This window comes from Pseudomonas sp. NCCP-436, assembly GCF_019656335.1.
Lineage (GTDB): Bacteria > Pseudomonadota > Gammaproteobacteria > Pseudomonadales > Pseudomonadaceae > Aquipseudomonas.
The window spans coordinates 56,459-114,129 of the sequence record NZ_BPLZ01000010.1; the positions used below are offsets into that span (position 1 = coordinate 56,459).

Annotated in this window: 49 protein-coding genes and 2 pseudogenes (2 of these 51 running past the window's edge); 30 read left to right on the forward strand and 21 right to left on the reverse strand. The window is 62.4% G+C overall.

Annotated elements, in window-relative coordinates:
- Positions 1 to 803, reverse strand: partial view of a TerC family protein gene (locus tag NCCP436_RS11950; protein WP_220804227.1) — the 5' portion only. Its footprint begins 748 nt before the window's first position; 803 of the gene's 1,551 nt are visible here — the first part of the coding sequence; the start codon lies at positions 801 to 803; the stop codon falls past the left edge of the window.
- Between the two features lie 282 nt (positions 804 to 1,085).
- The gene (locus NCCP436_RS11955) at positions 1,086 to 1,862 is read right to left on the reverse strand and encodes a ferredoxin--NADP reductase (protein WP_220804228.1); all 777 of its coding nucleotides are present in this window, start codon (positions 1,860 to 1,862) and stop codon (positions 1,086 to 1,088) included.
- A 68-nt stretch (positions 1,863 to 1,930) separates the two neighbouring features.
- Between NCCP436_RS11955 and NCCP436_RS11960 the strand changes: the two genes are divergently transcribed.
- Positions 1,931 to 3,055 (forward strand): class I SAM-dependent methyltransferase, encoded by a 1,125-nt coding sequence (locus tag NCCP436_RS11960; RefSeq protein ID WP_220804229.1) that lies wholly within the window; start codon positions 1,931 to 1,933, stop codon positions 3,053 to 3,055.
- Positions 3,056 to 3,067: 12 nt separating this feature from the next.
- Here NCCP436_RS11960 and NCCP436_RS11965 read toward each other — a convergent pair whose 3' ends face one another.
- From NCCP436_RS11965 to NCCP436_RS11980, 4 genes are all read right to left on the reverse strand, one after another.
- Positions 3,068 to 3,214 carry a DUF2474 domain-containing protein gene (locus NCCP436_RS11965; protein WP_220804278.1) on the reverse strand — a complete coding sequence of 49 codons (147 nt, stop codon included), beginning with the start codon at positions 3,212 to 3,214 and terminating at the stop codon, positions 3,068 to 3,070.
- 10 nt (positions 3,215 to 3,224) lie between these two features.
- Complete coding sequence (gene cydB, locus NCCP436_RS11970) at positions 3,225 to 4,232, reverse strand: cytochrome d ubiquinol oxidase subunit II (protein WP_220804230.1); 1,008 nt, start codon at positions 4,230 to 4,232, stop codon at positions 3,225 to 3,227.
- Between the two features lie 2 nt (positions 4,233 to 4,234).
- Positions 4,235 to 5,674: a cytochrome ubiquinol oxidase subunit I gene (locus NCCP436_RS11975; RefSeq protein ID WP_220804231.1), complete on the reverse strand. Its 1,440-nt coding sequence runs from the start codon at positions 5,672 to 5,674 to the stop codon at positions 4,235 to 4,237.
- Positions 5,675 to 5,944: 270 nt separating this feature from the next.
- Positions 5,945 to 6,949, reverse strand: a complete 1,005-nt coding sequence (locus tag NCCP436_RS11980; protein ID WP_220804232.1) for an AraC family transcriptional regulator — start codon at positions 6,947 to 6,949, stop codon at positions 5,945 to 5,947.
- Positions 6,950 to 7,097: 148 nt separating this feature from the next.
- Between NCCP436_RS11980 and NCCP436_RS11985 the strand changes: the two genes are divergently transcribed.
- The 5 genes and pseudogenes from NCCP436_RS11985 (at position 7,098) to NCCP436_RS12005 (ending at position 9,990) form a co-directional block, all read left to right on the forward strand.
- Positions 7,098 to 7,403, forward strand: coding sequence for a MazG-like family protein (locus NCCP436_RS11985; protein WP_220804233.1), 306 nt, complete (start codon positions 7,098 to 7,100; stop codon positions 7,401 to 7,403).
- Positions 7,400 to 8,149 (forward strand): methyltransferase domain-containing protein, encoded by a 750-nt coding sequence (locus tag NCCP436_RS11990; RefSeq protein WP_220804234.1) that lies wholly within the window; start codon positions 7,400 to 7,402, stop codon positions 8,147 to 8,149. The genes NCCP436_RS11985 and NCCP436_RS11990 overlap by 4 nt, the downstream gene beginning before the upstream one ends.
- 76 nt (positions 8,150 to 8,225) lie before the next feature.
- Positions 8,226 to 8,822: a DUF4136 domain-containing protein gene (locus tag NCCP436_RS11995; protein ID WP_220804235.1), complete on the forward strand. Its 597-nt coding sequence runs from the start codon at positions 8,226 to 8,228 to the stop codon at positions 8,820 to 8,822.
- A gap of 44 nt (positions 8,823 to 8,866) precedes the next feature.
- Positions 8,867 to 9,420, forward strand: a pseudogene (locus NCCP436_RS12000) (DUF4136 domain-containing protein).
- Positions 9,421 to 9,540: 120 nt separating this feature from the next.
- Positions 9,541 to 9,990, forward strand: coding sequence for a DMT family transporter (locus tag NCCP436_RS12005; protein WP_220804236.1), 450 nt, complete (start codon positions 9,541 to 9,543; stop codon positions 9,988 to 9,990).
- Here the strand turns inward: NCCP436_RS12005 and NCCP436_RS12010 are convergent.
- The 5 genes and pseudogenes from NCCP436_RS12010 to NCCP436_RS12025 all read right to left on the reverse strand — a co-directional run bounded on the left by NCCP436_RS12010 (position 9,916) and on the right by NCCP436_RS12025 (position 20,495).
- On the reverse strand, positions 9,916 to 10,926 hold the full coding sequence (locus NCCP436_RS12010) for an SdiA-regulated domain-containing protein (RefSeq protein WP_220804279.1): 1,011 nt from the start codon (positions 10,924 to 10,926) through the stop codon (positions 9,916 to 9,918). The two genes, NCCP436_RS12005 and NCCP436_RS12010, sit on opposite strands and share 75 nt — an antisense overlap.
- Positions 10,927 to 11,087: 161 nt before the next feature.
- Entirely contained in the window at positions 11,088 to 11,825 is a 738-nt protein-coding gene (locus tag NCCP436_RS17860; protein ID WP_375709492.1) for a methyl-accepting chemotaxis protein, read from the reverse strand.
- Between the two features lie 126 nt (positions 11,826 to 11,951).
- Positions 11,952 to 13,019, reverse strand: a pseudogene (locus NCCP436_RS17865) (cache domain-containing protein); the annotation flags it as partial.
- 190 nt (positions 13,020 to 13,209) lie between these two features.
- Entirely contained in the window at positions 13,210 to 15,531 is a 2,322-nt protein-coding gene (gene pbpC / locus NCCP436_RS12020) for a peptidoglycan glycosyltransferase PbpC (protein ID WP_220804238.1), read from the reverse strand.
- A gap of 68 nt (positions 15,532 to 15,599) precedes the next feature.
- Positions 15,600 to 20,495, reverse strand: coding sequence for an alpha-2-macroglobulin (locus NCCP436_RS12025; protein WP_220804239.1), 4,896 nt, complete (start codon positions 20,493 to 20,495; stop codon positions 15,600 to 15,602).
- Between the two features lie 156 nt (positions 20,496 to 20,651).
- On the opposite strand from NCCP436_RS12025, the gene NCCP436_RS12030 reads away from it, so the two are divergent.
- Both NCCP436_RS12030 and NCCP436_RS12035 read left to right on the forward strand, forming a co-directional pair.
- The gene (locus tag NCCP436_RS12030) at positions 20,652 to 22,040 is read left to right on the forward strand and encodes an MATE family efflux transporter (RefSeq protein WP_220804240.1); all 1,389 of its coding nucleotides are present in this window, start codon (positions 20,652 to 20,654) and stop codon (positions 22,038 to 22,040) included.
- Positions 22,012 to 23,040 carry a sensor domain-containing diguanylate cyclase gene (locus NCCP436_RS12035; RefSeq protein WP_220804280.1) on the forward strand — a complete coding sequence of 343 codons (1,029 nt, stop codon included), beginning with the start codon at positions 22,012 to 22,014 and terminating at the stop codon, positions 23,038 to 23,040. The genes NCCP436_RS12030 and NCCP436_RS12035 overlap by 29 nt, the downstream gene beginning before the upstream one ends.
- A gap of 27 nt (positions 23,041 to 23,067) precedes the next feature.
- Here NCCP436_RS12035 and speA read toward each other — a convergent pair whose 3' ends face one another.
- The 5 genes from speA to NCCP436_RS12060 all read right to left on the reverse strand — a co-directional run bounded on the left by speA (position 23,068) and on the right by NCCP436_RS12060 (position 27,707).
- On the reverse strand, positions 23,068 to 24,981 hold the full coding sequence (gene speA, locus NCCP436_RS12040) for an arginine decarboxylase (RefSeq protein WP_220804241.1): 1,914 nt from the start codon (positions 24,979 to 24,981) through the stop codon (positions 23,068 to 23,070).
- Positions 24,982 to 25,100: 119 nt separating this feature from the next.
- Positions 25,101 to 25,472 (reverse strand): translation initiation factor Sui1, encoded by a 372-nt coding sequence (locus NCCP436_RS12045; RefSeq protein WP_220804281.1) that lies wholly within the window; start codon positions 25,470 to 25,472, stop codon positions 25,101 to 25,103.
- Positions 25,473 to 25,625: 153 nt separating this feature from the next.
- Positions 25,626 to 26,225 (reverse strand): NUDIX hydrolase, encoded by a 600-nt coding sequence (locus NCCP436_RS12050; protein ID WP_220804242.1) that lies wholly within the window; start codon positions 26,223 to 26,225, stop codon positions 25,626 to 25,628.
- The gene (locus NCCP436_RS12055; protein ID WP_220804243.1) at positions 26,225 to 27,283 is read right to left on the reverse strand and encodes a DUF2333 family protein; all 1,059 of its coding nucleotides are present in this window, start codon (positions 27,281 to 27,283) and stop codon (positions 26,225 to 26,227) included. The genes NCCP436_RS12050 and NCCP436_RS12055 overlap by 1 nt, the downstream gene beginning before the upstream one ends.
- Positions 27,213 to 27,707, reverse strand: coding sequence for a hypothetical protein (locus NCCP436_RS12060; RefSeq protein ID WP_220804244.1), 495 nt, complete (start codon positions 27,705 to 27,707; stop codon positions 27,213 to 27,215). The genes NCCP436_RS12055 and NCCP436_RS12060 overlap by 71 nt, the downstream gene beginning before the upstream one ends.
- Between NCCP436_RS12060 and NCCP436_RS12065 the strand changes: the two genes are divergently transcribed.
- From NCCP436_RS12065 to NCCP436_RS12130, 14 genes are all read left to right on the forward strand, one after another.
- A complete protein-coding gene (locus tag NCCP436_RS12065) occupies positions 27,686 to 29,299 on the forward strand; it encodes a PleD family two-component system response regulator (protein ID WP_220804245.1) in 1,614 nt (537 codons plus the stop codon). The genes NCCP436_RS12060 and NCCP436_RS12065 overlap by 22 nt on opposite strands.
- Positions 29,300 to 30,249: 950 nt before the next feature.
- Entirely contained in the window at positions 30,250 to 31,359 is a 1,110-nt protein-coding gene (locus tag NCCP436_RS17870; protein WP_375709493.1) for a methyl-accepting chemotaxis protein, read from the forward strand.
- Positions 31,360 to 31,511: 152 nt separating this feature from the next.
- A complete protein-coding gene (gene dsbD, locus NCCP436_RS12075; RefSeq protein WP_220804247.1) occupies positions 31,512 to 33,293 on the forward strand; it encodes a protein-disulfide reductase DsbD in 1,782 nt (593 codons plus the stop codon).
- 120 nt (positions 33,294 to 33,413) lie between these two features.
- On the forward strand, positions 33,414 to 33,863 hold the full coding sequence (gene aroQ, locus NCCP436_RS12080) for a type II 3-dehydroquinate dehydratase (RefSeq protein ID WP_220804248.1): 450 nt from the start codon (positions 33,414 to 33,416) through the stop codon (positions 33,861 to 33,863).
- A gap of 21 nt (positions 33,864 to 33,884) precedes the next feature.
- Positions 33,885 to 34,346, forward strand: a complete 462-nt coding sequence (gene accB / locus NCCP436_RS12085; protein ID WP_220804249.1) for an acetyl-CoA carboxylase biotin carboxyl carrier protein — start codon at positions 33,885 to 33,887, stop codon at positions 34,344 to 34,346.
- A 17-nt stretch (positions 34,347 to 34,363) separates the two neighbouring features.
- On the forward strand, positions 34,364 to 35,719 hold the full coding sequence (gene accC / locus NCCP436_RS12090) for an acetyl-CoA carboxylase biotin carboxylase subunit (protein ID WP_220804250.1): 1,356 nt from the start codon (positions 34,364 to 34,366) through the stop codon (positions 35,717 to 35,719).
- A gap of 133 nt (positions 35,720 to 35,852) precedes the next feature.
- On the forward strand, positions 35,853 to 36,731 hold the full coding sequence (prmA, locus tag NCCP436_RS12095) for a 50S ribosomal protein L11 methyltransferase (protein WP_220804251.1): 879 nt from the start codon (positions 35,853 to 35,855) through the stop codon (positions 36,729 to 36,731).
- 54 nt (positions 36,732 to 36,785) lie between these two features.
- Positions 36,786 to 37,958: a DUF3426 domain-containing protein gene (locus tag NCCP436_RS12100; protein ID WP_220804252.1), complete on the forward strand. Its 1,173-nt coding sequence runs from the start codon at positions 36,786 to 36,788 to the stop codon at positions 37,956 to 37,958.
- A 259-nt stretch (positions 37,959 to 38,217) separates the two neighbouring features.
- The gene (gene dusB / locus NCCP436_RS12105) at positions 38,218 to 39,216 is read left to right on the forward strand and encodes a tRNA dihydrouridine synthase DusB (RefSeq protein ID WP_220804253.1); all 999 of its coding nucleotides are present in this window, start codon (positions 38,218 to 38,220) and stop codon (positions 39,214 to 39,216) included.
- A complete protein-coding gene (gene fis, locus NCCP436_RS12110) occupies positions 39,213 to 39,533 on the forward strand; it encodes a DNA-binding transcriptional regulator Fis (protein WP_220804254.1) in 321 nt (106 codons plus the stop codon). Before dusB ends, fis begins: the two co-directional genes overlap by 4 nt.
- A gap of 73 nt (positions 39,534 to 39,606) precedes the next feature.
- On the forward strand, positions 39,607 to 41,211 hold the full coding sequence (purH, locus tag NCCP436_RS12115) for a bifunctional phosphoribosylaminoimidazolecarboxamide formyltransferase/IMP cyclohydrolase (protein ID WP_220804255.1): 1,605 nt from the start codon (positions 39,607 to 39,609) through the stop codon (positions 41,209 to 41,211).
- A 115-nt stretch (positions 41,212 to 41,326) separates the two neighbouring features.
- Positions 41,327 to 42,616 carry a phosphoribosylamine--glycine ligase gene (gene purD, locus NCCP436_RS12120; protein WP_220804256.1) on the forward strand — a complete coding sequence of 430 codons (1,290 nt, stop codon included), beginning with the start codon at positions 41,327 to 41,329 and terminating at the stop codon, positions 42,614 to 42,616.
- 129 nt (positions 42,617 to 42,745) lie between these two features.
- A complete protein-coding gene (locus tag NCCP436_RS12125) occupies positions 42,746 to 45,529 on the forward strand; it encodes a hybrid sensor histidine kinase/response regulator (protein WP_220804257.1) in 2,784 nt (927 codons plus the stop codon).
- 44 nt (positions 45,530 to 45,573) lie between these two features.
- Entirely contained in the window at positions 45,574 to 46,170 is a 597-nt protein-coding gene (locus tag NCCP436_RS12130; protein ID WP_220804258.1) for a MarC family protein, read from the forward strand.
- A gap of 72 nt (positions 46,171 to 46,242) precedes the next feature.
- On the opposite strand, the gene NCCP436_RS12135 is transcribed toward NCCP436_RS12130, so the two are convergent.
- The 3 genes from NCCP436_RS12135 to NCCP436_RS12145 all read right to left on the reverse strand — a co-directional run bounded on the left by NCCP436_RS12135 (position 46,243) and on the right by NCCP436_RS12145 (position 48,053).
- The gene (locus NCCP436_RS12135) at positions 46,243 to 46,686 is read right to left on the reverse strand and encodes a hemerythrin domain-containing protein (protein WP_220804259.1); all 444 of its coding nucleotides are present in this window, start codon (positions 46,684 to 46,686) and stop codon (positions 46,243 to 46,245) included.
- A 163-nt stretch (positions 46,687 to 46,849) separates the two neighbouring features.
- Complete coding sequence (locus tag NCCP436_RS12140) at positions 46,850 to 47,116, reverse strand: DksA/TraR family C4-type zinc finger protein (protein WP_220804260.1); 267 nt, start codon at positions 47,114 to 47,116, stop codon at positions 46,850 to 46,852.
- Between the two features lie 73 nt (positions 47,117 to 47,189).
- Positions 47,190 to 48,053, reverse strand: a complete 864-nt coding sequence (locus NCCP436_RS12145; RefSeq protein WP_220804282.1) for an oxaloacetate decarboxylase — start codon at positions 48,051 to 48,053, stop codon at positions 47,190 to 47,192.
- Between the two features lie 293 nt (positions 48,054 to 48,346).
- Between NCCP436_RS12145 and NCCP436_RS12150 the strand changes: the two genes are divergently transcribed.
- The 6 genes from NCCP436_RS12150 (at position 48,347) to NCCP436_RS12175 (ending at position 53,578) form a co-directional block, all read left to right on the forward strand.
- Positions 48,347 to 49,075 carry a VC0807 family protein gene (locus NCCP436_RS12150; protein ID WP_220804261.1) on the forward strand — a complete coding sequence of 243 codons (729 nt, stop codon included), beginning with the start codon at positions 48,347 to 48,349 and terminating at the stop codon, positions 49,073 to 49,075.
- A gap of 49 nt (positions 49,076 to 49,124) precedes the next feature.
- Entirely contained in the window at positions 49,125 to 49,547 is a 423-nt protein-coding gene (locus NCCP436_RS12155; RefSeq protein ID WP_259651488.1) for a YqaA family protein, read from the forward strand.
- Between the two features lie 237 nt (positions 49,548 to 49,784).
- Positions 49,785 to 50,762 (forward strand): YbhN family protein, encoded by a 978-nt coding sequence (locus tag NCCP436_RS12160; RefSeq protein ID WP_220804262.1) that lies wholly within the window; start codon positions 49,785 to 49,787, stop codon positions 50,760 to 50,762.
- A gap of 115 nt (positions 50,763 to 50,877) precedes the next feature.
- Entirely contained in the window at positions 50,878 to 52,143 is a 1,266-nt protein-coding gene (locus NCCP436_RS12165) for an Hsp70 family protein (RefSeq protein ID WP_220804263.1), read from the forward strand.
- A 127-nt stretch (positions 52,144 to 52,270) separates the two neighbouring features.
- Positions 52,271 to 52,804, forward strand: a complete 534-nt coding sequence (locus NCCP436_RS12170) for a hypothetical protein (protein WP_220804264.1) — start codon at positions 52,271 to 52,273, stop codon at positions 52,802 to 52,804.
- 249 nt (positions 52,805 to 53,053) lie between these two features.
- Positions 53,054 to 53,578 carry a hypothetical protein gene (locus NCCP436_RS12175; protein ID WP_220804265.1) on the forward strand — a complete coding sequence of 175 codons (525 nt, stop codon included), beginning with the start codon at positions 53,054 to 53,056 and terminating at the stop codon, positions 53,576 to 53,578.
- A gap of 29 nt (positions 53,579 to 53,607) precedes the next feature.
- Here the strand turns inward: NCCP436_RS12175 and NCCP436_RS12180 are convergent, their stop codons facing one another.
- The gene (locus tag NCCP436_RS12180; protein ID WP_375709490.1) at positions 53,608 to 54,690 is read right to left on the reverse strand and encodes a fatty acid desaturase; all 1,083 of its coding nucleotides are present in this window, start codon (positions 54,688 to 54,690) and stop codon (positions 53,608 to 53,610) included.
- Positions 54,687 to 55,793 (reverse strand): ferredoxin reductase, encoded by a 1,107-nt coding sequence (locus tag NCCP436_RS12185; RefSeq protein WP_220804267.1) that lies wholly within the window; start codon positions 55,791 to 55,793, stop codon positions 54,687 to 54,689. Before NCCP436_RS12185 ends, NCCP436_RS12180 begins: the two co-directional genes overlap by 4 nt.
- Positions 55,794 to 55,937: 144 nt before the next feature.
- Here NCCP436_RS12185 and fabR point away from each other — a divergent pair, with 144 nt between their 5' ends.
- Both fabR and NCCP436_RS12195 read left to right on the forward strand, forming a co-directional pair.
- Entirely contained in the window at positions 55,938 to 56,579 is a 642-nt protein-coding gene (fabR, locus tag NCCP436_RS12190; RefSeq protein ID WP_220804268.1) for an HTH-type transcriptional repressor FabR, read from the forward strand.
- A gap of 667 nt (positions 56,580 to 57,246) precedes the next feature.
- Positions 57,247 to 57,671, forward strand: partial view of a TIGR00730 family Rossman fold protein gene (locus NCCP436_RS12195; protein WP_220804269.1) — the 5' portion only. It continues 163 nt past the right edge of the window; 425 of the gene's 588 nt are visible here — the first part of the coding sequence; its start codon is at positions 57,247 to 57,249; its stop codon lies beyond the right edge, outside the window.

Consider the following 57,671-nt stretch of genomic DNA (forward strand, 5'->3'; position numbering starts at 1 on the left):
TCGCCTACTTCATCCGCCTCCAGCTTGCCTCCGAGCAGACGCAATACGGCGTGCGCTGTGCGCTCGCGCAACCCCCGCTCACCCTGCAGGCTGCGCTTGCGCCGGGAGCGGGCAATCTGGTTGAACACTTCGATCAGGATCGAGAAACCGATGGCGGCGTACAGGTAGCCTTTCGGAATATGGAAACCCAGTCCTTCTGCAGTCAGACTGAAGCCAATCATCATCAGGAAGCCCAGGCACAGCATGATCACTGTCGGCCGGGCATTGACAAAGGCGGTCAGCGGCTTGCTGGCCACGATCATCAGGCCGATAGAGACAATTACCGCCAGCATCATCACCTGCAGGTGCTCGACCATTCCCACAGCAGTAATCACCGCATCAAGCGAGAACACTGCATCAAGCACGATAATCTGTACCACCACCGGCCAGAAACGTGCGTAGATGCGGCTGCCGCCGGCTTTGTGGACATGGCCTTCGAGACGCTCATGCAACTCCATGGTGGCCTTGAACAGCAGGAATACACCACCAAACAGCATGATCAGGTCACGCCCGGAGAAATTCTTGCCAAATACCTCCAGCAGAGGTTCGGTCAGGGTCACCAGCCAAGCCATGCTGGCCAGCAGGCCCAGACGCATCAGCAGCGCCAGACTGAGGCCGATCACCCGCGCACGGTCACGCTGCTCGGGTGGCAACTTGTCGGCGAGGATGGCAATGAACACCAGGTTGTCGATGCCCAGAACGATCTCCAGGACGATCAGAGTCAGCAGGCCCAGCCAGGCCGTCGGATCAGCGATCCATTCCATCTAATGTGCAGCTCTCTGTTGGGAAGGATGAAGACAGCCGAAAGCGCTGCACAAACACGGAGCTGGCAGAAGGAAACTCGGCTGGCGGAGAAAATGCGTGGCGACGAACCACAGAGAGGAAAAGTGCCAGACGACACTATCCCCAGGATGTATCACCCTCGCTCCATACGGCGAGGGCGATCGACTACTGTCGCTGTCCATGAAGACCAGAAAATGGGAAACAGGCCCTGCAATCTACTGGAGCCGAACCGGCACTTAAAGGGCATAGATTGTTACCAGTTCTTACCAATAGTTCTCCACCGCCACCTGTCCGGGTCGACGCGTCAGACTGAGATTCAGTCCGCGCGCCTTCAACCGCTGGCGAATATCGGTGATCATCTGTGGGTTACCGCAGATCATTACCCGCGAATGTTCAGGGCTCAGTTCCAACCCGGCGGCCCGCTCCAGCTCGCCATTATCGAGTAGCGTGGTGATCCGCGCGCCAAGACATCCAGGCGCCTGCTCGCGGGTGACCAGCGGCAGGTAGGTAAGCTTGTGGGTGAACTCGGCCAGATGTTCCTGCCCGCCCAGGCCGTGTATAAGCGGCTGATAGGCCAGCTCGGCAAGACTGCGGGCGCTGTAAACCAGCACGATGCGCTCGAAACGCTGCCAGACCTCGAAGTCCTGCAAAATCGACAGAAACGGCGCCACCCCCGTACCACTACCAAGCAACCAGAGATCGCGACCATCGACGAAGCGATCCAGGGTCAGGAAGCCGGTGGCCATCTTTTCCACCAGCAGCTCGTCGCCAACCTGCAGGCGACTCAACTCACTGGTGAACTCGCCGCCAGGCACGACAATGGAGAAGAACTCGAGGAATTCATCATGCGGCGCCGATACCAGCGAGTAGGCCCGCCAGACGATGTCCCCACTGGTCTTGCGCACGCCTAGACGGACAAACTGCCCGGCACGGAAGCGGAAACCGGCATCTCGCGTGCAACGCAGGCTGAACAGGCTGAGCGACCACACACGAACCTCTGTCAGCGTCTGGCGAGTGAACTTGTCTTCGCTGGCGGTCATAATTCCTCCTTCACTGAATTGACTGACAGTCTCGCGCAAACCGCGCACGACAAACACCGACGGTTTCCATGCCTATTCTCACCACGCCCTTCGCCGTACTCGACCTGATTCGCCAACCCGAGCAGCGGGACGAACCACTGCAAGCCTTCGATGCCGCAGACGAGTACCTGCTCAAGGATCTGCACGAACGTCCGTTGGCCGCCGGTAGCCGGGTGCTGGTACTCAATGATGGCTTCGGCGCACTTGCCTGTTCACTGGCTGCCCATTATCGGGTAACCAGCAGCGGCGACTCACATCTGGGCCATCTTGCCCTGCGCAAGAATCTGGCGCGCAACGGGCTGGCCGAAGATGCCGTGAACTTCATTCCGGCCGGACAAGACGCCGCTGGCCCGTTCGATCTGGTGCTGATCCGTGTACCGAAAACTCTGGCTCTACTGGAGGATCAACTGATTCGCCTGCACGGCCATTTGGCGCCCGGCGCACGGGTAGTGGCTGGTGCGATGATCAAGCATTTGCCGCGCGCCGCAGGCGATCTGCTGGAGCGCTACGTGGGTTCAGTGCAGGCCTCGCTGGCGGTTAAGAAGGCCCGTCTGCTATTTGCCACACCACAGAACAGGCCTGCTCCGCAGTCGCCCTACCCGACCCACTACCGTCTCGACCAGCCGCCACTTAATCTGGTCAACCACGCCAACGTATTTTGCCGGGAAGGACTGGACATCGGCACCCGCGCCTTCCTTCCGCACCTGCCACGACATACGGGGCCGATCCGCGTCGCCGACCTTGGCTGCGGCAACGGAGTACTTGGCATCGCCTATGCGCTGGCCAGCCCACAGGCGCAGTTGACCCTGATCGACGAGTCATACATGGCCGTGCAGTCGGCGCGCGAGAACTGGCAGGCAGCACTGGGCCCGCGTGCAGTACAGATCCGTGCCGACGACGGACTGGCCGGACAGCCGGCCGAGTCGCTGGATCTGGTGCTGTGCAACCCGCCCTTCCATCAACAGCAGGTGGTCGGCGACTTCCTGGCCTGGCGCATGTTCCAGCAGGCCCGAGCGGCACTGGTGCGCGGTGGCGAGCTGTGGATCGTCGGCAACCGCCACTTGGGCTATCACGTCAAGCTGGGCCGCTTGTTCCGCCAGGTAGAGCAGGTGGCGGCCACACCCAAGTTCGTGGTGCTCAGGGCAATTCGCTAGCGGCCGGCCGAGCTAGGGAGTCCCCAGCCCGGCTGCGTTCATAAACTGACGCAACAGCCAGGCCAGCATGCCCAGGCTCAGGACACTGGCCGACCAGATCAGCACCAGCCATCCCAGGCGCTGCCACAAAGACTTGCAGCTCGCTTCATTGCGGATCATTCGGCGGGCCTCAGTGATAACCGTCATGCTGGGTTACCTTGCCGCGGAACACGTAGTAGCTCCAGGCGGTATACATCAGGATGAACGGGATGATCAGCAGCGCGCCCACCAGCATGAAGCCCTGGCTCTGCGGCGGTGCTGCGGCCTCCCAGATGCTGATCGACGGCGGAATTACGTTCGGCCACAGGCTGATACCCAGCCCGCTGTAGCCGAGGAATATCAGCGCCAGAGTAAGCAGGAACGGCGAATAGTTACGGTTGTCGGCCACCGCACGCAGCAACGCCCAGGTGCACAGCAACACCAGCAGAGGCACCGGCATGAACCAGAACAGGTTGGGCAGACTGAACCAGCGCTCGGCAATGGCCGGATGCGCCAGCGGCGTCCACAGACTGACGATGCCGGTGGCCGCCAGCAGAACGAACACCAGCGGCCGGGCCAGATCGTGCATCTGCCGCTGCAGACGGCCATCAGTCTTCATAATCAGCCAGGTACACCCCAACAGCGCATAGGCGGCGATCAGCGCCAGGCCACAGAACACCGGGAAGGGCGTCAGCCAGTCTAAGGAACCGCCGACAAAGCGCCGTCCTTCTACCGCGAAACCCTCGATATAGGCACCCAGTGCCACCCCCTGAAAGAAGGTCGCAGCCAGTGAGCCACCGATAAAAGCCTTATCCCATAGGTGTTTGCGCTGCGCCTTGGCCTTGAAGCGAAACTCAAAGGCCACGCCGCGGAAGATCAGCCCCAGCAGCATCAGAATCAGCGGCAGATACAGCGCATGCAGCACCACCGAGTAGGCCAGCGGAAAGGCGCCAAACAGGCCGGCGCCACCCAGCACCAGCCAGGTCTCGTTGCCGTCCCAGACCGGAGCTACGGTGTTCATCATCACATCGCGCTCACCCTCGTCACGGACGAAGGGAAAAAGGATGCCGATACCCAGGTCGAAACCATCCATTACCACGTACATCATCACGCCGAAGGCAATGATGACCGCCCAGATCAGCGGCAGGTCGATACCCATGCTCAGTTCCTCCCAGGCAACGAATCGGTTTCGCCATCTTCAAGGCCCTCGCCGGGAGCCGACAGCGGCCGCGCCGGAGTACGCGGCTGGCCCGGCCCACCCGGCACCACCTCGCGGCCTTCGTCGAGCTGCGGGCCTTTGCGTACCAGGCGCAGCATGTAACTGATGCCGGCGCCAAACAGCGCGAAGTAGACAATTACGAACAGCGCCAGGGTGAAACCCAACTGCTCGGCGCTGTGCCCGGAGGAGGCGTCGGCAGTGCGCATCAACCCCTGGACGATCCAGGGCTGACGGCCTATTTCTGTGGTGTACCAACCGGCCAGAATGGCGATCACCCCGCTCGGCCCCATCCATAGCGCCAGATGCAGGAACGGCCGGCAGTTGTACAAGCGCTCACCGCGTCGCAACCAGGCTCCCCAAACACCAAGCAGGATCATCAGCAGGCCTATACCGACCATCAGGCGGAAACTCCAGAACACTATGGTGGAGTTGGCCCGGTCTTCCGCTGCAAACTCCTTCAGTGCCGGCACCTGCTGGTCCAGGCTGTGGGTCAGGATCAGGCTGCCCAGCGCAGGAATCTCGATCTTGAAGCGGGTCTCCTCACGCTCCATGTCCGGCCAGCCAAACAGAATCAGCGGAGTAGGCTCGTCACCGACGTTCTCCCAGTGTCCCTCGATGGCCGCGATCTTGGCTGGCTGGTACTTAAGGGTATTGAGCCCGTGAAGGTCGCCGATAAAGGCTTGCACCGGCGCCACCAGCAACGCCATCCACACCGCCATCGACAACATTTTGCGAATCGCCGGGTTGTTCCGTCCGCGCAACAGGTGCCAGGCAGCAGACGAACCGACAAAGAAGGCGGTGGCGAGGAAAGCGGCGGTGACCATGTGCGCCAGGCGATAGGGAAACGAGGGGTTGAACACGACCGCAAGCCAGTCCACCGGGATCACCCGACCGTCAACGATCTCGAAGCCCTGCGGAGTGTGCATCCAACTGTTGGAAGCCAGGATCCAGAAGGTGGAGATCAGCGTGCCGATGGCCACCATCACCGTTGAAAAGAAGTGCAGCCCCGGGCCGACGCGATTCCAGCCAAACAGCATCACCCCGAGAAAACCTGCCTCCAGAAAGAAAGCGGTGAGCACTTCATAGGTCAGCAGCGGCCCGGTAATGGCCCCGGCAAAGTCGGAGAAGGCACTCCAGTTGGTACCGAACTGGTAGGCCATGACCAGTCCGGAGACCACGCCCATGCCGAAGTTGACCGCGAATATTTTCACCCAAAAGTGATAGAGGTCGCGATACAGGGGCTTTCCGGTTCTCAGCCAAAGGCCTTCGAGCACGGCCAGGTAGCTGGCCAGGCCGATGGTGATGGCCGGAAAGACGATATGAAAGGAAATGGTGAAGGCGAACTGAACGCGAGCGAGATCAAGCGCCTCAAGGCCGAACATGGCACATCCTCATACAGGTTATCCCGGCCCGGCCTGCTTGCCGGACATGGGCTCCAAGCGTTGGAGTCGCAACCGCCACGATTGTTCTTATGGCATGAGACGCGGGCGCCCATCGCTCGCCGGAGAACGCCCCGGAAATTGCGTATTGACCCAGGTCAGTTCTCGGGAAAAAGCTTACGCCTTCCGTCGGAAAGCCATGCTGTGGTTATTTGCCGCGTGACAGATCACCACGGCACCAACATGGGAAAGGGCACAGGCAGGGGGCTGCACTCAGCGGAAATCACCGACGTCGGCGAGTTTGCGGCCGTTCTTGCGGAACTCAACCGGCGTCTGGCCGACCCAGCGTTTGAAGGCCCGATAGAAGGTGCTTGGTTCGGAAAAACCGGTACGCTCGACAATCACCTCGATGCGCTCATCGGTGTTGAGTAGCAGTTCCTTGGCCAAACGACAACGGTAGTCACTGGCCAGATCGTTGAAACGCACACCAGTCATGGCCAGGCGCTCGCGCAATCGCCGTACCGGCATATCAAGACGGGTCGCCACCTGCTCCAGGGTCACGCCGCCATCGGCCAGCAGCTCAGCGATCAGCTCGCGCACCTGGCGCACCAGTTGCTGCCGCTCGGCCTCCATCAACCGGCGCCGCAACAGCTTTTCATGCATGCGCAGCTCCGGCGTTGCGACATGCCGTAACGGACGCGCCAGCACTGACGCATCAAACATCAGCACACAAGCCTCAGCCCCGAGGTATACCGGACAACCGTAAGCCGCCTGGTAGTATTCGTCCGAAGCCCCCTCGGCATGGGCAAAATGCACTTCGTGCAGACTAAAGGAACCGTCGCTCAGACTTGCAAACAGACGAACCAGCACGCCGACCAACATTTCCGACCAGTGCCGTGGCATGTTCGCTGGCAACGTGATGCGTAATCGCGCCCGGGCCGTATCGCATTCCAGCTGCGCTTCGGCCGACTCGCATAACAGCCGCATATAGCGCAGGGCATGGCGCAGGCCGGCGCCAAATGTTGGGCCGGAGAAGAACAGGGCCTGCAGCCACTGCAGCTGGATGCTTGGCAAATGCCGGCTGAGGAACAGGCCGACATGCTCCTCGCCACAGAGTTCTCCGGCAGCCTGCCAGAACACCGCCTGGTGTTCACCGTCCAAGCGGCCGTCTTCTGAGAGGGAAATGCGCGCCAACAGCGCGGCCGGATCCACCCCACAGGCCTGCAAGGCATCAATCACCGGACGCGTCAACGCCATGTCCCTGGTCAGATCACGCATGTTCATCGCTGTTATTGTGATTTTTGAACCGCGTCATCTTATGGCCGTGTGCCATCTCACGCAAATCATCAGCCACCATTCTGGTTGCGCCGGCGCTTGCAGCACGCGACATTCGCCCCGAAGCTATGCGGCTCGAAAGGAGCCCTCGATGAACCTGCACGAACTAACCGCCCGTCTGCACGCCATTCGCGACCACAACCAGTGGCAGCGTTTTCACAGTCCGAAGAATCTGGTCATGGCCGCCAGCGTCGAAATGGCTGAGCTGATGGAAATCTTCCAGTGGCTGAGCGAGAACGAATCGCGTCGCCTGGGCGACGAACAGCTTGCCCATGCCGGCCAAGAGATCGGCGACGTTGTGCTCTATCTGTTGCTGCTGTGCAGTGAGCTTGGTCTGGACATGGATAAGGTAGTACGCGACAAACTGGCCGACAGCGAGAGGCGCTTCGTCCGATGAGCGACCGTCACTTCGATGAGCTGGCCGCACGCTTCGCCGAGAAGATCTACGGCGGCGCCAAAGGCGCCATCCGCCTGGCCGTGCTGCAGGCTGATCTGGCCGAAGCACTGCCACAGCGCCCCTTGCGCGTGCTGGATGTAGGCGCCGGGCTCGGCCATATGAGCCTGTGGCTGGCTGAACGCGGTCACGCCGTGACCTTGGCCGAACCTGCTGCGCCAATGCTCGACGGTGCGCGCCAGCGGTTTGCCGAGGCCGGCTGCAGCGCCACCTTCATCCAGGCACCCTGGCAGGAACTGCCCGACCATTTCGACCAGCCCTTCGATGTGCTGCTATGCCATGCCGTACTGGAATGGCTGGCCGAACCTGCCGCCATTCTCCCCGTGCTGCACCAGCTGACCACACCAGGCGGCTGGCTGTCGCTGGCCTTCTACAACCGCGACGCGCTGATCTACCGCAATCTGCTCAAGGGGCACTTCCGCAAGCTGCGCAAGGAACGTTTCGCCGGCGAGGGGCAGAGCCTGACGCCTCAGCAGCCGCTGGATCCGCGTGAACTGGAGATGCAACTCCAGCCAGCCTGGCAGGTCGAAAGCCGCAGTGGCGTGCGCGTGTTCCACGACTACATGCCGCAGGAATTCCAGACCAGAGCCGCACCAGCCGAAGTGCTGGAAATGGAGCTGGCTTATCGCCGTCATCCTGCCTTTGCCGGGCTCGGCCGCTACCTGCACTGGATCTGCAGACCACGCTGACTACCGGATATGGATGCATGCGGGAGCCAGGCACAATCTGCAGCAAAGTCTCTGTACAGACTCCACGGAGGCCATCATGCGAAGTGTCATCACCTGGCTCAGCCTGTTGCTGACGGCATGCCAGAGCGCCAATCCTTACCGGGCCGAGTCTCTGCCGATCCCGACAGCCCCGCCCGGGGCCGCCAGCACCTTCGACCGCAGTGCCTATCCTGCCCCGCCACGCGATTACGGCCACTACCGCAGTTGGAGCTGGGCTGACGGGCAGCCGTCGAGCACCAGCCCTGCGGCAGATGCCGGACAACTGGCACAAAGCATCAGCGCCACCCTCGATCAGTACGGCCTGCGGCCGGCAATCAGCGGCAGCGGCGAGTTACTGGTTCGCGCCCACGTCGAGCAGCAGACCCGCCTGTACCACTACCAGGACAATTGGGGCGGCTACTACGGCAGTCACCCTCACTGGAATCCTCACTACGCAGCCTGGGGCACACTACCAATAACCCGCAGCGTTGAACGCAAGGTGACTGTAGCCCGGATAGACCTAGTTGATGCGCACGACCGCCAGATAGTCTGGAGCGGACAGGGCGAAGCCTTCACCGGCCAGGATCAGGCAGCTCAGGCCAGCTCCCTGAGGGCGGCCCTTCGCGCGGCACTGAACGGCTATCCACCATACTGATCAACAACCCTCCTCAGTCCTCCTCAGTGAAATCGGAGACTCTTATGCGCCCCCTGACCTGCTTGCTGCTGATGCTATTGCTGGGAGGGTGCAGCACCCTCGACCTGGATCGCGACTACGATCCGAACCGCGACTTTGCGACCTATCACAGCTGGAGCTGGCGGACGCCGCGACTCGTCTACCAGCCCGCCGACCCGCGACTCCAGAGCGACCTAACCGAGGCCCGCATCAGCCAAGCGATAGCCAATCAGCTTGAACAGCGCGGTCTGCGCCTGGTTCCAGCTCAACAAGCCGACCTGCTTGCCCAGAGCGTACTGATAGTTGATGAGCGCCTGGATCAAGTCACCACCCATTACGGCGGCGCCTGGTCCGGCTACTGGGGGGCTACTTGGCTGGCCCGGCCTTCAGCGAAACACGCCGGGTGGACTACAAGGTGACTACCCTGCAGATCGACCTCTACGACGCTCGCGACGGCAAGCTGGTCTGGCGCGGCAGCGGCGCCCAGATAATGCGCAAGCTGCCACCCAGCCCGGCAGAGCGCGAACGGGCAATTCGCGAGACGGTAAACCAGATACTTTCCCAGTATCCACCTCACTGAGTGAGGCCGGCTGCCAGTGGCGTCGACGCCACAGGTCACAGAGTCATCATCAGGCTCTGATGCAGCACACCCGGCAACTGGCGTAAGCTCCTCCCCCTTAAATTCCCTTAGGAGTACTTGATGAACCACATCAGCAGCTGGCTGCTGGCCCTCCCCTTCCTTGCCGGCGCATTGATGCCTCTGCAGGCGGGCATCAACGGACAGCTTGCCCGTCAGCTTTCCAGTGTATTTTCGGCAGCCCTGATCTCCTTTGCCGTCGGCACCCTGGCACTGCTGCTGATAACCCTGAGTCAGAGAGAAATACCCGCCTTCAGCGCGCTCCGCGAACTGACCTGGTGGCACTGGAGCGGCGGCCTGCTCGGCGCATTCTTCATCGCTACCGCGGCCTTTGCCGGTCCAAGAGTCGGAGCGCTGCTGTTCATGGCACTGGTGATCGCCGGACAACTGGCCATGGCCGTGGCCCTCGACCACTTCGGCTGGGCCGGTTTTCGTGAGTCACCCGTTAACTTCAGCAAGATTGCCGGACTGGCACTGATAGTTGCCGGTATCTGGATGATCAGACGCGCCTGAATCAGCTTTCTCGAACCGATAGAACAGATTCGGTTCGCTGACTAAAAACAGATTGCCATACTCATCAAAGGTCATCCCTTCGCCCTGCGGGACGCTGTCCTGCAGACCGGCGAAACCGCTCAGCAGTGTCTGATAGCCAATCAGCTTCCCCTGATGATCCAGCTCGACCAACATCTTCGACTGGTCACTGAGCACCATCAGGTGACCTGTACATGCGTCGAAATGTACCGAGGACAAGTCGGTGACCGGCATTTCTTCGACCCAGTCCTGACGATCAATGATCTCGAGATCGAAATCCCCTTCCATGCTGCGCTTAAGGCCACGGATCTCGTAGAGCTTGCGCGGTGAGTGCTCCTTGACCACGAACAGCCGGTCGCTCCGGCGGTCATAATCAAACCCCTCGAAGCCTTGGTTACCGCCCAAATCAATGCTCAGGGTCAGAGCCCGGTAGTCGTCGCGATACAACGTACGAGGCCTGTCAGGCAATTGAATGCGTACCAGTGCCTGACTGCGCTCTTCGCTCACCAGCAACTGACCGTCTCCCAGGTAGGCCACCCCCTCCACATCGCTGAATCCGTTCAGCGGATAGCGCTCCAGCAAGCGTCCGTCTCGATCCAGTAGCAGCAGTTGCTCAGGATTGTTGACCACCGCCCAAATATGCCCACGCTCATGGTCGTAGCTCAAGCCGGAAAGGTTGTCGTTAACCCCATGGACTTCCCGAGCATCGATCGTGACCCGGAACTTGGAGTGCAACAGGCTTCGCGGTGCCATGTCACCCTCATGCCACTGGCTGCTAATCCAGAAATACAGCCGGTCGTCCAGGTGCAGCTGGTGCAGTATCTGATGGACACTCAGCAAGGAGAACAACAGGAGCGCCCATTTCCATGGGCTGGTGACAGACAGCCTTCCCGGCCACCCCTTGATAGCGGACAACATAGAAAACGCTCGCTTCGGCAATGGAGGTGCCGCGCACTGACCGTACAGTCCGGTGGCGGGCCAGGTGTCGGACAACCCTGGCGATCAGTGGTTCAGGGCAAACTGCACGATTTCGCGCGAACGGGCGAGCCGGCGAGCAGACGGCGCCCGGAGACAAACATTCAGAGCCTGAACTTACCCATCTGTCTGGCCAGATCTTCGGCCAGGCGACTCAGGGTACGGCAGTCCTCGCGACAGGAGCGCACCTCATCGGCGGTAGCATGGGCCAGATCGGCGATCCCCTGGACATTGCGGTTGATTTCTTCGGTTACCGAGCTTTGCTCCTCGGTGGCGGCCGCCACCTGGGTGTTCATGTCACTGATGCGTTCGATCTGTCCGGTAATCGCTCCCAGCGACTGCCCGGTGCGCTGTGCAGACTCAACACCAGTGGCGGTGGCCGACTGGCCGGCGTGCATCGAGCTGACCGCGGTTTCCGCGCCTTGCTTGAGGCGCTGAATCATCTGCTGGATCTCGTCGGTCGAGGCCTGGGTGCGACTGGCCAGTGTACGCACTTCGTCAGCCACCACCGCGAAGCCACGGCCCATCTCACCAGCCCGGGCCGCCTCGATCGCAGCGTTGAGTGCCAGCAGGTTGGTCTGTTCGGAAATGCCGCGAATCACTGCCAGCACCTGATCGATGGAGGCCACCTCCTCGGCCAGCTTGCTCACCGCTCCAGCCGCACTGCCAATATCTGCCGACATCCGTTCGATATGAGCGACGGACTGGCCGACCACCTGACGTGCTTGCTGCGCCTCGTCACGGGCGACATGCGACGACTGGGCTGCGTTACTGGCGTTACGCGCGATTTCCTGCACGGTCAGGCCCATCTCATGTACGGCCGTGGCTACCATATCGGTCATTTCCTGCTGCTGGCCGGCACGCCCGGCGGTGTTATCCACCACCTGAGCCACCTGTTCCACGGCCAGGCGCAGACGCTCGCTGATGGCCAGTACTTCGCCGATCAGCTCGCGCTGACTACCGAGAAAACGATTGAAGCCGCGGGCCAGATCGCCCAGTTCGTCAGCCCGTGCATCGTTCAGGCGGCGGGTCAGGTCGCCGCCGCCACCACCGATTTCCACCAGCGCCTGGGTCACCTGACGTATCGGCCGAACCAGCCCACGCGCCAGCACCACCACCAGCCCCAGAAATAGTAAGGCCACGGCAATACCGATCAGGCTAGTGGTCAGCAGAGCCTGGCGCGCTTCGCCATAGATCTCATTCTCCGGCACCTCGCTGACCAGCCACCAGTCGATACTGGCGAGCTTCTGCGCCACCGCCAGAAAGGCTTCACCCTGCCGCTCGAAACGCACCGCGCCGCTGCCGCCAGCCAGCACCTTGCGACCGGCTTCATCACCGAACAGTTCGACAAGCCTGGCCCTGCCACTGAGTTCGGAACGAGGATGCACCTTGATGTCGCCCTCGGCATCAACGAGAAACACCTGGCCACGCTCGCCGAAGCGGAACGCGCTGATCATCTGCGACATGTCGGCCAGGTTGTAACCCAGCCCGGCCACTCCCAGGGTCTTGCCGTCGCGCTTGATGCGCTCATTGATGAACAGGGTTGGCAGGCGAGTGGTTTTGTCGATATCTATTTCCACCACCTGGTCACGGTCGCTGTCGACCAGTCGGTAGAACCACTGATTTTCCGCCTGACTACGGTCGATGGTGCGCATCAACCCCTCTCCAGTGGTGTAGTTGCCGCTGGCCAGGGCAACGATGGAGGTCGTCATGGCGTTCTGCTGTGCCCGTACGCCTTCCAGATAGCGCGCAAATACCGGCCGTTGAGCCTCGTCCTCCCCGCCTGCCAGCCAGTCCTGTACCAGGGTGTTGCTGGCAATCGCGGCGTTGGCCGTGATCGGTGCACTGAGCACCCGCTCCAGATCATTGCGAATGGCCTGCACCCGGGCCGGCAGGGCTTCTTCGACCAGATAGCGCTCGGTGAGCCGGTCAACCACCGCCGAATAGATTCCGACCACGATGAGGATACTGGCGAGCAGGGCCGCGCCCATGCTCAGAATCAACTGCCACTGAATACTGCGTCGCCAGAGCTGCATACGGCGTCTCCTGCTGCGGCCGGGGATACTGGATCAGCAATTGGATACCAAACTGTACACAAAATGCAATTCTCTCTCCTTGAAAGAGCTATCGACAGAACGACGTCCTGCTTTACCTCTTTGCAGCGTAAAACCAGCCTCTCCGACAAACGGAACATCTGGGCCGATCATAGAACCAATCTGCAGAACTTCAGGGCGTGACGCTGAATTCGACGCGAGCGGTCTGTCCGGCTTCGTCTAGCACGCTAAGCTGTTGCCGGCCACTGTTGAACACCTGCACCAGACTGGCATCAGCCGCGCTCTCGCCCAGTGGCCGGCCATTGAGAAACCACCAGCGCCGGCCACTGCCGCCCAGAGTCGAAAGGCTCAGACGCAGGGGCCCGGTGCTGTCCGGCGAACGCCGCAGACTATCGCCCGGACGCACGCCGATGATCGACAACGGCGCGACCTGAGCCGGCGTCAGCGGCGGACAGTCGCCGGCGGCGGCCGGCAGCCGGGCACTGCGTCGCTCACGCCGCGGCAGCCAGGGCTCCAGCGGCGCCGGCCAGAGCACCAGCTCGCGGGCATCGGCACCTGGGCAGCCAGGAGCCACCCGCAGGCCGGCAGCATTGACCCAGTAACGCTCACGCAGACCGCTACCCAGTGGCTGATCCGGCGCCAGCAAAGTAGGCGGCGTGGTGCCCTCCAGTGTCCAGGCGAAACGCTGTCGACGGCAGTTGGGATCAGTGCGCGCCATCGGCTGCCCCAGCGGCCAGCAGATAGCAGCCACACCGACTTCCGCAGGCTGCGGATCCGCTGGCACGGCAACGCCACGCTGGCCATCGCGCGCCACCAATAGGTCGTGTACCTGCAGCAGCAGCGGCGCTGCCGAAGCCAGACCAAACTGCCCTGGCACCGGAGTGCCGTCGGGGCGGCCGATCCAGATGCCGATCAGATGCCGGGGACCGACGCCAATGGCCCAGGCATCGCGGAATCCGTAACTGGTGCCAGTTTTCCAGGCCAGCAGCGGACGCTGCACCAACTGTGCGCGCGGATCACGATCCGGTCTTGCCTGACCGCTGAGAATGCGCCGGATGATCCAGGCTGCGCCGGGCGACAGCAGGCGCCGTTCCTGCAAGGCATCTTCCGGCTGCAACCGTGGACGGGCCGCCAGACCACCACGCGCGAAGGCGCTATAGCCGGTAATCAGAGATTCCAGCCGGGTACCGCCACCGCCAAGAATCAGCGCCAGGCTGGGCTCGGCCATTGATGGCAGGCGGATTGGCAGTCCGACGCTGCGCAATTCGCCGGCAAAGCGCTTCGGCCCGTAGGACTCGAGCAGTTGTACCGCCGGCAGGTTGAGCGAGGTAGCCAGCGCTTCGCTGGCCGACACCGGCCCGGCGAAACCGGCAGCAAAGTTGCCCGGACGGTAGTCACCGTAGTGACGAGGCACATCTTGCAGCAGTGACTCGGAATGGATCAGCCCGGCATCCAGCGCCATGCCGTAGAGAAAAGGCTTGAGCGTGGAACCGGGCGAGCGCAGTGCACGAATCATGTCGACATGGCCGAAGCGGGCCGTATCGGCCATGTCGACAGAGCCCAGATAGGCCCGTACTGCCATGTTCGGGTGCTCGACCACCAGAATCGCCGCCGAGGTTCGCTCAGGCAGACGCGCCCGCCAGCCCAGCAGCAGGTCCTCCAGCCGCTGCTGCAAGCCGGCATCCAGGGTGGTACGAATCAGCGCCGGGCTGCCGGGACGGTTCAGCCGCCGAGCCAGCAGCGGCGCCAGACTCGGCTCACGGCGCGGCGCGAGGAATACCGGCTCCTCCAGCGCCTCATCGATCTGCGCCTGAGGCCACACGTCGAATTCGGCCAGCCGCCGCAGCACCTTGTCGCGGGCGGCCTGAGCACGTTCGGGGTGACGATCCGGACGCAGCCGGCTGGGTGCCTGCGGCAACACTGCCAGCAACGCCGCCTCGGCGCGGGTCAGTTGATCCGGCGGCTTGCCCAGGTAACTCCAGCTGGCGGCGGCAACGCCTTCCAGCGTACCGCCGAACGGCGCGCGGCTTAGATATAGAGCGAGGATCTCCTCCTTGGAAAGATGCCACTCCAGCTGAGCGGTACGCCAAAGTTGCTTCAGCTTTCCAGACAGATCACGGTCATGTGGATCAAGCAGCCGCGCCACCTGCATCGACAGCGTACTGCCGCCGGACACCACGCGCCCGCCGCTGAGGTTCTGCCAGGCAGCCCGCACCAACGCCAGCGGATTGACTCCGGGGTGCTGGCGGAACCAGCGATCCTCGTAGGTCAGCAGTGCCTGAAGGTAATAGGGCGATACCGCATCCGGCGTCACAGGGTAGCGCCAGACGCCGTTGCGATCAGCGAAGCGCCACAGCGGCGTGCCATCCTCGGCCAGCACCACCCGGGCCAGATCGTCCTCCGGCAGAGGCAGCGGGAATAGTCGATCAGCCAGCCAGAGCAGAGCCAATACGGCAACGAGGATAAGCCCAACACGGCGGGCCAGCCGCTTCATGCAGAACCTCTCAACCGGCCCTCTCCTGCCATCGACTTGCTCTGCTCCCATCAGCGAGAGCGCCGCTGTTACCGACCCAGAACTACCATCTGCTCAGGCGCACGCCCCAGTGCCTGCCAGTTCGGCCGGTACATGGATTCGACCTGCGGTGGCGGCACGCGGTAGTGTCCCGGGGTCACCGCACGGGCCAGGTAAAGCAAATGGGTAGTGCCATCACCGCCCACATCCACCGCTGCCACATACCGGTCGCCACGGAACTCCTGATGTTTGATTCGCCCATTCTGCATCGACTGAAGCCACTCGCGGACGTTGCTGCCAGCATCGGCAAGGCTCGCCGAGCTTTGCGCCAGATTCTGGTTCTCCAGCTCCAGGCCGGCCGGCAGCAGATCCACCACCAGCGCATCCGGCACCCGCTGCTCGGCCCGAACGGCCAGATGCACCAGCACCAGATCGCCACTTTCGAGCTGCGTCAGATCCAGCGGCAGGCCGTCCATGCTCAGGTACTCGCGCTCAATGCCGAGATTCTGTCCGCCAGCCTGCGGGGCTTGCAGCGGATAACCGGAAACACTCAACTGCTGATACAGCACGGCACTAGCGGCGTTGCTCACTGTGAGTGGTTCGGCCAGCTCGGCGCGCTCCAGTTTGATACCCGGCTGCTGCTGGCTCAGCTCGAACTGGAAGGCGCCACTGGCCAGTTGCGCGGCCCAGGGCTGCTCCGGCTTGCCGAGCAGACCACGGCCAGCGAGGAACAGAGCGTTACGCTCCTGGGTCGACAGCCAGCGCTGCCCGGCCAGTTCATCGGCCAGCTCGAACAGGCGCTGCTCACGTTGCCCGGCAGCCAGATCGTGTTCCTCCAGAATGGCGAGAATCAGCGCCTGATCGCGTAACGGGCTACCGTAGTCGGCCATCCAGCGCTCGCCGATGCGCGGCAAAGTCAGCCCCTGCTGCAGCGCCTGCTCGGCACGCGCTCCATCGCCCATCAGTTTCAGCGCGGCTGCCAGTTGCACCAGCGGCAGACCGGAGCGGGCCTCACTGCGGCGCTCGAAGATACTGCGCAATGCGCCCAGCGGCGCCTGCTGGCTGCGTGCCATCACATAGCCGGCGTAGGCCTGCACAGCGAAGCGGGTATGACCGATGTCGTCGCTGTAGGTATCCACCAGGCTGCCTTGCTGCAGGTAGCGCAGCAAGCGCTCATTAGCCTTTTTCAGAGCCTCCGGTGGCACGCCGAACCCCTGCTCACGAGCCCGCAGGAGGAAGTCTGTGACATAGACGGTCAGCCAGTGTTCTTCTTCGCTTTCGCCACTCCAGAGACCGAACGAGCCGTTGTAGCGCTGCATCCCCAGCAGGCGATCTATGCCCAGCTCGATGCTGCGCCGGCGCTGCTCATCGGCTTCGCCTTCCAGGCCCAGGCGCTGCAGGCTCGCAGCATCGGCATAGAGCGAAGGGAACAAGCCACTGGCCGTCTGCTCGGCGCAACCGTAAGGGTAGGCCTTCAGTGCACGGATCTGCTCGCCGAGATTCAGCGGCGGCCGGCTCGACAGCGCCAGTACCGCCTCCAGACCGCCCGGCTCGAAGCGGCTGAGCACGCCGGCAGGCAAGCGCCAAGACTCGCCCTCACCCAATGCCGCACGGAAATGCTGCACCTGGGCCGGATAGGCCGGACGTACGCCCAATGTCCATTCACGACTGAAGTCACCAGGTTCTTCACCCGGCAGTACCAGCCCCTGCACTTCAACGTGGATACGACCTCGCCCCAGGCCGCCCTCTGCGCGAACCGGAATGCGCAGGGTGGTGCGCTCGCCATCCTTGAGGCTGATCGGCGCATCCCCCTTGCCGAGCAGGCGCAACTGCCCCTCCACCCCCAGGCGCACATCGAGCGTCTGCGCACTACCGGAGAGGTTGGTCAGATCCAGTGCCAGGCTGGTTTCGTCACCGCCTGCGAGAAAGCGCGGAGTAGACAATTCGGCAATCAGCGGTGCGGCCACTACGGTGCTGGCCTCGGCCATACCGAAATGCTCGTCGCTCCAGGCCTGCGCCATCAGACGTAACTCACCGTTGAAGTCCGGGATGTCCAGCGTCACCTCGCCCTGCCCCTGCTCATCGAGCTTCACCGGCTCGCTCTGCTGGGCAACGATCAGCACGCTGGTGTCCGGACGCTGGCCACCGGGAGACAGGCCGGCATCGCCACCGAAGGCCAGGCTGGCTACGCGCCCCTGTGCCTCGATCAGTTGCCCGTAAACATCCAGTTGATCCACCCCATAGCCCTTGCGACCGAAAAAGCCGACAAAGGGATCCGGCGTGGCGTAGCTGGTGATATTGAGAATGCCCACATCCACAGCTGCAACCAGTACGCGCGCCTGCGCAGGAATGCTGCCATCGGCATTGCGGGCGCTGACCCGCACTTTCATCGGCTGTCGCGGACGCATCTTCTCCGGTGCATCGAGAGTCACTGCCAGCTTGCGCGACGAGCGATCCAGCGGCAGGTGCAGCAGGCCAACGGCACGCTTGGGCGTGACCTGCGCCTGACGCTCGCCCGGGCGTATCACCTGGGCACTGAGATAGAGGTCATGACGGGCCCAGGCGGCATCGATGGGTAGCTCAAAGGTCTTGCCCTCGGCCGGCACACTGATGGCCTGCCACCACAGCGGCTCCTCGCTGGACTCCAGCAACAGGTAGCCACTACCTGCCGCCGGCGGAGTGACAGTGATTCGCGCCACATCGCCAGTCGTATAGGCGGGCTTATCCAGCGCCAGCTTCACCTGATCCGGCCGCACAGCGCCGCCATCGGCATTGTCCTGCCAGCGGTAGCCGGCCCAGAAGCGCAGGCTGCTGATAAGGCCGGTGCTGTTGTCCAGCACCTCGACCCGATACGGCCCCCACTCCACCGGGAAGCTGACCTTGGCGCTACCACCAGCAGCGATCTTCAGCGGCTCCTCGCTGAGAATGAGGAACCTCTCGTTGTAGTTGTGCTGCCAGCCGTCGCTTTCGGAGAACGCCCAGAAGTAGTCGCGGCGCTCGCGCACCAGACGTACCTTGAGATCATCGGCGGCCAGTTTATTGCCGGAGGCATCAGCCACCAGAATCTCGAACTCGGCCAGACTGTCGGCATCCACCTCGTCACCATCGAACAGCCCTCGCACACCCGGCAGTCGCTCGGCCGGCCAGACCGGCTGGACAATCCTCCGGGTGATCGGACGGCCACCAGACTCCTGCAGGCTGGCCTGTAGAATCAGCCGCAGCGGCGAGCGGGCCTCACTCCAGCGGTTTTCCGGACGCAACAGCGCGCGCCCCTCTGCATTCAGGATTTGCTCGTCGAGCTCCTGATCCTGAGTCAGATCAGCCTCGGTGATATCTCCAAACTGATAGCCGGGCAGGGCCGGAACAGCTTCGCGCAACGGGCGTACATAAAGCTGTCCGGAGAGTCGGTTGCCAGACGCCGGCGCACCGTACAGATAACGCCCACTGACGGCGAACTGCGGATTGTCGGTCGGGGCATAGGGCTGCTCGCGCCCCTTGAGTTCTAGCGCCAGGCGCTCGGGCAGAAAGTCCTCGACCAGGAATTCATGCACCTGCGGGTTGCCGTCACCAAGATCCAGCAGCAGTTGCCAGCGACCGGTGGGCGCCTCCTCCAGCAGCTGCAGGCGGTACTGGTACAGCCCATCCTCCTCAGCATTCCAGACGAACTTGCGACTGATCTGCTCGTCCGGTCGGCGCACCTCAACACTTACCGGCTGTGCCTTGACCGGACGGCCATCGGCGTCACGCAGCAGACCGTTGAGTAGCACGGTCTCTCCCGGGCGGTACAGATCGCGCGGACCAAATACAAAGAATTGCAGGGCATGGGCCTGCGGCCCGGTGATGTCGAACTCGGCCAGGTCCAGCCCCGGCGCATTGAGCCGCAGCAGGCTGGTCTGCTCATCCTTGCGTGCCAGCAGCAGCTGGGCCTTTTCCGGCAGCGGCAGTTGCGCATGACCATCGGCCCCGGTCTTTCCTTCGGCCAGCAGTGCACCATCACCGTCGAACAGTTCCAACTGAACCCCGGCCTGAGCCTTGCCTCCCTCCAGTGCCTGGGTGAATACATCGATACGATCACGGTAGCGATGCGCCGACAGACCGATGTCACTCAGGGAGAACAGCGTCGCCGGCTGCGAATAGCTGTAACTGCCTGCTTCGCGCATCACCGCCAGATAGACGCCAGGCTGCTTGAACGGTGGCAACCCGGCGATAGGCAATTGCAGTGTCTCGCGGGTGTTGCGGGCAGGGTTCAGATCAAAACGGCCACCATAGACCAGCTCGGCCATTGGCATCAGCTCGCGTGCCTCCCAGGTATCAAGGCTGCCGGAGCGATTCCAGCGCGACAAAAAACTCGGCAGCGCCTGCGGCTTGATGCGGAAGAACTCGACGTTGACCTTGTCCACATTCAACGCGATTACCGGCAGCCCCTCGGCCAACCGGGTCGGCAGCAACGAGCCTCGACTGGCGAAGCCGACGCTGGCCTGCAGATCCCGGGTCTCGAAGCGGCTGATGTGCTCGGCAGCCAGTTGACTGCCGTTAATCGACTTCAGACCGGCATCAACGGTGAGTACCAGCTTGCGCCGTGGCTCCAGATGCCGCAGGCGCAACTCACTGAGGCTGTCAGTCAGCTCCCAGGCGCCATCGACCTTGCCAGTCTTGCTGTCGACCAGATGCAGGCGCTCGGCGAAACGCTGATCCGGGTCCAGCGGAATGGAAAAGGTCACGGAAAGCGCACTGGCGCCATCGAGCTGGATTTCCGAGACGTCTACCACCTCTAGCTCGCGGCCGGCATAACGCTCGGCAAGCGCAGCGCGATCAACGACAGGCGCGACCTGCTGCAACTGCTGAGAGGCCGGCTGGGCACTGCTCACGGTAGCGGGGGGCTGAGAGGAATCACAGGCACTGAGCAGCGTCAGCGCCAGGGCCAGAAGCATTCCTTTGTTCGGCATGGCAGGCTCCAGAAAAAGGGGGGCGCAGAAACGCCGATACTATAGCGGAGGCCGCCCTGCCACGAGAGCCCAGATCACAGAAGTAACGAAGTGTCACTCGCTCGCCCGCCGACCTGCCGCAGCCCCTATAATCGGCGCTTTTCCCAGAGTCTGCCAATGTCCGCCCTACTCGACGCCTGGCGCCACGCCCCAACTCAGCACAGAGTCTGGGCCCTGGCTGCCCCGATGATCCTTTCCAACCTTTCGATTCCGCTGGTGGGGCTAGTGGACACCGCCGTGGTCGGCCACCTGCCGCATGCTCATCAACTGGCAGCAGTTGCCGTGGGAGGAACCCTCTATACCCTGCTCACCTGGAGCATGGGCTTTCTGCGCATGGGCAGTACCGGCTTCGCCGCTCAGGCCGTGGGCCGCAATGACGGCGGCGCCTTGCGTCAGGTACTACTGCAGGGACTGAGTCTGGGTGTACTGCTGGCCATATTACTGGGCCTGCTGGCGCTGCCGCTGAGCAATACGGCGCTGCAACTGATGCAGCCGTCCGCCGAACTTGGCGAACTGGCCCGCGAGTTTTTTCTGATCCGTCTGTACGGCTTGCCGGCCACTCTGGCCGGCTATGCTCTGATCGGCTGGCTGCTGGGCACACAGAACGCTCGCGGACCGCTGGCCATGCTGCTGAGCGTCAACCTGATCAACATCGCTCTGGATCTGCTGTTCGTCTTCGTTCTGGAGTGGGGCGCAACCGGGGTTGCCTGGGCTGCGGTGATTGCCGAATGGAGTGGAGCGCTGCTCGGGCTGTGGCTGGCGTACATTGCCCTGCGCCAGCACCCGGGACGCCTCAATCAGGCCGCGCTCAGGCGCTGGCGCAACTGGCGACCACTACTGGCGGTAAATCGCGACATCTTTATCAGATCCCTGGCACTGCAATTGGTGTTTTTCCTTGTTACCACCCAAGGCACACGCCTCGGCGACGCCACGGTTGCCGCCAACGCCTTGCTGCTCAACGGCCTGACGCTGGCCGCCTATGCCCTCGATGGTCTTGCGCATGCCGTAGAAGCCCTGACCGGACATGCATTGGGCGCACGAGATCGGACAGCACTGCGCCGTTCGCTACTGGTAGCCGGAACCTGGTCGCTGCTTGCCAGCATCGGCTTTGCCCTGTTCTTCAGCCTTGGCGGCCATCTCTTCGTCAGTCTGCTTACCGATATCGCTGAGGTGCGCGAGCTGGCCCTGCGCTTTCTGCCCTACCTGGCCGTGCTACCCTTGCTGACAGTCTGGAGCTACCTGCTCGACGGTCTGTTCATCGGAGCCACCCGAGCCCGGGAAATGCGCGACGCAATGTTGATCGCCCTGTTCCTGGCCCTGCCGCTGGGTTGGCTGTTGCAGGAACTGGGCAACCACGGACTCTGGCTGGCGTTCCTTGCCTTTATGGCACTGCGCAGCCTCGTGCTGGGTAGCTACGCCTGGCACCTGAGCCGCCATGAGCTGTGGTTTCCTCCATTCGTATCGAGAGATGTCGCTAATGATAAGCGCCGAGCCCCCCAGCGATGAGCCACAACGTCAGCAGGCCCTGGATCGCCTGGAACTGCTCGACACCCCCGCTGCCCCCTACCTCGACAGCCTGACCCGCCTAGCCCGCGAGCTATTCGCCGTAAAGATCGTGCTGATCAGCCTGATCGACCGAGACCGTCAGTGGTTCAAGAGCCGCCAGGGGCTGGACGTGGCCGAAACACCGCGCGATATTTCCTTTTGCGCTCACGCGGTGGCTTGCAATGACACTCTGGTAGTCGAAGACAGCCTCGTCGATCCCCGTTTTTGCGACAGCCCACTGGTTCTAGAGCCACCACATGTGCGCTTCTATGCCGGCGTACCACTGCGCGACGAGGCCGGGCTGGCGCTGGGCACCCTGTGCCTGCTCGACCCGACCCCACGCCGGCTGACAAGCCAGGAGCTGAAACGCTTGCAGGACATGGCCTACTTGGTCGAAAGATACCTGCATCTGCTCGAGCAGTCGGCCCAGGTCGCTCATCTACGCGAGGCGCTCAGCCAAGCGCAACGCAAGTGCCTGCTCGATGCACTGACCCAGGTTTGGAATCGTGCAGGTCTACGCCACTTCCTACCGCTTGAGCAGGCCACGGCCAAACGTGAAGGCCGACAGCTAGGGCTGATCTACATCGACCTTGACCACTTCAAACAGGTTAACGACCGCTACGGTCACGCAGGTGGCGACCAGTTACTCTGGGAGTGCGCACGACGCATGAGCACGGCGGTTCGCTCCCAGGATGTGGTGACACGGGCTGGTGGTGAAGAATTCGTCATCCTAACCCGGGTCATGGATGCCCGCGAATTACTGCATATCGCCGAACGCATCCGCCAGAGCATCGCCAGCCAGCCAATCCAGCTGGAGAACGAACCAATCCCGCAGACCCTCAGCCTGGGCTGCGCCCTACTCGCTCCCGGCGAGACTCCCGAGCAGGCCTTGAAACGCGCGGATCAGGCGTTGTACCGGGCCAAGCGGAACGGGCGCAACCGTAGCGAACTGGCGGACTGAAACCGCGCCAGCTCGCCACCTCACACCTTAGGACGCCAGATAGGACGAACGGGTCAGCCCCAGACGCAGTGCATCGAGGAACTGAGTACGTTCACGGGCACTGATTCGGGCACTAGCCACCTTGTCGCGGTAGTGTGTCATCAGCTCCTCTGGCGACAAATGCACGTAGCGCAGCATGTCCTCAATGGTGTCGTGGGTCTCGATGCCGGCATGCACCACACTGCCATCGGCCGCCTGGTAGATATTCACCGAGTCGGTATCGCCGAACAGGTTATGCATATCACCGAGAATTTCCTGATAGGCGCCTACCAGGAAGATACCCAGTACATAATCCTCACCTTCACGCAGCTCATGTACCGGCAGACTGGTCTCAATCGACTGCTCGTCGACGTACTGGCGAATCTTGCCGTCTGAGTCGCAGGTCAGGTCCTGCAGCACGGCGCGGCGCAGCGGCTCCTCATCCAAGCGTGACAGCGGCAGAATTGGCAAAATCTGGCCAATCGCCCAGGTATCCGGCAAGCTCTGGAACACCGAGAAGTTGCAGATGTACTTGTCGGCCAGTTTGTCGTTGAGCTCGTCAAGCACCGCCCGGTGCGAGCGCTGGCGCGCCTTGAGCTGATTGTGCAGACGACGGCAGATGGCGAAATAGCACTGCTCCGCCAAAGCCTTCTGCGCCAGGCTCAACTTGCCCGCCGAGTACTGCGCCGCCACCTCCTCGATGTAGTGGGTAGCGCGCCAGTAGGTCTCGGCGACCATTTCCGGATCACTGTCGTCGAGCAGCTCGATCAGCGCCTGTAGTACCTCAGGTTGTTCTTCCTGCGGATCGATCACCGGCACCTTGTCGTTGTGCCGCTCAACATCAGTGACCTGCACCAGCAGCACGGCGTGATGCGCAGTCATAGCCCGCCCGCTCTCGGAGAAAATGTGCGGATGGGGTATTTCCTGACGGTCGCAGAACTCCTTGAGCATGTCGACCACAGCGTCGGCATAATCCTGCATGTCGTAGTTGATTGAACTGGCGTTGCGCGAATGAGTACCGTCGTAATCCACGCCCAGGCCACCACCGACATCCACATGGTCCACCGGCAGGCCCATGGCGCGCAGCTCGCCGTAGTAACGGATGGCCTCACGAAAACCCTTACGGTAATCGGCAATGTTGGCGATCTGCGAGCCCATATGGAAATGCAACAAGCGGATGCCCTGATCCAGCCCGGCCTGACGGAAGCGCTCGACCACCGCCAGTACCTGCGCGGCGGACAAACCGAACTTGGACTTCTCGCCGCCGGTATCGGCCCACTTGGAGGATGCCAGCGAGGACAGGCGCACACGCAGACCGATCTGCGGGGCCACCTTGAGATCGGCAGCCTCCTCGATCACCAGACCGACCTCCGATTCCTTCTCGATGACGATGAATACATTGTGGCCGAGCTTCTGCCCCATCAGCGCCAGGCGGATGAACTCGCGATCCTTGTAGCCATTGCAGACGATGGTGCCGCCCTTCGGCGCCAGCGCCAGCACGGCCAGCAGTTCGGGCTTGGAGCCGGCCTCAAGACCAATGGACACGCCCTGGGTAGCGATGATGTTCTCGATCACCGCTTCCTGCTGGTTGACCTTGATCGGATACAGCGCGGTGTAACGGTTCTGATAGCCCAGGCGCTCGATGCTGGCGTCGAAAGCGCCGGTCAGGCGACGCACGCGATCCTGCAAGATGTCCGGGAAGCGCACCAGCAGCGGCAGCGACAGACCGCTCTGGCGCAGCTCGTCGACCTGCTGATACAGATCGATGGGCGGGCTGTCCGGCCCGTTAGGACGCACTTCCACACGCCCGGCATCGTTGATCGAGAAATAGCCGGCGCCCCAGTGGCGGATGCCGTAGACACTACGGCTGTCGGCTACGGTCCATTGGCTACCGTCGTCTTTGCGGGTGCGTCGTGCGGACATCTGTGTCTCCCAAGGTATGGAGGCGGCGCGATCAGCGAACGCACCGGAATATGAAGGCAATAGATGACGAATGCTCGGAGCATCGACCTCCGAGACTCATCGAAGTTTAGGAAAAGACTTCAGCCGCCGGACTTCTTCGCGGTAAAACCGCGCTTGCTCAGCTCTGCCAGCAGCAGGTCGACGTGGTCACCCTGAATCTCGATCACCCCGCCCTTCAGCGCACCACCCGTGCCGCAACGTTTCTTCAGCGCACTGGCCAGCTCCTTCAGCTCGGCTTCGGCCAGCGGCACACCGCTGACAGTGGTCACCGTCTTGCCGCCGCGGCCTTTGGTTTCGCGTCGCACGCGGGCGATGCCGTCGCCTTCGGGAAGGCGCAACTGAGCGCAGACACAAGCAGCCACCGGCTGACTGCAGTCCGGACAGTGACGACCGCCGTCTGTGGAATAGACAAGACCGCCCAAGGCGGCAAATGAAGAGGCTTTCTTGACCACCGGCTTGTCCTCGTAGGGGTCAGGATAGCGACTGGCCGACAAGCGTCGACCGCGAAGCCCCACTCAGGCAGGGGCAGCGCAGGCGGACAGGCGTCCGCCGAAAGGCCGCGCAGTTTAACGGCAAAGCCCGGCCTTGCTAAGTGCGTATTTGCGTCATTGTGCGGCAGTTTGGCGACGCCGTTTGCCATCGCGCACGTCACGCTCGAAATCCGCGACACCAGCAGACTTGAGATAGCGCTGCAACGCTGCCAGCGAGTCCGGACAATAGGGCAGACGACAGGCTTCCTCCAGCGCCAGCTCGATGCTGATGAAGCGCGCTTCCAGCACCTCCTCCGGCTGCAGCACCAGCGGTGCATCCGACACCGCCGAATAGGCCATGCACCACAGCCGGCTTTCCGGCGCGTCATAGAGAAAGTGCGCATGCTGTACCAGCTCGGCATCGACTATCCCCAGCTCCTCCGCCAGCTCGCGACGGGCCGAGAACGCATAATCTTCGCCCTCCAGTACCATGCCACCGGCCGCCACGTCCCAGTAGCCCGGATACAGCGCCTTGCTCAGGGTACGGCGATGGACGCAGAGCAACCCGGCTGTGTTGAACAGCAGAATGTAGGTGCCACGACCGATCAGCCGTTTCTCTCGGAGCTCGGCCCGGGTCACCCCACCAAGCGGACAGTCGCTTTCATCGACCCAGGCCACCCGCTCCCGATCGGAGGCGGCCCGATGCGCCGCCTCGGCTGCCGAATAGCCGCTCATCAGCCCTGGCTCAGCAATTGACGCAGGTCGATCAGACCGGCGTTGGCACGCGAAATGTAGTTGGCCATTACCAGCGAGTGGTTCGCCAGGATGCCGTAGCCACTACCGTTGAGGATCACCGGACTCCACAGAGTTGCCTGGGCCGCTTCCAGTTCACGCACGATCTGACGCACGCTGACAGTGGCGTTCTTCTTCGCCAGCACATCGGCAAAGTCCACCTCGATGGCTCGCAGCAGGTGAGACAGCGCCCAGGCCTGGCCGCGAGCCTCGTAGAAGACATTATCGATTTGCAGCCAGGGGGTCTCGTACACACCACCCTCGCCGAGCAGGCCCTGCTCCTGCGGATCACCGTCGACCTGCACACTGTCGTTCAGACGCACCCGGCCAACACTGGCCGACAGACGCTGCGACAGCGAGCCGAGACGGGTACTGGCATCGCCCAGCCAGTTGTTGAGGTTGTCGGCCCGGGCATAGAAGCGTGCGTTTTTCTGCCCCGGGTCGGACAGACGGGCGAGATAGCGATCCAGCGCCTGAATACCTTCACGGTATTCGGACTCGGACGCCGGCAACGCCCAGCTCTTGTTGTCGAAGTGAAAGCGCGGCTCGGCCTTGGCCAGATCCGGATCCTCAGTCGACTGCGATTGCGAGCGGGCAAAGTCCTTGCGCAGCGCACGAGAGAAGTCTCGCACCTGCACCAGCACGCCGTACTCCCAGCTCGGCATGTTGTCCAGCCACAGGCCAGGCGGGGCCAGATCGTTGGACAGGAAACCACCCGGCTTGTCCAGCAGAGTGCTGGCCACCTGCTTGAGCGTTTCCACCGTGGTATAGCCCGTAACCATCTGCCGCTGCACCTCCTGCGCCGCGTTCTGGGCCTGCTGCTGAACCTGAAAGGCTGCCGGCTCCTGACTCCAGTACCAGCCAACCACCAGGGCGGCCAGCAGGCAGAGCACGAGCAGACCACCCAGCGCGCGCGTCACCAGACCGCCGCTACGGCTGCCTCCGGCACTGCTGTCGGCGCTGCCCTGCGCGTTCGTCGCACGATTCTTCCAGTCCAGCATGGCAATGTCCCTTCTTAAGCAATTCGATTATTCGACCGCAATCCGACCAGCGGGTTGCGATCTGATCGGCAATATAAGGCATGCGCACTGTAAAACGCAGGGCATGACGGCAAACTAGTGCCATTGCAGCCCCCAGTGGCAGACAGCTGCGCATCCGGCAGGTGCATTGCTTCGGCACGGTGGCGATGGCGACATTTTTCTGCAACACAGGGAACCCGAAGCATTCGAACCGTTCTGAAGAGACCTGCTTGCCGTCATGATGAGAACCCTTTGGCACATTGCAAATTTTTGTTGCTTCTTCGATAGGAATACCGTCGTCAACAGATCGACGGACGATGTCATCACCGCCCTCAAGTGATAGCATCAAGCCATTAGCAATGAGAGCTTTATAGAAGTCGGCCCATGACCGAACATCTGGATCCAACTCGCGACCGCCTCAAGCATCACTTCGCCCAGCGGGTGATCCATCAGGCGCGTCAGGTGCTGGAGGTCTGGCAACGCCTGCAGCGCAGCGAGTGGACAGACGTCGGCATGGGTGAGCTGGCAGAAGCAAACCTGCGCCTGCTGCGCTATGCCGAACGCTTCGAGCAGACCGAGCATGCCCGACTGGCTCAGAACATCGCCGCCAGCCTTGATGCAGTGGCAGAAAACCGCGGTCGCCTCAACAGCGAGCTGATTGCCCGCCTCAACCAGGCCATGCAGCGTCTCTCACGCACCGGTCTGCGCCATAGCGATGCCTACGAGCAGACCTTCCTGCCGCCATTGCGCAAGCCGATCTACCTGGCCCTGCAGGACACCCAGCGCGCCGAACGCCTGGCACAGCAACTGGAGTTCTTCGGCCTGACGGCTCAGGCCCTGAGCGACGCCCAATCCTTCCGTGCAGCCATAGTCGAACGACATCCGGCCGCCATCGTCATGGATGTAGACTTCGCCGGTGCCGGCCTGGAGCTGGCCGAATCAACACAGCAGGGGCTGGAGCAGAAAATCCCTCTGCTGTTCTTCAGTCATCACGAGACCGACACACCGACGCGCCTCGCTGCAGTCCGCGCTGGCGGTCAGGAGTTCTTCACTGGTTCGCTCGATGCCTCCAGCCTGCTTGAACGTATCGAGGTGTTGACCCACGTGGCCCAGTATGATCCGTACAAGGTACTGATCATCGACGACTCCAAGGCTCAGGCCACCCACACCGAACGCGTACTCAACAGTGCCGGCATCCTCACCCATACCCTGACCGAGCCGATTCATGCCATGGATGCGCTGGCCGAGTTTCAGCCGGATCTGATCATCCTCGACATGTACATGCCCGAGTGCAACGGCGCCGAGCTGGCCAAGGTAATTCGCCACAATGATCGATACGTCAGCGTGCCGATCATCTACCTGTCAGCCGAGGACGATCTGGACAAGCAGCTCGACGCCATGAGCGAAGGCGGTGACGACTTTCTCACCAAGCCAATCAAGCCGCGCCATCTGATCGCCACGGTACGCAACCGTGCCGCACGGGCGCGCAATCTCAAGGCCCGCATGGTGCGCGACAGCCTCACCGGGCTGTACAACCACACCCACACACTGCAACTGCTTGAGGATGCCTGCTTTCGGGCTCGCCGCGACAGCCGTCCGCTGGCCTTCGCCATGCTCGACATAGACCACTTCAAGAAGGTCAACGACACCTACGGCCACCCCATGGGCGACCGGGTAATCAAGAGCCTGGCACTGTTTCTCAAGCAGCGCCTGCGCAAGACCGACCACATCGGCCGTTATGGCGGCGAAGAATTTGCTGTGGTCTTGCCGGATACCGACGAGCAGTCCGCCCTGAGCGTTCTGGAGGAAATCCGCCTGCGCTTTGCCGAAATCAACTACCCCGCGCAGCCTCAGGATTTGACCTGCACCTTCAGTTGTGGCATCGCCACACTGCAACCAGGACTGAACGCCAACAGCCTGTCCAAACAGGCCGACGAAGCGCTGTACCGGGCCAAGCGCGGCGGCCGCAACCGGGTCGAACTCTACCGTCCCGAATGACACAGCCGCGCGCGGCCAGCTCCAACGCCGTCATCTGGCCGTAACCGTTGCGCAATAACCTCGATCGCATCGCTCTATTGTCGATCGGGCCCGCCATGCGCCTCAAGCTACTGACCCACCTGACTACCCTGATGCTGATCGCCCTGTGCCTGACCCTGGCCGCAACTCTGTGGTGGTCACAAAGCGCCCTGCAGCAACCGCTGCAACTGATGGAGCGCTACCTGCTACTGTCGCAGTCATTCCGTCAGCAGGTTGCCGACAACATCAAGGGCTACCTCGACAGCGGTGATGCACTGCACCACAGTACCGCTAGAGAGGCCATTGACACGTTCGCTCAAGGCCTTGCCGATCTCCCGGAGTCTCTGGCCGCCGAACTGCTTCCAAGCCTGCAACAACTGCGCGAATTCAGCGACGGCCCGCTATTGGCCGCCGGCAAGCTTGGCGGCGATCCGCAAGGGTTGTTGCTGCAGGCCGAGAGAGAGATGCAAGCCAGCCTGGAAAAACTAACCCGCTACGCCGACAGCAGCACCAACGAAGCAGTTCTGGACTATCGCCGCTTGCTGGGCGAAGCCGGCCGGCGCCTTCTACGCCTGGCTCATGCTCGTGAGCGTTTCGCCAACCTGGGCAGCGCGCAGCTCTATGAGACCGTCGAAAGCGAACGGCGCGCCCTCAGCAGCCTGACCGAACAACTTCAGGTCTTGCCATTGCTGGGTGTAGGTCAGGCCGACGCCAGCTTGCGCTCCGGATTTGCCGCCCTGCTCGGGCTGGAGGAAGCCACCCCGGATACACAACAGCATGACAGTGGCACCGAACTAAAGCGCGAACTGGCCAGCCTGATACGCCGCTACCCGGAGGAATTGCAGCGCACCCGGGCACTGGTCGAACAGCGCAAGCAACTGGCCGCAGATGCCGACCAGCGCATTGCCGGACTGCAACAGGCGCTGGCCGCCATGGAGCCGCAGGTGCGCAGCGAACATGCGCGCATTCAGGCCGAGGTGCGCCTCACCCAAGGGCTGGTGATCGGTCTGATTCTGCTTCTCGCTCTGCTCATCGACCGCCTCCAGCGACGTCTGGCCCGGGTGCTCGGACAACTAGCTCCGGCGCTCTCGCTGTGGGCCGACGGCGATTTTACCTCGACCATAACTATCGGCTCGAAAATCCGCGAGCTGCGCGATATCGAGGACTCGCTCGGGCGCCTGCGCCATTATCTGGCCAACCTCGTCGGTCGCATTCGCAGCCATGCTGGTCAGGTCGCCAGCGCCAGCCAAAACCTGGCCGATCTGGGAAGCGGCTTGCAGAGCGGCGCCGAACGCCAGACTGACGATACCGGACGGATCAGCGAAGCACTGGGCGAACTGGAGACCAGTATCAGCCAGGTAAGTGCCGATGCCCGCCAAACTGCCGAGGCCAGCCAGCATGCCCGGGGCGCACTGGAACACGGCCAGCAGGTCATCCGCGAAGGTCTGGGCGGCCTGCACAGACTGGCCAGCGAGGTTCAGGGCAACACCCTTGTGATCGAACAACTGGCCGAGGAAACCGCCACCATCGGCGGCGTGGCAACGATGATCAGCGGCATAGCCGAACAGACCAATCTGCTGGCTCTCAACGCCGCCATCGAAGCTGCTCGCGCCGGCTCTGCCGGACGAGGCTTTGCCGTCGTTGCCGAAGAGGTGCGCTCGCTGTCACTGCGCACCGGCAAAGCCACTGCACAGATCCAGCAACTCATCGACCGCCTGCAACAAGCTGCCGGCCAGTCACTACAGGCCTTGCGCCGACAGGTCGAACAGGCCCAGGGTAGCGCCGGTCAGGCCGAAGCTGCCGAGACCGCACTTGAGGCAATCGTCGGCGCCACCGATACCATTGCCAGCAGAGCTGCACGCATCGCTGATGCCACCGCCCGACAGGCCGCCACGGTGAGCGACATCCGCAGACACAGCGAATGCATACGGCTGCTCGGCGAGGAAAACCTGCAGCGTATCGACGCCGCGCACAAACAGGGCGAACAGTTGCATCTACTCGGCATGCAACTGCACGAAGAAACCCATGCCTTCAGGCTCTGAGCCTGCGACAAGGCAGCGCAGGCGGGAACTTGGAAAACCGCTCGATCTCCAACACCCACCCATCCGGGCTCCGGTAGTGTGACGCGGCTGCCAGGAACCCGCCTGGCGCTTTCAGCTATCATGCCGCCAACTTCAGCCGAGATGTACGTTCGATGTCACTGCGCCGCCTGCTGCTTCCTCTGTTGCTGCTTTGCCTGTGCCTGCCGGCCAGCGCCAACCTGTTCGACCAGCGCCCTGGCGCCTCTCCCCTGGGCGCCCCACTGAACAACAGCAGCGACTTTCTGCCCGTTCACGAGGCCTTCAAGCCAAGCCTGGTCGCTCACGACACTCAGGGCGTGACCTTGCGCTTCGTCGCAGCCGAGGGCTACTACCTGTATCGTCATCGTTTCAGTTTTACCGTCGAGCCGGCCGAGCTGATGAGAGGCGAAGCTCTCCTGCCGGCCGGAGAGCCCAAACACGACGAGTTCTTCGGTGACGTCGAGGTCTATTACGGCGTACTCGACATCCGCCTGCCGCTGGAGAACCCGGACGACCTCCCGCTGCGCCTGCAGGTCGGCTACCAGGGCTGCGCAGACAAGGGCCTCTGCTACCCGCCGGAAACCGAGCTGATCGAGATCGGCGAAGTCGCGTCCGTCGCCGGCGACAGCACTGCTCCCCCAGAAAGCGGCTGGAGCTGGAAGGAACTGACACTGTTCTTCCTGGGTGGTCTGGCCCTGACCTTCACCCCCTGCGTGTTGCCTATGTTGCCAATCCTCTCCGGCGTGGTACTGCGCGGCCAACTCGGCGGAATGCGCGGACTGACCCTTTCGCTGGCCTACGTACTAGCCATGGCTGCCTGCTTTGCAGTACTCGGAATCCTGATGGGGCTGTTTGGCGCCGGTCTGAATCTACAGGCCAGGCTGCAATCACCCTGGGTGCTGGTGCCCTTCGCCGCCTTTTTCGCGGCCTTCGCCCTGGCCATGTTCGGCCTGTACGATCTGCGCCTACCGCGCCTGATCAGTGAGCCGCTCGACCGCCTGGCCGGTCGCACCCCCGGGGGGTCACATCTCAATGCGGCTCTTCTCGGCGTATTCTCCAGCCTGCTGGTCAGCCCCTGTGTCTCCGCACCACTGGCTGGCGCCCTACTCTATATCAGCGCCAGCGGCGATGCTCTCGGTGGCGGCCTGAAGCTGCTGGCTCTGGGGCTGGGCATGGGGACGCCATTGGTATTGTTTGCCGTCGGCGGTGGCGCCGTGCTACCGAAGAGCGGGAACTGGCTGATCGGCGTGCGCAACGCCTTCGGCGTACTGCTGCTGGCCGTCTCCGTATGGCTGCTAGAGCGTGTTCTGCCAGGCAGCCTCAGCCTGGCCCTGTGGGCTCTGCTGGCCGGGGGCGTAGCAGTGTTCCTCGGCGCCCTGGAATTCGGCCCAAAGACCAACAGGCAGAAGCTCTCACAAATTCTCGGCCTGGCACTGCTGGTCTACGCCCTGGCGGCTGCTGTCGGCGCTCTGCAGGGCGCCAGTGACCCGCTACGCCCCCTGTCCGGCTTTGCCGTCAGCCAGACCAAGACAGGCGCAGCACAGAATGGTGCCTGGCAAACACTCAGCGACCCCGCCGCACTGGACGCAGCGCTGGCCCAGGCCCGGGCAGCAGGCCAGCCGCTAGTGCTGGACTGGTATGCGGACTGGTGCATCAGCTGCAAAGTGATTGAGCGCGAAGTGTTCGGCAACCCTGAAGTGGGCAGCCGACTGGACGGCTGGCGCCTGATCCGCTTCGACATCACAGAAAGCAATGCTGCCCAGCGCGCCCTACTCGACCGCTTCCAGTTGTTCGGCCCACCAGCCATCCTGCTGTTCGCCAAAAATGGCGAAGAACTGCACGAACTGCGCACAGTAGGCGAGATAGACGCTGTCAGTTTCGCAGTGCGACTCGATCAGGCTGCACTCAGCCCGTAACGACCAAAAAAGCAGAATCAGTCATATTTCTAGCGTAACTGGCCGAGATCGTGTCGACTATTGCTGGCATCGCCCGGCTACGGCATAGTCCGCGCAGCTTGAACAATAAGGAATTGCTCCATGGCCACTCTTCTCGTGCTGCATGGCCCCAACCTCAATCTGCTGGGCACCCGCGAGCCCGACAAATATGGCTCCACCACGCTTAATGAGATCAATCGCGGCCTGGAACAGCAGGCCCGCGAGGCCGGCCACCATCTGCTGCATCTGCAGAGCAATGCCGAGTATGAACTGATCGAACGAATTCACGCGGCGAAGGCCGAAGGCGTCGACTTCATTCTGATCAATCCGGCCGCCTTTACTCATACCAGCATCGCATTACGTGACGCGCTACTGGCGGTGAGCATCCCATTCATCGAGGTGCACCTGTCGAACGTGCACAAGCGTGAACCCTTTCGCCATCATTCCTACTTCTCCGATGTGGCAGTAGGGGTGATCTGCGGGCTCGGCGCCAACGGCTACCGGCTGGCACTGCAAGCCGCACTGGAACAACTTGAAAGCAAATTATCCTGACCTCACCGGGAGTTGAATCGCATGGATATCCGTAAAGTCAAGAAACTGATCGAACTGCTGGAAGAGTCCGGTATCGACGAACTGGAGATCAAAGAAGGCGAAGAGTCGGTTCGCATCAGCCGTCACAGCAAGCAGGCCGCCAGCTATGCCCCGCAGCCGGTGTTCGCCGCGCCCCAGGCTCCGGCTCCCGCTGCAGCAGCCGCCGCTGCGCCTGCTGCCGAGGCAGCTCCGGCTGCACCGAAGCTCAACGGCACCGTGGTGCGTTCGCCGATGGTCGGCACCTTCTACCGCGCCGCCAGCCCAAGCTCGCCGAGTTTCGTGGAAGTTGGTCAGAGCGTAAAGAAAGGCGACGTTCTCTGCATCGTCGAAGCGATGAAGATGATGAACCACATCGAAGCCGAAGCCAGCGGCGTGATCGAATCCATCCTGGTGGAAAACGGCCAGCCGGTTGAGTACGACCAACCCCTGTTCACCATCGTTTGATGCACGGGGTGCCTGCAATGCAGAAGCTGGAAAAAGTCCTCATCGCCAACCGTGGCGAAATCGCCCTGCGCATCCTGCGCGCCTGCAAGGAAATGGGCATCAAGACGGTGGCCGTGCATTCCACCGCCGACCGTGAGCTGATGCACCTGGGCCTGGCCGACGAGTCCGTCTGCATTGGCCCGGCCCCTGGCTCGCAGTCCTACCTGAACATTCCGGCGATCATCAGTGCCGCCGAACTGACCGGTGCCACCGCGATCCATCCGGGCTACGGCTTCCTCGCCGAAAACGCCGACTTCGCCGAGCAGGTGGAAAACTCCGGCTTCGCCTTCATCGGCCCGAAAGCCGATGTGATTCGCCTGATGGGCGACAAGGTGTCGGCCAAGGAAGCCATGATCAAGTCCGGCGTGCCGGTAGTTCCCGGCTCCGACGGCCCACTGCCGGAAGACGAGGAAGAAGCCCTGCGCATCGCCCGTGAGGTGGGCTACCCGGTGATCATCAAAGCCGCTGGCGGTGGCGGTGGTCGCGGAATGCGCGTGGTACACAAGGAAGAAGACCTGATCAAGTCGGCCAAGCTGACCCGTACCGAGGCTGGCGCAGCCTTCGGCAACCCGATGGTCTACCTGGAGAAATTCCTCGGCAACCCACGTCACGTGGAAGTTCAGGTGCTCTCCGACGGCCAGGGCAACGCCATCCACCTGTACGACCGCGACTGCTCGCTGCAGCGCCGTCACCAGAAGGTGATAGAAGAGGCACCCGCCCCACTGATCGACGAAAAGGCCCGCGCCGAGGTACTGCAGCGCTGCGTTGATGCCTGCATCGAAATCGGCTACCGCGGCGCTGGTACCTTCGAATTCCTCTATGAGGACGGCCGCTTCTACTTCATCGAGATGAACACCCGTGTTCAGGTGGAGCACCCGGTTACCGAAATGGTTACCGGCATCGACATCGTCAAGGAGATGCTCAGCATCGCCGCCGGCAACAAGCTGTCGATCAAGCAGGAAGACGTGAAGATCCTCGGTCACTCGGTCGAGTGCCGGATCAACGCCGAAGACCCGGACAACTTCATGCCCAGCCCCGGCAAGGTCAAGCACTTCCATGCTCCGGGCGGCAATGGCGTTCGCGTCGACTCGCACCTGTACAGTGGCTACAGCGTGCCGCCGCACTACGACTCGCTGATCGGCAAGCTGATCACCTTCGGCAAGGACCGTGACGAAGCCATGGCGCGCATGCGCAATGCCCTGGACGAAATCGTGGTCGACGGCATCAAGACCAACGTGCCGCTGCACCGCGACCTGACCCGCGACAAGGGTTTCGTCAAGGGCGGCGTGAACATCCATTACCTGGAAAAGAAACTGGGTATGGACAAGCACTGAGCCACGGCCAGGTACACCACAAGGGCTGCCCTCGGGCGGCCCTTGTCGTTTCGGCGGCCAGGCTGGCACGCTCCCCAGCCGTTCAAGTAAGCTGCGCGGCCACATGTTCCCGCGCCCACCGATGAGGTTCGCGATGCCCTGGTTACAACTCCGACTCGCCATCACGCCCGAGCAGGCCTCCACCTACGAAGACGCCCTTCTGGATGTAGGCGCCGTGTCGGTCACCTTCATGGATGCCGAAGATCAGCCGATTTTCGAGCCGGATCTGGGCACCACCCCGCTGTGGTCGCACACCCATCTGCTGGCACTGTTCGAGGCCGACACCGACGAAACCGCGCTGCTCGCCCACCTGCAGCTTCTGTGCGGCGGCAAGCTGCCCGAACACCAGATCGAGCATATCGCGGATCAGGACTGGGAACGCAGCTGGATGGACAACTTCCAGCCCATGCGCTTCGGTCGCCGGCTGTGGATCGTACCCAGCTGGCACGAAGCTCCGGAGCCGGATGCGGTCAACCTGCTGCTCGATCCGGGACTGGCCTTCGGCACCGGTACCCACCCGACCACCGCGCTGTGCCTGGAATGGCTCGACGGCCAGGACCTGGACGGCTGCACCGTGCTCGACTTCGGTTGCGGCTCGGGCATCCTCGCCATCGCAGCCCTGCTGCTCGGCGCACCGCAGGCGGTGGGCACCGATATCGACCCGCAAGCCCTGGAAGCTTCGCGCGACAATGCCTCGCGCAATGGCATCGACCCGGCGCGCTTCCCGGTCTACCTGCCGGAGCAGTTGCCACAGCAAGCAGCCGATGTCGTGGTAGCTAATATCCTGGCCGGGCCGCTGGTTTCCCTGGCGCCACAGATCACCGCACTGGTCAAGAGCGGCGGACGCCTGGCGCTGTCCGGAATCCTCGCCGAACAGGCAGACGAAGTGCGCGCCGCCTACGAAAGAGCCTTTGAACTCGATCCGACCACGCTCAAGGATGGCTGGGTGCGTATCAGCGGTATCAGGCGCTGAATTGCCCGCAATCCTTGGGTTAGACTAGCCGACTTGGATCCTCCGGAAGCGCGCATGAGCGAACACCACGTCACCCAGTGCCCCCACTGCCGAACCAGCTTCCGCGCCAGCCAGGCGCAGCTGGCTGCAGCCCATGGAGTGGTGCGCTGCGGCGCGTGCCTGCACGTGTTCAATGCCGCCGAGCAACTATTCGGAGCGGCAGCCAGTACCGGCCATACTGCGACTGCACCAGCCTCCCGTCTCCGCCCGGGCAGCAACCCACCGCCCCCAGCGACCAAGCCCGCAAGCGACGATACCCTGTGGATCCACGACGACCTGGATCTGGACAACCTCAATCTCGACGAGGAGCTGGCTCGCCTGGAGGAACAGGAGCAGCAGCTATCCCAGCAATTCCTTGCCCTGGAGAGCACTCCGCGCCAGACAGAGCGCTTTGCCGACCTTGCCGATACGGAGGAAAGCAGCCACGACGAGTCCTGGGCCGAAGCACTGCTGCGCGAGGAAAGCCAGAAACACGGCACTCCCACAGCACAAACAGCGCTTGCCGAACCGCCCATGCGCGATGAGCCGGACGAGCTTCCCGAGCCGCGCCTGGGCACCCTGCCCGATGAGCCAGAGGACGACGAGCGCCTCACCCCCGGACTTTCCATCGAGCCACTGGCCGATACCGCGCTGGTTAGCGACCGCCAGTTGCTGGAGCTGAATGACGAGCCGCTGCAACTGGACTGGCGCCAGCCATCGCCACGCCCCTGGGGACGCTGGCTGAGCTGGGGCCTGCTAAACCTGATCGCCGCTTCCGGCCTGCTGGTGCAGTATGTCCTGTATAACTTCGACGAGCTGGCTCGCCAGGATCGCTATCGCCCCTGGTTCGAGCAGATCTGCCCCAGCCTAGGCTGCGAGCTGCCGTCGAAAGTGGACATCGACCAGATTCGCAGCAGCAACCTGGTGGTACGCAGCCATCCGGAGTTTTCCGGCGCCCTGATCGTCGATGCCATCCTTTACAACCGCGCCCCCTTCGCCCAGCCCTTCCCGCTACTGGAAATACGCTTTGCCGATCTTGGCGGACAACTGGTGGCCAGTCGCCGCTTCAAACCCAGTGAATACCTGGCCGGCGAGCTGGCCGGCAAAGCCGAGATGCCGCCACAGACACCAATCCACATTTCCCTCGACATCCTTGATCCAGGATCCCGGGCGGTCAATTACAGCCTCAGCTTCCACTCTCCGGAATAGCTGCCAGACGCTGATCTTGAAGCCACCGACTTGCGGCAAGCTCTCTGACGCCAGCGCCTGTCATCCCCTGTCGGCTGCCGGCAAGCGAATCGTCATTGTTCATAATTTGTTCAAGACGATCTTTATCCGGTCACCGAGAGCGGGTATCATGCCCACCCTTTTCGCGAGCACCGCTTCACCGTCGTTTCCCCCGGAAACAGCGGAGGACAGGTGTTGATCGCACATAGTCTCAACCGCGAACCAACAAGCAGGGACGCCCATGTCGGCCCCACGTATTGGCTCTTACACACTGCCCAATCGCCTGATTCTGGCCCCCATGGCCGGTGTCACCGATCGCCCGTTCCGCCAACTCTGCCGCCGCCTGGGTGCCGGCATGGTGGTGTCGGAGATGATTACCAGCGATGTGCGCCTGTGGAACAGCCGCAAGTCCAGCCTGCGCCTGCTGCACGCCGACGATCCCGAGCCGCGCTCGGTACAGATCGCCGGCGGCGACCCGGCAATGATGGCCGAGGCCGCGCAGCGCAATGTCGAGTTGGGGGCGCAGATCATCGACATCAACATGGGCTGCCCGGCCAAGAAAGTGTGCAACAAGGCCGCCGGTTCGGCACTGATGAAGGACGAAACGCTGGTCGCGGCGATACTCGAGGCGGTGGTTGCTGCAGTCGATGTACCGGTTACGCTGAAGATCAGAACCGGCTGGGATCAACAGAACAGAAATGGCGTTACCGTAGCCAAAATCGCCGAACAGGCCGGTATCGCCGCACTGGCGGTACATGGTCGCACCCGCGCCGACCTCTACACTGGCCAGGCCGAATACGAAACCATTGCCGCTATCAAGCAGGCAGTATCCATTCCGGTGTTCGCCAATGGCGACATCGACTCCCCGGAAAAGGCCCGGGCAGTGCTTGACGCCACCGCGGCCGATGCCCTGTTGATCGGCCGCGCCGCCCAGGGCCGGCCGTGGATATTCCGCGAAATCGACCATTACCTGCGCACCGGGCAAAAGCTGCCAGCGCCCGGGCTGGAAGAAGTGGAACGCATTCTGCTGGAACATCTGGCCGCTTTGCACGCCTTCTACGGCGAGCTAATGGGCGCACGCATCGCCCGCAAGCATGTCGGCTGGTATCTGGCAACCCTGCCGGGCGCCAGGGAGTTTCGCGCCCAATTCAATCGTCTGGAAAGCACGGAGGCACAGTGTGCCCACGTTCGCGAGTTCTTGCGCGAACGTCAGCAAGAGGGATACGAGGTGGCCGCATGACGTTGATGACTGAGACCTTAGTGAGTGGAAATGCACCCGTGAGTGACAACACAAGCTTGAAACAGCACCTGAACACGCCGAGCGAAGAGGGTCAGACTCTGCGCGAAGCCGTGGAGAAGGCGCTGCACAACTATTTCGCCCATCTCGAGGGCGCGGACGTCACCGACGTGTACAACCTGGTATTGACCGAGGTAGAGGCACCACTGCTGGAAACCGTCATGCAATACGTGAAGGGCAACCAGACCAAGGCCTCCGAGCTGCTCGGGCTGAACCGCGGCACGCTACGCAAGAAGCTCAAGCAGTACGACCTGCTGTAACGCCGAACTCCCGCGAGGGGCGGCCCGTCGCGCCGCCCTCCTTGCCGATACTCCCGCTCTGATGGATTCTGAAATGACCGACCAGATCACCCGCCTTCCCGTTCGCCGCGCCCTGATCAGCGTTTCCGACAAGACCGGCATTCTCGAGTTCGCCCGAGAGCTCGTAGCCCTCGGCGTGGAGATTCTCTCCACTGGCGGCACCTACAAGCTGCTCAGGGACAACGGCGTCGCCGCCGTGGAAGTAGCCGACTACACCGGCTTCCCGGAAATGATGGACGGCCGCGTGAAGACCCTGCACCCGAAAATTCACGGTGGCATCCTTGGCCGTCGTGCACTGGACGGCGCAGTGATGGACGAGCACGGCATCAAGCCGATCGACCTGGTCGCAGTCAACCTGTATCCCTTCGCCACCACTGTCGCCAAGGCCGACTGCACCCTGCCTGATGCCATCGAGAACATCGACATCGGCGGTCCGACCATGGTGCGCAGCGCCGCCAAGAACCACAAGGACGTTGCCATCGTGGTCAATACCAGCGACTACGAAGGCATTATTGCCGCGCTCAAGGACGGCGGCCTGACCTATGCCCAGCGTTTCAACCTGGCTCTCAAGGCATTCGAGCACACGGCGGCCTACGACGGCATGATCGCCAACTACCTGGGCACCATCGACCAGGACGCCGAAACCCTGTCCACCAACAACCGTGGCCAGTTCCCGCGCACCTTCAACGCTCAGTTCATCAAGGCGCAGGAAATGCGCTACGGCGAAAATCCGCACCAGAGCGCCGCGTTTTACACCGAGCATGCCGATGAAGCCTGCGTGGCCACCGCCGTGCAGCTGCAAGGTAAGGAGCTGTCGTTCAACAATGTGGCCGACACCGACGCCGCCCTCGAATGCGTGAAGAGCTTCGTCAAGCCGGCCTGCGTCATCGTCAAGCACGCCAACCCGTGCGGCGTGGCCGTGGTTCCGGAAGACGAAGGCGGCATCCGCAAGGCCTACGATCTGGCCTACGCCACCGATACCGAATCCGCCTTCGGCGGCATCATCGCCTTTAACCGTGAACTGGACGGCGAAACTGCCCGCGCCATCGTCGAGCGTCAGTTCGTCGAAGTCATCATCGCGCCGAAAGTCTCCGCCGAAGCCCGTGAAGTGGTCGCGGCCAAAGCCAACGTGCGCCTGCTCGAGTGTGGCGAATGGGGCCCTGAGCGCGCTGCCGGGTGGGACTTCAAGCGAGTTAACGGCGGCCTGCTGGTACAGAGCCGCGATATCGGCATGATCACCGAGGCCGATCTGAAGGTCGTAACCAAGCGCGCACCGACCGAGCAGGAAATCCACGATCTGGTGTTTGCCTGGAAGGTGGCCAAGTTCGTCAAGTCCAACGCCATTGTCTACGCCAAGAACCGTCAGACCGTCGGCGTCGGCGCCGGCCAGATGAGCCGTGTCAACTCGGCGCGCATTGCCGCGATCAAGGCTGAGCACGCCGGCTTGCAGGTCGCCGGTGCCGTGATGGCTTCGGACGCCTTCTTCCCCTTCCGCGACGGCATCGACAACGCGGCCGCAGCCGGCATCACTGCGGTGATCCAGCCGGGCGGCTCGATGCGCGATGCCGAAGTCATCGCGGCCGCTGACGAGGCGGGGATTGCAATGGTGTTTACCGGCATGCGTCATTTCCGTCATTGACCCGCTGGTGGATGGCTTCGGCCATCCACCCTACGCCGGACGTCGAATTTCGTAGGGTGGACAGCCGAAGCTGTCCACCGAACGGGCCCAAGCCCGCCTCCACAAGGAGCAGAACATGAACGTACTGATCATCGGCAGCGGCGGCCGCGAGCACGCCCTGGCCTGGAAAGTGGCTCAGGACAAACGCGTCGAGAAGGTCTTCGTCGCCCCAGGCAACGCCGGTACTGCAGCCGAAGCCAAGTGCGAGAACGTCGCCATCGACGTGCTGAACATCGAGGCACTGGCCGACTTCGCCGAGAAGAACGTGCAACTGACCATCGTCGGCCCGGAAGCACCGCTGGTCAAAGGCGTGGTCGATCTGTTCCGTCAGCGCGGTCTGGACATCTTCGGCCCCACCGCCGCCGCCGCCCAGCTGGAAGGTTCCAAGGCCTTCACCAAGGACTTCCTGGCCCGTCACAAGATCCCCACCGCCGACTATCAGAACTTCACCGAGATCGAGCCGGCACTGGCCTATCTGCGTGAGAAGGGTGCCCCCATCGTGATCAAGGCCGACGGCCTGGCCGCAGGCAAGGGCGTGATCGTCGCCATGACCCAGGAAGAAGCCGAAGAAGCGGTGCGCGACATGCTGTCCGGCAATGCCTTCGGCGACGCCGGCTCCCGTGTGGTGATCGAGGAGTTCCTCGACGGCGAGGAAGCCTCCTTCATCGTCATGGTCGACGGCGAGCACGTACTGCCCATGGCCACCAGCCAGGATCACAAGCGCGTCGGCGACGGCGACAGCGGCCCCAACACCGGAGGCATGGGCGCCTACTCCCCCGCCCCGGTGGTCACCGCCGAGGTACACCAGCGGGTGATGGACGAGGTGATCTACCCAACCGTGCGCGGCATGGCCGCCGAAGGCAACGTCTACACCGGCTTCCTCTACGCCGGCCTGATGATCGACAGGAGCGGCGCGCCCAAGGTCATCGAGTTCAACTGCCGCTTCGGCGACCCGGAGACCCAGCCGATCATGTGCCGTCTGGAGTCGTCGCTGGTGCTGCTGGTCGAGGCCGCACTGGCCAAGGCGCTGGACAAGGTCGAAGCGACCTGGGATCCGCGCCCGACCGTGGGCGTGGTGCTGGCCGCCGGCGGTTACCCGGGCGACTACGCCAAGGGTGACGTGATCGAAGGCCTGGACGATGCTGCCAAGCTCGACGGCAAGGTATTCCACGCCGGTACCGCACTGAAGGACGGCAAGATCGTCACCGCCGGCGGCCGCGTGCTGTGCGCCACCGCCATCGGTGCCAGCGTCGCCGATGCCCAGCAGCAGGCCTACCGTCTGGCAGAGAAAATCCGCTGGAACGGCATGTTCTATCGCACCGACATCGGCTATCGCGCCATCGCCCGCGAACAGCAGCAAGACTGACGCAGCCGGCGCCCTGGCTCCGGCAAGCGGAGCCAGGGTCAGCCGCCCCGAGCCCCACCCACCGGGCGCCATATGCCCCGTGCTTATGCTTGGCTATAATCCGGCCACACTCATAGAAGGGACTTTCCCGTGTACCGGCTCAGGAATGCCATCGGACTTATCGTCAGCCTGCTGCTGATCGGCCTCGCCATTCCGGCCTCGGCGGACACGGTACAGGCTACGGCACGCTGGTCCTACCTGATCGATGTCAGTGCACGCCTGGGGCTGGAAGAGGTGCACACCCAGCATCAGCAGTTCCGCCCACTGTCCCGGCAGGCCTTCAATTTCCCGCCGAGCGAGCGTGCCGTATGGCTGCGCGCCGAACTGCCTGGCAACCGGCAACCCGCCTGGCTCTGGCTGTTCTCGCCAAGGGTGCAGTACCTGGACTACTACCTGTTGCGCGACGGCCAGCTGGAACAGCAAGTACACACCGGCGAGGCCAGGCCGCGGGATTCGCGCCCACTGCCATCGCGCTTCTACCTGATGCCGCTGCCCAACGACGGCCAGGCACGTGTCGCCTATGTCCGCATGACCTCCAACCACCCGCTGATGACCTGGTTCAAGGTGATGGATCAGCGGGAGATGGCCAGTCTGGATAAATCCGCCTATCTGTACGGCATACTCTTCGGCGCTCTGTTGCTGCTGACCATCTACAACATCATTCGCTTCTTCTACAGCCGCAGCTCCAGCGGCCTGTGGCTGGCCGGACTGAACATTGGCCTAGCCGTGTGCTCCTCGGCCAACCTGGGGATTTTCGCTCAGTGGCTGCCCGGCCTAGGTTACAACCAGTCACTGATTGCCGACCTGTCCGCCCTTCTGGCCGCGTTCTGCACCCAGGCCTTCGGTCTGGCCTTCGTTCGCGGCACACCGGCACAGCGCAGCCCGCTCAACCGCCTGCTACTGATGATCGCCGCTGTTCTGGCGATCTATGCCCTGTGCATCGCCGTTAGCGGACTGCTCTGGTACAGCTCGCTGGTCTACCTGCTGGTGACGCTGGGCAGCCTGATCCTGCTACTGGTATCGAGCCTGCACTGGCGCTCCGGCTACCAGCCTGCAAGGCTGGTAGCGATCGGCATGCTCGTGTTCAATCTCGGCTTCGGCGTCTTCCTTCCCGTACTGCTGGGCTTCGACCAACTTGAGCCGGGCTGGCTGGTACTCGGCGTATTCAGCGTCGCTACCCTTACCAGCCTGTTACTTGGCGTGTCGCTGACCGAACGTCAACGGCAGATCCAGAGCGATACCCTGAACAAGCACACCGCCCAGGCCGCCAGCACTGCCGAACTGCGAACCAAGGCCGAGTTTCTCGCCAAGATCAGCCACGAAATCCGCACGCCGATGAATGGCGTGCTGGGCATGACCGAACTGCTGCTGGGCACCCCGCTGTCGGCCAAACAGCGCGATTACGTGCAGACTATTCACAGCTCCGGCAACGAGCTACTCACGCTGATCAACGAGATCCTCGATATCTCCAAGCTGGAGTCCGGACAGATCGAACTGGACGACGTACAGTTCGACCTCGGTGCACTGATCGAAGACTGTCTCGACATCTTCCGCGCCAAGGCCGAACAGCAGAAGGTCGAGCTGATCAGCTTCACCCAGCCACAGGTGCCGAGAGTCATTAGCGGCGACCCGACACGCCTGCGCCAGGCCCTGCTCAGCCTGCTGGACAATGCCTTCAAACAGACCACCGAAGGTGAAATTCTGCTGGTGGCGGCACTCGACAATAGCCAAGGCGGTCATCGCCTGCGCATTGCCGTGCAGGACAGTGGCCGCCCATTGCAGCCGCAAGAGCGAGACGCACTGCTCAACGCCGAACTACAGAGCCGCGATTTCCTCTCAGCCACCCACCTGGGCGGCCGTCTCGGCCTGATCATCGCACGCCAGCTGGTACGTCTGATGGGCGGCGAATTCGGCATCCAGAGCGGCAGCAGCCAGGGCACCACATTATGGCTGACCCTGCCACTTGATCCGGCCCGCCTGAAACAGCCGGAGACAGACCTCGACAGTCCGCTGCAGGGCGCCCGCCTGCTGGTAGTGGACGACAACGACACCTGCCGCAAGGTGCTGGTGCAGCAGTGCAACGCCTGGGGCCTGCAGGTCAGTGCGGTTCCCTCGGGCAAGGAGGCCCTGGCTCTGCTGCGCACCCGCGCGCACATGCGCGAATACTTCGACGCCGTACTGCTGGATCAGGATATGCCGGGCATGAGCGGTATGCAGTTGGCAGCCCGGATCAAGGAAGACCCCAGCCTCAACCACGACATTCTCATCATCATGCTCACCGGCATCAGCAATGCGCCGAGCAAGGTGATCGCACGCAACGCGGGGATCAAGCGTATCCTCGCCAAACCGGTGGCCGGCTACACACTCAAGACCACGCTCGCCGATGAGCTGTCACAAAGGCCCAACGACACGCCAGCACAGGCCGCGCCAACCCCGGTCAGTACGCCACTGCATGTGCCAGACGACTTCCGCATCCTGGTGGCCGAGGACAACAGCATTTCCACCAAGGTGATACGCGGCATGCTCGGCAAGCTCAACCTCAGGCCGGATACCGCCAGCAACGGCAAGGAGGCGCTCGAGGCGATGAAACGCCAGCACTACGATCTGGTACTGATGGACTGCGAGATGCCAGTGCTCGACGGTTTCTCGGCCACCGAGCAGTTGCGCGCCTGGGAAGCCCGCGAGAAGCGCCTGCGCACGCCGGTAGTGGCGCTGACCGCGCACATCCTTAACGAGCACAAGGAACGCGCACAGAGCGTCGGCATGGACGGGCACATGTCCAAACCGGTAGAACTGTCGCAGCTACGCGAACTGATCGAGCACTGGATCGGCGAGCGCGAACGACGTCGCCAGCGTGACGCTCAGCCACACTGAGCGTCTACCCATCTCCTCCGCCCGTTAGCGAGCCCCGTACAACCATGGCCTCTGATCCGTTCAGCCTGTATCTGAAGATGCTGGTGCTCTACAGCCCGTTCTTCGTACTGTCATGCTTCATCAGCCTGAGCCGCGGCTACACCCTGAAGGAACGCAAGCGCCTAGCCTGGCGCGTGGCGTTGGGCACGCTGGTTGCCAGCGTTCTGCTGTACCTGTTCGGCAAGCACATCTTCACCCTGTTCGGCATCACCATCGACGCCTTCCGCATCGGTGCCGGCAGCGTGCTGTTCATTTCCGCCCTTGGCATGGCACAGGGCAAGCCGGCAGTGCAGAGCGGCAATCTGCACCAGGACGTGACCATCGTACCGCTGACCATCCCCATCACCGTCGGCCCCGGTACCATCGGCGCTCTGCTGCTGATGGGCGCCAGCCAGCCACACTGGGATGAAAAGCTGGCCGCCGTGCTGGCAATCCTTCTCGCCAGCCTCACCGTCGGCGTGGTGCTGTACCTGTCCAACCAGTTCGAGCGCCTGCTCGGCGAACAGGGCCTGCAAATCGTCAGCCGACTGATGGGACTCTTCGTCTGCGCACTGGCCGCCCAGATCATATTCACCGGGGTAAAAAACTACCTGATGAGCTGAAGCTGCGGCTGCGCCATGGGCAGTCCGCAGCCCCGGATGCGCCGCAAAGGCCCTGACCCTTCTGCGGCTTCTTCAGGCGGACTTTTTCAGTTCGTCGTAGGCACGCAGGTATTCCTGCGCCAGAGTTTTCTTCTGCCGCTCACCCAGCAGTTTACCGGCCCGCTGGAAGAAACCATGCTCCTCTTCGCCGAGGTGATGCTCGACCTTCTCCGCCAGCGCTCTGGCCTTCGGCAGCCACCCGGGGCTGCTGAGTGCAGTCTGCGCCAGCTCCTCGATCAGTTCGTCCATTTCATGATGCTCGGCGATAGCGTGGCGCGACAGCTCCACGCCGCCATCCAGCTGCAGCAGCGGCACATAGAAGTGGCGTTCCTCGGCGAGCGAGTGGACCTCCAGTTCATTCCGCAGGCGGGTAAAGCCCTCCTCCCGTTCGGGCGAGTCGCCACGGGTGGCGAGCAGTTGCTGGGCCAGCTCACGCTGGATTTCATGGCTGATGCGCAGAGCTTCGAATATCGTCATGACGGCACCTCTCTCGGACGGCGGCCTGGCGGCCACCTGGCTTGTATGCGAAAAGTGCCGCCCTTGCGGCGGCTACGGTGTTGCAACCGCCCCATCGTCTGCGGCGACTTTTCGTACAGAAGCTAGACCGCGACAAGTGCAATAGGTGCCCAAATCGCTTCGTTCAGCGCAGCTGGCTGTCCTTGCTGCCACGCCGGTTGTAGCCAGCAAATGCGGCCTGGGCGCGGTCCTCCTCGGTCTGACAGGTTACGCACAGGCGCACGCCGGCGATGGCCTGGCGCCTCGCCTCGGGAATGACCGCGTCGCAAACTTCGCAGTAGTGCAGGCTTTCGCCCCGGGGCAGACGGCTGCGGGCCCGCGCAATGGCGTCCTCGATACTGCTGTCAATCTGCTGCTGTACCGCATCGTCGTTTGCCCAGCCACTGGCCATGACCTTTCTCCTCCCGCAACGCTCGGCCTGAAAGGTATGCGCCAGGACAGCCGCCAATGCAAGAGGCCACCGGCTATTCGCGAACCTCCATGAACTCCCGCGCCCAGCGGATGTAATCCTCAGGCAGGGTGTACTTGTGGGTCAGCTCGGTGGCGTTGAGATCGCAAGGCTGGATGCCGCGCTGCTCGCGCAGGCAGTCGTATGTGGCCTTGATCGCCGCGAAGAATGCAGCATGACCATTGACCACGATACGCACACCCAGACTGGCCAGACGCTGGTCATCGCGCAGTAGCGGGTTGCCATAGGTGACCAGCATCAGGGGCACGCGAAGGCCTTCGGCGATCTGTTCCAGATGTTCGAAATCCTTAACCCCAACCAGGCAGATGGCATCGGCACCGGCCTCCTGGTAAGCCCGAGTACGGCGGATCAGCTCCTCCAGCTCCAGCACTCCGGCGTGGCTGCGGGCAATGATGGCCAATTCGGGATCGATACGAGCCTCCAGTGCGGCAAGGATCTTGCCTACCCCCTCCTCGATACTGATCAGATCCGTCGACTTGCGGCCGAATTGCGCCGGCAGCAGCGTATCCTCAATAGTCAGAGCGGCAACACCGGCACGCTCCAGCTCCACCACCGTGCGCATTACGTTGAGCGCGTTGCCATAACCGTGGTCGGCATCGGCGATCACCGGCAACCGGGCGACACGGCCGATACGGGCGGCCTGCTCAACGAACTCGCTGAGGGTAATCAGCGCGAAGTCCGGCGCGCCCAGTACCTGAAGGGAGGCAACAGAGCCGCCAAGGATGCCAACCTCGAATTCGAGATCGGCGGCGATGCGTGCCGAGAGGGGATCGAAAACCGAGGCCGTGTGATAGCAGCGTTCGGATGCCAGCAGAGCCCGGAAGGCTATGCGCAGCTCATGATGGGATGCACGTTGCAGGATGGGCATGGGGTGTATTCCAAAGTCAGTTGAAGCATTTTCTCGTTGTAGTTATGCAGGAACGAGACAATCCAGAGCTCGGGACGGCTGTCTCAGTTTTTATCGGATAGCGCCGACAAAAGGACATTCGCCTTCTGGCCCTGGAATAGCCTCGCTGCGACATAGAACATAACCTGTTCGCCTGTCGCTCGGCTGTCACATTGATGATTTTTCACATGACATCCCGACATCCGGACTAGCCCTTGCGCTTCAGGCAGGCGATCATCTGAGCATTTCCGCAAACTGCAGACGCCATGACCGCTACCACCGACAGCCGCACTCCGACGCACAAGCCCCGCCCGCTGATCGATCTGGCCATCAGCCTCCTGATTCCATCCCTCATCCTGATGAAGCTCAGCGCCGAGGATCGTCTGGGAGCTGACGGCGCGCTGATCCTGGCACTGGCCTTCCCGCTGGCCTGGGGCACCTTCGAACTGATCCGTTACCGCAAGTTCAACTTTATCGCCCTTCTCGGCCTGGCCAGCGTAGCGCTGACCGGGGGTATCGGTCTGCTCAAACTCGACACCCAATGGCTTGCCATCAAGGAAGCCCTGATTCCTGGACTGATCGGCATCGCCGTACTGGTCTCGACACGTACCCGCTACCCGCTGATCCGTACGCTGCTGTTCAACCGCAGCGTGCTCAACGTCGATAAAATTCACGAACGTCTGGAACAGGGCGGCCATGTCGAACACTTCGAAACACGCCTGATGCGGGCCACCTACTGGCTCAGCGGCACCTTCTTCTTCTCCTCGTTCATGAACTACGTGCTGGCCAAGTGGCTGGTGACCAGCCCGGCCGGCACCGCGGCCTTCAACGACGAACTGGGCCGCATGACCCTGCTCAGCTATCCGATGATTGCCATTCCCTCGATGATCATGCTGATGGCCATCTTCTACTACCTGTGGAAGACCATCCACGGCCTGACCGGCCTGAGCCTGGAGGAGATCATGGCCAATAACGGGCAGGAGTCGCAGTCCTGAGCCGCAAATTGCAGCACACTATGACAGTCGACTGAGGCGCTTCGCAGCGGTGCTCACAGGGCTGTTTTTCTCCGCATTCCTTGCCGCCACCCTGCTGCCTCTTCAGTCCGAGGCAATACTGGTGGCGTTGCTGCTCGGCGGCGCACACGCCACCTGGCTGCTGCTTGTAGTCGCTACGGCCGGCAACGTATTGGGCTCACTGGTGAACTGGCTGCTGGGTCGCTCGCTGGAGCGCTACCGCCAGCGCCGCTGGTTTCCTGTCAGCGAGGCGCGCCTGCAGCAGGCACAGCGCTGGTATGCACGCAATGGCTGCTGGTCGCTGCTGTTGAGCTGGATGCCGCTGATCGGTGATCCACTGACTCTGGCTGCAGGTGTGATGCGCGAACCGCTATGGCGCTTCCTGCTGCTGGTCGGGCTGGCAAAGGTCGGGCGCTACGCCGTGCTGGCCGGTGCCACACTGGCATGGCTCTGAGAACCGGCAAGTGCCATGGGAGTTTCCACACGAGGTGCGAGGACATACTCGGTAACGCCACGAATGCGTGTAGTTGTTGAGCATCGCCCGCTCCTCCGTGATACTGCGCAGCGCACCGTGCAGGCCTGACACGTCCGCGCCCAGCATGACCGACCATAAGGTCGAAGAACAATAGCCTCGATAGGGGGCGAATGGCCCGCCATACCGCCTCATGGGCCTATCGAGTGAGGAGTTCAAGTGTCCGTTGTTGAAGCCAAACCCAAATTGAAGCGCAGTGACCTGATCTGGTCTCTGATTGGTCTGGGTGCCGTCGCGCTGTCCTGTTTCCTGCTCTATCGCGAAGTACGCAACATCTCCCTTGACGAGATTGCCGACAGTCTGCGAGCCATCTCCCACCTGAACTGGCTGCTGGCCGGCATCGCCACGCTCGGTGCCTACTGGGCGCTGGCCTGGTACGACCGTATCGCCGTGGCCCATCTGGGCAAGCAGATTCCCTGGCGTTTCATAACCCTGTGCTCATTCACCACCTATGCCCTGGCGCACAACATCGGCGCCTCAGTGTTCTCTGGCGCGGTAGTACGCTACCGCGCCTATCGCAGCAAAGGCCTCACGCCCCAGGAAATCGGCATTCTCATCGTCTTCTGCTCCTTTACCTTCGTCCTCGGCACCATTCTCGCCAGCGGCTGCGTACTGATCGCCCAACCCGACCTGATCCACCGCGTCATGGATGTCAGCCCGCTGGTCTCGATGGTCATCGGCACAGTGTTGCTGACGATGGTGGTACTCTACGTATTCGGCTCCTGGCGCCAGTTCAAACCCTGGACGCTGGGCAAGGTGCATGTCGAGTATCCGCGTCTGCCGATCGTCAGCCGCCAACTGCTGGCCGGCCCACTGGAATTGCTCTGCGCCGCGGCAATCATTTACTTTGCTTTGCCGGCCGACAACCATCCGGGCTACCTGGTGGTACTCGGCGTATTCCTCGCGTCCTTCTCTCTGGCGCTGCTTTCCCACGCCCCGGGCGGCCTCGGCGTGCTGGAGGTGACCTTCCTCGCCGCCCTGCCGGAAATCCCGCCGTCGGACGTGCTGGCAGCGCTGATCGTGTTCCGTTGCTTCTACCTGCTGACCCCCTTCGCCCTGTCGCTGCTGGTGGTTCTAGGCTTCGAGTGGACGCAGTGGAAGCACAAGCAAAGGGAGGACATCGACCTGTCTTCCTAAAGACGTGCCGCTCAGTCGGCACAAGGCGCCCCCTGACGTAGAATATCTGACCGCCTGCCTGCGGGGCGTTGCCATTCGACGTCATCCCCCCTTGGTAATTCTGGCTGTCCTGATCATGTCCATCCTTTCCCCTGCCCGCGCCTGCGGCATTGACTTCGGCACGTCCAATTCCACCGTCGGCTGGCTTCGTCCCGGCCAGCCGAACCTGCTGGAGCTCGAAGACGGCAGGATCACCCTGCCCTCGGTGATATTTTTCAATACCGAGGAGCGCCGCCCTGTCTACGGTCGCCAGGCACTCCAGGAGTATCTGGAAGGCTACGAAGGCCGCCTGATGCGCTCGCTGAAAAGCCTGCTGGGCTCCAGGCTGCTGAAGAGCGAGACCACCGTACTCGGCAGCGCCCTGCCGTTCCGGGAACTGCTCGGTTTCTTCATCGGTGAACTGAAGAAACGCGCCGAATCCCAGGCCAGTCGCACCTTTGAGGAGGTAGTACTGGGCCGCCCGGTATTCTTCGTCGATGACGACTCGGCCGCCGACCAGGAAGCACAGAACACCCTGGTGGCAGTAGCGCATAAGCTCGGTTTCAAGGAGGTGTCGTTCCAGTACGAACCTATCGCCGCGGCCTTCGACTACGAGTCGACGCTGGAGCGCGAAGAGCTGGTGTTGATCATCGATATCGGCGGCGGCACCTCGGACTTCTCCCTGGTGCGTCTGGCCCCGCAACGCCACCACCAGGCCGATCGGCAGAGCGACATCCTTGCTACCGGCGGCGTGCATATCGGCGGCAACGACTTCGACAAGCAACTGTCATTGGCAGGGGTGATGCCGCTATTCGGCTACGGCAGCCGGATGAAGAGCGATGCTTTCATGCCGACCAGCTACCACCTGAATCTGGCCACCTGGCACACCATCAACGCGCTGTACGCGCAGAAGACCCAACTGGCCCTGCAGAACATGCGCTACGACATCGTCGACGCTACCGGCATCGACCGCCTGTTCAGCCTGATCGAACAGCGCGCCGGACACTGGCTGGCCATGCGGGTGGAAGACAGCAAGATCGCCCTGAGCGAACGGGATCTCTGCCCTATCGACCTTTCACGCATCGAGCCGGGGCTGGTCGCCGAACTGACCCGCGAACTGTTCGAGAGCGCTATCGAACCGCTGCTTGAACGCATCCGCGCCAGCCTCGCACAACTTCTGAGTAACGCCGACATCAAGGCGGATCAGGTCGATACGCTGTTCTTTACCGGCGGCTCCAGTGGTGTTTCGGCCCTACGCCGGAGCCTCGCGGCGATGCTGCCCAACGCCCGCAGCGTCGAGGGCAATACCTTCGGCAGCATCGGCAGCGGCTTGGCCATCGAGGCCTGGAAGCGTTACGGATAGCCGGACACAGAGAAAGTCAGCGCGGAGTGTCCCGTTACTTGGGTACAATCCGCCGGCTTGCGTCCAGTCTGACTTAGATCCGCAAACATTCAGACCTTGCCCCACAGAACCGCCGAGGAGGCATCCGATGAAAGCCCTGCTGGAAGAACTGATCGCCCGGATAAGCTCCGGCTGCCTGCCCGATGCAGAAATCCTGCGCATCGCCAGCGAGGCGGCACAGGCCTATGCGGATCCAGCGGCCTTCCTCGCCGCCAATCCGGACGTCAACTACGACGACGACTTCCCCATCCCCCTTGGCGAATGGGTAGTGGTCGGCAGCCTGCCTGACACCGTGCTGTTTCAGGCCGACAGCTACGAAGAGCTGTTCCAGCGCATTACCGAATCCTTCGGCCCGCAGGTACAGTTCGCACTCAAGCCCAAGCAACTAGCCAAAACCGAGCCACTCAAGGCGCTCAACCGCATCCAGGTGCAGCTCTCGGCCCTGTCTCCGGAAACCGGCGGCTACACCCTGGTGGACTTCAGCGAACCGCTGGACGACGAACTTCAGACCGTACTGGTCTACAGCAGTGACCTGACACGCGTAATGGAGCTGGCGGTGGAGGCAGGCATCTACGCCGCACCGTCACTGGAAGCGCTGAAGGCCGCGCAGACTGAAGAATAAGGCGCGCGCCTTCCTGCACCTGGCGACGTTGCATCCAGGCTCTTGCTTGCGGTCTCTTCGGGGTGTTTTCGAAGAGCCTTCCGCAGCGTTCTCAGACAGCCCCTTCACGCCAGAAACCGCCGTACCAGAGCGGCCCCCAGCAAGTATTGAGGACATCAATGATCACTATCAGGACAGTCAAGTTCTGATCCAGAGCCCCACCCCCGACAATAGTCTCCGAAGCCAGTTACTGACTATGGAGACACGAAAATGAAATCCAAACTGACCCTTACTGCCCTGAGCCTGAGCCTGCTGACCAGTGCCGCCTTTGCCACCCCGAACACTGCTCCGTTTCCTCTGGTTGGCGAAGCCATCGAGCAGAAGGCTCAGCAGTTACTGAACCCGCTGGCCGAAAACGGTTACGAGCGCACCCCAGGCGCACAGCGCCTCCAGCTTGCCGAGGACGGCTATGACCGCACTCCAGGCGCTCAACACTTCCAGCTCGCCGAGGACGGCTATGACCGCACCCCGGGCGCTCAACACTTCCAGCTCGCCGAGGACGGCTATGACCGCACCCCGGGTGCACAACACTTCCAGCTCGCCGAGGACGGCTATGACCGCACCCCGGGCGCTCAACACTTCCAGCTCGCCGAGGACGGCTATGACCGCACCCCGGGCGCTCAACACTTCCAGCTCGCCGAGGACGGCTACGACCGCACTCCGGGCGCAAAGCGCCTCCGGCTCGCTGAGGGCGGAGCAGATCGTCTGATCGAGCACCGTGCCCGTACCGCCTGAATCAACTCCACCCTGCCTGCCGACACCGCTCAAGCGATGTCGGCAGGCGGTAAGCGATAGATCCAGATACGCCGCAACACCGTACGAAACTGCCCCCAGAGCGTCCCCGTGTTGTAGTGCTGACCATAGCGCTGCGCAATCTGCCGCACCTCCTGCGCCAGCTCGACATAACGCCGCGCCGGCAGATCCGGATAGAGATGATGTTCAATCTGATGGCTGAGGTTGCCCGTCAGAATATGCAACAGCGGTCCGCCGGAAAGATTACTGGAGCCACGCAGTTGACGCAGGTACCAGTGCCCGCGGGTTTCTCCTTGCAGCACTTCGGCTGGGAAAACTACCGCCTTCTCGGTGAAATGCCCACAGAAGATCACCAGAAAAGTCCATAGATTGCGCAACAGGTTGGCCACTAGGTTACCGACCAAAACCGCCAGTGCATTGGCTCCAAGCAGCAGCGCCAGCAGCGGAAACACTAGGTAGTCCTTGACCCACTGACGCAGCAGCTTGCCACCGAGCTGGCGAGCCAGCGGACGCACCTCCTCGCCACTGATGCGCCCTTTGAACAACTTGTCCAAGCGCAGATGCTGAATAGCCACGGCGTACTGGAACAGCAGTGCCTGAATGGTCACCCACAGTGGCTGCCAGCGGTAGAAAGGCTTCCAGCGCTGCTCTGGAAACAGGCGCACCACACCGTAGCCCACGTCGTCATCCATGCCCAGCACATTGGTGTAGGTGTGATGCACGTGATTATGGGTGTGCCGCCAGAAGTCCGAGGGTCCGACTATGTCCCACTCATAGTGACGACCGGAAAACTCCGGATCGTTCATCCAGTCGTACTGGCCGTGCATCACGTTATGGCCCAGCTCCATGTTCTCAAGGATCTTGCCCAAGCCCAGCAGCAGGGTCCCAAGCATCCAGGTAGGTGGAAACCAGCCAAACATCAGCAATGCACGGCCGCTCCAGCAACACAGCCGCACGGCACTCCGAACACGACGGATATAGCGTGCATCGTCCTCACCCAGATCGGCCAGAGTACGCTGGCGCAGAGCATCCAGCTCGACTCCGAAGGCCTCCAGTTCAGCCGGACTCAGTTCACGGTCGCTGCGGGTATTCACAGGTCGATCTCCACATCCCCATGCGGGGCACTGACACATAGACGAATAGGTTGCCCCGGCTCGGCGAACACTGCGCCACTGCGCAGATCTCTCACGCTGCCAGCCAGCAGCAGGCAGGTACAACTGGTGCACACGCCCTGACGACAGCCATGAGCCGGTCGCAGACCGCTGGCTTCGGCCTGCTCCAGCAGGCTAAGTGCACTGCTGCCAGGCACCTGCAGCCGGCTACGAGCAAAGGCCAGACGCACTACCTCCGCCCCCTCGGCCGGCAACTGCGGCGGCGGACTGAAGCTCTCCACCTGCACGCTGCCACCACGCCCGGCCGCACGCCACCACTGATCCAGCGGTTCGACGAAACCCCGTGGGCCACAGGCCAGCAGATGCGTGCCAGGCAGTGAAGACAACCTGGCCTCGTCCAGTCGCCCGGCATATTCCCCTTCCCAGGCTGGCTCGCCAGTGACCGCCCAATGCAACTGCAGGTTGCGATGACGGGCCGCCAACGCCAGTAACTCCTCGACATAGGCCCACTGTGCCCGCCGGCGCACCTGATAGAGCAAAGTCACCGGGGCACTGAAGCCATGCTTCAACGCCTCACGCAACAGGCCGAGCAGTGGCGTGATACCGCTGCCGGCTGCCAGCAGCAACACTGCTTCATGCCCCTGAGGCCAAAGCAGTTCACCACGTGCAGCGGCCAGCTCCAGTACATCACCTGGCTGCAAGCGATCCTGCAGCAGCGGAGACAGGCGACCACCGGGTTCACGTTTGATGGCCAGCTCAATACGACCATCGGCATCGGCGCGCACCAGACTGTAGCAACGCACATGGCGCACACCATCCAGCTCGAGGAACAACTGCACATGTTGACCTGGACGCCAGCCGCGGGCATTGGAGTTGCAGAACAGAGTCACCGCCAGCATATCCTCAGCCACCCAGCGACGACTTTCGACAAGGGCACGGACGCGTTGCACCGCCAACAACGGATGCATCAGACGCAGGAACAAGTCAGCATCAGCTTCACGGAGCCAGCCATGACTACACAGATAACGCAGTGGACTGAGGCCAAACTGCAGGCGTCGCGCCAGCGACAGAGAAACAAGCGACATCAGAAGCATCCAGTGAACAACTGTTCACAATGCTCGCAATTCACCCCCACTTCAGTCAACGCATGTTCACTGAAAAACCGGCAATTCGACGCTACTCCCGTCCATTTGCTACAGTGAGCTACCGCTTTGACGACCCAATGCTGCATGACCCCACGTGCCGAACAGAAACAGCAGACTCGCCACGCGCTGATGCATGCCGCACTCAGCCTGATGGAAAGCGGCCGCGGTTTCGGCAGCCTGAGCCTGCGCGAAGTTACCCGGGTGGCCGGTATCGTACCGACCGGCTTCTACCGCCACTTTGCCGATATGGATGAGCTGGGCCTGGCACTGGTGGCGGAAGTGGGCGAAACCTTTCGCGCGACCATCCGCCAGGTACGCCGCCATGAGTTCGAACTGCGCGGCATGATCGATGCCTCGGTACGCATCTTCCTTGACGCCGTGTCCGCCAATCGCAGCCAGTTTCTCTTCCTTGCCCGCGAGCAGTACGGCGGTTCGCAGCCAGTACGCCAGGCCATTACCGAACTGCGAGAACGTATCACCAGCGATCTTGTGGCCGACCTCAAGCTGATGAACCGTATGCCTCAACTGGACGAAGCCGGACTGGAAGTGGTCTCCGACCTGGTGGTCAAGACGGTGTTCGCCACCCTCTGCGAGCTCGTTGACCCACCAGCCGACAACCAGCCGGCGCACCTTAACGCCGAGGCCAAGATCATCCAGCAGTTGCGTTTCATCATGATCGGCGGCAAGCACTGGCTCGGCCTCGGCAAGCCGACCACACAGGACTGAGCCACCTCTCGCCGGCAGGCCCTCTTCTCCACTGGCTACCCTTCTCAGTGTTCCGTCATGCACAGGCAAGTCGGCCTTACCACGGGATAACTCCCCAAACCGCGGCGACACCCTTCCGAATCCAGCTGAAAACCACGCAAAGAGCCTGGTCAAAAAGCGGACAAAGTGCTGCAGGCCTTGTATTGCAAGGCCGAAAGCCAGGTATACAGAAATTACCCACAGCCTAACCCACAACTCCCGGGAAAAACCCGAAAGGTCGCTCTAGCTCCTCTTCAAAATGCCAACCTATTGTTTGCAAAGACTAAAAACAGCTGATCAAAAGTTGCTCAAAGGACGCCAAGGCGCGGCAATCCAGACATTGCAAGATCCTTCACCAGTTTACCCACAAGACTTTTCACAGACTGCGTGGAAAACTTCCGGAATTCATGAAGGGCCTACCAGCTATCGCCTCTATCGAAACAATCTACGGGTATGCCAGCAATCACAGAGCTACTCTGGCCAACGTCATTCCCAGCAGGACTCCGCACCATGACCATTCCGAATCTGCTCAAACAGCTCTATGCCAGCTACGCCGGCGCCACCTGCGGCATTGATACGCGCCCCTAAGGCTTGGTCGTCTAGAGGTACACCGTTACCCTTGGGACAGTCATCCAAGGAGTTCTTCCCTATGTCCCTGCGTAGTATCTGCGTTTTCTGCGGTGCCAGCCCTGGCGCCAACCCCCTCTATCGCCAGGCGGCCGACGAGCTCGGTCAGGAACTGGCTCGTCGAGGCCTGCGCCTGATCTACGGTGGTGGTGCCGTCGGCCTGATGGGCATTGTCGCCGACGCCGCACTGCGAGCTGGCGGCGAAGTCATCGGAATCATCCCGCAAAGCTTGGAGCGGGCCGAAATCGGCCACCGCGGACTGACCTGCCTGGAAGTAGTCGACGGCATGCATGCACGCAAGGCACGTATGGCCGAACTGGCCGATGGCTTCATTGCTCTTCCGGGCGGGCTCGGCACTCTGGAGGAGCTCTTCGAGGTCTGGACCTGGGGCCAGCTCGGCTATCACGCCAAACCGCTTGGACTGCTGCAGGTCAACGGATTCTTCAG

Coding starts and splice junctions, on each gene's coding strand:
- NCCP436_RS12165 (WP_220804263.1), top strand. CDS start 50,878: ATGTCCATCCTTTCCCCTGCCCGCGCCTGCGGCATTGACTTCGGCACG.
- NCCP436_RS12185 (WP_220804267.1), bottom strand. CDS start 55,793: ATGTCGCTTGTTTCTCTGTCGCTGGCGCGACGCCTGCAGTTTGGCCTC.
- prmA (WP_220804251.1), top strand. CDS start 35,853: ATGCCCTGGTTACAACTCCGACTCGCCATCACGCCCGAGCAGGCCTCC.
- NCCP436_RS12010 (WP_220804279.1), bottom strand. CDS start 10,926: ATGTTGTCCGCTATCAAGGGGTGGCCGGGAAGGCTGTCTGTCACCAGC.
- NCCP436_RS12140 (WP_220804260.1), bottom strand. CDS start 47,116: ATGGCCAGTGGCTGGGCAAACGACGATGCGGTACAGCAGCAGATTGAC.
- NCCP436_RS12135 (WP_220804259.1), bottom strand. CDS start 46,686: ATGACGATATTCGAAGCTCTGCGCATCAGCCATGAAATCCAGCGTGAG.
- NCCP436_RS11995 (WP_220804235.1), top strand. CDS start 8,226: ATGCGAAGTGTCATCACCTGGCTCAGCCTGTTGCTGACGGCATGCCAG.
- NCCP436_RS12005 (WP_220804236.1), top strand. CDS start 9,541: ATGAACCACATCAGCAGCTGGCTGCTGGCCCTCCCCTTCCTTGCCGGC.
- aroQ (WP_220804248.1), top strand. CDS start 33,414: ATGGCCACTCTTCTCGTGCTGCATGGCCCCAACCTCAATCTGCTGGGC.
- NCCP436_RS11965 (WP_220804278.1), bottom strand. CDS start 3,214: ATGATCCGCAATGAAGCGAGCTGCAAGTCTTTGTGGCAGCGCCTGGGA.
- NCCP436_RS12100 (WP_220804252.1), top strand. CDS start 36,786: ATGAGCGAACACCACGTCACCCAGTGCCCCCACTGCCGAACCAGCTTC.
- pbpC (WP_220804238.1), bottom strand. CDS start 15,531: ATGAAGCGGCTGGCCCGCCGTGTTGGGCTTATCCTCGTTGCCGTATTG.
- NCCP436_RS12055 (WP_220804243.1), bottom strand. CDS start 27,283: ATGCTGGACTGGAAGAATCGTGCGACGAACGCGCAGGGCAGCGCCGAC.
- NCCP436_RS11955 (WP_220804228.1), bottom strand. CDS start 1,862: ATGACCGCCAGCGAAGACAAGTTCACTCGCCAGACGCTGACAGAGGTT.
- NCCP436_RS11990 (WP_220804234.1), top strand. CDS start 7,400: ATGAGCGACCGTCACTTCGATGAGCTGGCCGCACGCTTCGCCGAGAAG.
- NCCP436_RS17870 (WP_375709493.1), top strand. CDS start 30,250: ATGGAGCCGCAGGTGCGCAGCGAACATGCGCGCATTCAGGCCGAGGTG.
- NCCP436_RS11960 (WP_220804229.1), top strand. CDS start 1,931: ATGCCTATTCTCACCACGCCCTTCGCCGTACTCGACCTGATTCGCCAA.
- NCCP436_RS12130 (WP_220804258.1), top strand. CDS start 45,574: ATGGCCTCTGATCCGTTCAGCCTGTATCTGAAGATGCTGGTGCTCTAC.
- accC (WP_220804250.1), top strand. CDS start 34,364: ATGCAGAAGCTGGAAAAAGTCCTCATCGCCAACCGTGGCGAAATCGCC.
- purH (WP_220804255.1), top strand. CDS start 39,607: ATGACCGACCAGATCACCCGCCTTCCCGTTCGCCGCGCCCTGATCAGC.
- NCCP436_RS12050 (WP_220804242.1), bottom strand. CDS start 26,225: ATGAGCGGCTATTCGGCAGCCGAGGCGGCGCATCGGGCCGCCTCCGAT.
- NCCP436_RS11975 (WP_220804231.1), bottom strand. CDS start 5,674: ATGTTCGGCCTTGAGGCGCTTGATCTCGCTCGCGTTCAGTTCGCCTTC.
- dusB (WP_220804253.1), top strand. CDS start 38,218: ATGTCGGCCCCACGTATTGGCTCTTACACACTGCCCAATCGCCTGATT.
- NCCP436_RS11985 (WP_220804233.1), top strand. CDS start 7,098: ATGAACCTGCACGAACTAACCGCCCGTCTGCACGCCATTCGCGACCAC.
- NCCP436_RS12170 (WP_220804264.1), top strand. CDS start 52,271: ATGAAAGCCCTGCTGGAAGAACTGATCGCCCGGATAAGCTCCGGCTGC.
- NCCP436_RS12025 (WP_220804239.1), bottom strand. CDS start 20,495: ATGCCGAACAAAGGAATGCTTCTGGCCCTGGCGCTGACGCTGCTCAGT.
- NCCP436_RS17860 (WP_375709492.1), bottom strand. CDS start 11,825: ATGACCGATATGGTAGCCACGGCCGTACATGAGATGGGCCTGACCGTG.
- cydB (WP_220804230.1), bottom strand. CDS start 4,232: ATGGGTATCGACCTGCCGCTGATCTGGGCGGTCATCATTGCCTTCGGC.
- NCCP436_RS11980 (WP_220804232.1), bottom strand. CDS start 6,949: ATGCGTGATCTGACCAGGGACATGGCGTTGACGCGTCCGGTGATTGAT.
- accB (WP_220804249.1), top strand. CDS start 33,885: ATGGATATCCGTAAAGTCAAGAAACTGATCGAACTGCTGGAAGAGTCC.
- dsbD (WP_220804247.1), top strand. CDS start 31,512: ATGTCACTGCGCCGCCTGCTGCTTCCTCTGTTGCTGCTTTGCCTGTGC.
- fabR (WP_220804268.1), top strand. CDS start 55,938: ATGACCCCACGTGCCGAACAGAAACAGCAGACTCGCCACGCGCTGATG.
- NCCP436_RS12150 (WP_220804261.1), top strand. CDS start 48,347: ATGACCGCTACCACCGACAGCCGCACTCCGACGCACAAGCCCCGCCCG.
- fis (WP_220804254.1), top strand. CDS start 39,213: ATGACGTTGATGACTGAGACCTTAGTGAGTGGAAATGCACCCGTGAGT.
- NCCP436_RS12035 (WP_220804280.1), top strand. CDS start 22,012: ATGATAAGCGCCGAGCCCCCCAGCGATGAGCCACAACGTCAGCAGGCC.
- NCCP436_RS12065 (WP_220804245.1), top strand. CDS start 27,686: ATGACCGAACATCTGGATCCAACTCGCGACCGCCTCAAGCATCACTTC.
- purD (WP_220804256.1), top strand. CDS start 41,327: ATGAACGTACTGATCATCGGCAGCGGCGGCCGCGAGCACGCCCTGGCC.
- NCCP436_RS12030 (WP_220804240.1), top strand. CDS start 20,652: ATGTCCGCCCTACTCGACGCCTGGCGCCACGCCCCAACTCAGCACAGA.
- speA (WP_220804241.1), bottom strand. CDS start 24,981: ATGTCCGCACGACGCACCCGCAAAGACGACGGTAGCCAATGGACCGTA.
- NCCP436_RS12175 (WP_220804265.1), top strand. CDS start 53,054: ATGAAATCCAAACTGACCCTTACTGCCCTGAGCCTGAGCCTGCTGACC.